The organism is Vibrio sp. M260121, from assembly GCF_036533715.1.
GTDB lineage: Bacteria > Pseudomonadota > Gammaproteobacteria > Enterobacterales > Vibrionaceae > Vibrio.
This window is the reverse complement of the sequence record NZ_JATABF010000035.1, coordinates 1-57,671: the sequence shown is the minus strand read 5'-3', so window position 1 is coordinate 57,671 and position 57,671 is coordinate 1. Positions and strand designations below refer to the sequence as shown.

The 57,671-nt window shown below is 45.9% G+C and carries 49 protein-coding genes and 1 pseudogene (1 of these 50 running past the window's edge); 19 read left to right on the top strand and 31 right to left on the bottom strand.

Annotated elements, in window-relative coordinates; genetic code table 11:
- The 3 genes from pilW to QTO06_RS17860 all read left to right on the top strand — a co-directional run.
- Positions 1-178: the end of a type IV pilus biogenesis/stability protein PilW gene (pilW, locus tag QTO06_RS17870; protein WP_331409198.1), read on the top strand. 551 nt of this gene lie to the left of the window's left edge; the window shows 178 of its 729 coding nt (coding positions 552-729); the start codon falls outside the window, past its left edge; its stop codon occupies positions 176-178.
- A 289-nt stretch (positions 179-467) separates the two neighbouring features.
- Positions 468-2,045, top strand: coding sequence for a S41 family peptidase (locus tag QTO06_RS17865; protein WP_331409189.1), 1,578 nt, complete (start codon positions 468-470; stop codon positions 2,043-2,045).
- Positions 2,029-2,436, top strand: a complete 408-nt coding sequence (locus QTO06_RS17860; RefSeq protein WP_331409188.1) for a hypothetical protein — start codon at positions 2,029-2,031, stop codon at positions 2,434-2,436. The genes QTO06_RS17865 and QTO06_RS17860 overlap by 17 nt, the downstream gene beginning before the upstream one ends.
- Positions 2,437-2,544: 108 nt before the next feature.
- Here QTO06_RS17860 and QTO06_RS17855 read toward each other — a convergent pair whose 3' ends face one another.
- The 3 genes from QTO06_RS17855 to hrpA all read right to left on the bottom strand — a co-directional run bounded on the left by QTO06_RS17855 (position 2,545) and on the right by hrpA (position 8,007).
- Positions 2,545-3,060, bottom strand: coding sequence for an outer membrane beta-barrel protein (locus QTO06_RS17855; RefSeq protein WP_331409187.1), 516 nt, complete (start codon positions 3,058-3,060; stop codon positions 2,545-2,547).
- A 215-nt stretch (positions 3,061-3,275) separates the two neighbouring features.
- A complete protein-coding gene (locus QTO06_RS17850; protein WP_010648533.1) occupies positions 3,276-3,755 on the bottom strand; it encodes an outer membrane beta-barrel protein in 480 nt (159 codons plus the stop codon).
- A 214-nt stretch (positions 3,756-3,969) separates the two neighbouring features.
- Positions 3,970-8,007: an ATP-dependent RNA helicase HrpA gene (gene hrpA / locus QTO06_RS17845; RefSeq protein ID WP_443088837.1), complete on the bottom strand. Its 4,038-nt coding sequence runs from the start codon at positions 8,005-8,007 to the stop codon at positions 3,970-3,972.
- A gap of 175 nt (positions 8,008-8,182) precedes the next feature.
- Between hrpA and QTO06_RS17840 the strand changes: the two genes are divergently transcribed.
- On the top strand, positions 8,183-8,767 hold the full coding sequence (locus QTO06_RS17840; protein WP_331409185.1) for an FMN-dependent NADH-azoreductase: 585 nt from the start codon (positions 8,183-8,185) through the stop codon (positions 8,765-8,767).
- A 55-nt stretch (positions 8,768-8,822) separates the two neighbouring features.
- On the opposite strand, the gene QTO06_RS17835 is transcribed toward QTO06_RS17840, so the two are convergent.
- The 6 genes from QTO06_RS17835 to QTO06_RS17810 form a co-directional block, all read right to left on the bottom strand.
- The gene (locus QTO06_RS17835; RefSeq protein WP_331409184.1) at positions 8,823-9,320 is read right to left on the bottom strand and encodes a 4Fe-4S binding protein; all 498 of its coding nucleotides are present in this window, start codon (positions 9,318-9,320) and stop codon (positions 8,823-8,825) included.
- A complete protein-coding gene (locus tag QTO06_RS17830) occupies positions 9,307-9,918 on the bottom strand; it encodes a TorD/DmsD family molecular chaperone (RefSeq protein WP_331409183.1) in 612 nt (203 codons plus the stop codon). Before QTO06_RS17830 ends, QTO06_RS17835 begins: the two co-directional genes overlap by 14 nt.
- Positions 9,919-10,048: 130 nt before the next feature.
- Positions 10,049-10,900 (bottom strand): dimethyl sulfoxide reductase anchor subunit family protein, encoded by an 852-nt coding sequence (locus QTO06_RS17825; protein WP_005451844.1) that lies wholly within the window; start codon positions 10,898-10,900, stop codon positions 10,049-10,051.
- Complete coding sequence (locus QTO06_RS17820) at positions 10,900-11,529, bottom strand: DMSO/selenate family reductase complex B subunit (RefSeq protein WP_005433785.1); 630 nt, start codon at positions 11,527-11,529, stop codon at positions 10,900-10,902. Before QTO06_RS17820 ends, QTO06_RS17825 begins: the two co-directional genes overlap by 1 nt.
- Complete coding sequence (locus tag QTO06_RS17815; RefSeq protein ID WP_331409182.1) at positions 11,529-13,976, bottom strand: DmsA/YnfE/YnfF family dimethyl sulfoxide reductase; 2,448 nt, start codon at positions 13,974-13,976, stop codon at positions 11,529-11,531. The genes QTO06_RS17820 and QTO06_RS17815 overlap by 1 nt, the downstream gene beginning before the upstream one ends.
- Before the next feature lie 524 nt (positions 13,977-14,500).
- Positions 14,501-15,814 carry a MipA/OmpV family protein gene (locus QTO06_RS17810; protein WP_331409180.1) on the bottom strand — a complete coding sequence of 438 codons (1,314 nt, stop codon included), beginning with the start codon at positions 15,812-15,814 and terminating at the stop codon, positions 14,501-14,503.
- Positions 15,815-16,104: 290 nt separating this feature from the next.
- Between QTO06_RS17810 and QTO06_RS17805 the strand changes: the two genes are divergently transcribed.
- The 3 genes from QTO06_RS17805 (at position 16,105) to QTO06_RS17795 (ending at position 19,002) form a co-directional block, all read left to right on the top strand.
- Complete coding sequence (locus QTO06_RS17805; protein ID WP_331409179.1) at positions 16,105-16,455, top strand: hypothetical protein; 351 nt, start codon at positions 16,105-16,107, stop codon at positions 16,453-16,455.
- 22 nt (positions 16,456-16,477) lie between these two features.
- Positions 16,478-18,418: an alkaline phosphatase D family protein gene (locus tag QTO06_RS17800; RefSeq protein WP_331409178.1), complete on the top strand. Its 1,941-nt coding sequence runs from the start codon at positions 16,478-16,480 to the stop codon at positions 18,416-18,418.
- A gap of 143 nt (positions 18,419-18,561) precedes the next feature.
- Complete coding sequence (locus QTO06_RS17795) at positions 18,562-19,002, top strand: tellurite resistance TerB family protein (RefSeq protein ID WP_005433825.1); 441 nt, start codon at positions 18,562-18,564, stop codon at positions 19,000-19,002.
- Between the two features lie 201 nt (positions 19,003-19,203).
- On the opposite strand, the gene QTO06_RS17790 is transcribed toward QTO06_RS17795, so the two are convergent.
- Positions 19,204-19,734: a 3'-5' exonuclease gene (locus QTO06_RS17790; protein ID WP_331409177.1), complete on the bottom strand. Its 531-nt coding sequence runs from the start codon at positions 19,732-19,734 to the stop codon at positions 19,204-19,206.
- Between the two features lie 82 nt (positions 19,735-19,816).
- Entirely contained in the window at positions 19,817-21,358 is a 1,542-nt protein-coding gene (locus tag QTO06_RS17785) for a sensor domain-containing diguanylate cyclase (RefSeq protein WP_331409176.1), read from the bottom strand.
- 286 nt (positions 21,359-21,644) lie between these two features.
- Here QTO06_RS17785 and QTO06_RS17780 point away from each other — a divergent pair, with 286 nt between their 5' ends.
- The 3 genes from QTO06_RS17780 to QTO06_RS17770 are packed head-to-tail and all read left to right on the top strand — an operon-like array spanning position 21,645 to position 27,107.
- Positions 21,645-22,277, top strand: a complete 633-nt coding sequence (locus tag QTO06_RS17780) for a DUF2760 domain-containing protein (RefSeq protein WP_005442696.1) — start codon at positions 21,645-21,647, stop codon at positions 22,275-22,277.
- Complete coding sequence (locus QTO06_RS17775) at positions 22,277-24,241, top strand: Hsp70 family protein (protein ID WP_331409175.1); 1,965 nt, start codon at positions 22,277-22,279, stop codon at positions 24,239-24,241. Before QTO06_RS17780 ends, QTO06_RS17775 begins: the two co-directional genes overlap by 1 nt.
- Before the next feature lie 55 nt (positions 24,242-24,296).
- A complete protein-coding gene (locus QTO06_RS17770; RefSeq protein WP_331409174.1) occupies positions 24,297-27,107 on the top strand; it encodes an Hsp70 family protein in 2,811 nt (936 codons plus the stop codon).
- A gap of 85 nt (positions 27,108-27,192) precedes the next feature.
- On the opposite strand, the gene QTO06_RS17765 is transcribed toward QTO06_RS17770, so the two are convergent.
- Positions 27,193-27,387: a hypothetical protein gene (locus QTO06_RS17765; RefSeq protein ID WP_005433953.1), complete on the bottom strand. Its 195-nt coding sequence runs from the start codon at positions 27,385-27,387 to the stop codon at positions 27,193-27,195.
- Between the two features lie 86 nt (positions 27,388-27,473).
- Here QTO06_RS17765 and QTO06_RS17760 point away from each other — a divergent pair, with 86 nt between their 5' ends.
- Positions 27,474-28,160 carry a DNA-3-methyladenine glycosylase I gene (locus QTO06_RS17760; RefSeq protein ID WP_331409172.1) on the top strand — a complete coding sequence of 229 codons (687 nt, stop codon included), beginning with the start codon at positions 27,474-27,476 and terminating at the stop codon, positions 28,158-28,160.
- Positions 28,161-28,250: 90 nt separating this feature from the next.
- On the opposite strand, the gene QTO06_RS17755 is transcribed toward QTO06_RS17760, so the two are convergent.
- On the bottom strand, positions 28,251-29,228 hold the full coding sequence (locus tag QTO06_RS17755) for a Gfo/Idh/MocA family protein (protein WP_331409171.1): 978 nt from the start codon (positions 29,226-29,228) through the stop codon (positions 28,251-28,253).
- 11 nt (positions 29,229-29,239) lie between these two features.
- The gene (locus QTO06_RS17750; RefSeq protein WP_045451982.1) at positions 29,240-29,527 is read right to left on the bottom strand and encodes a putative quinol monooxygenase; all 288 of its coding nucleotides are present in this window, start codon (positions 29,525-29,527) and stop codon (positions 29,240-29,242) included.
- A gap of 103 nt (positions 29,528-29,630) precedes the next feature.
- On the opposite strand from QTO06_RS17750, the gene QTO06_RS17745 reads away from it, so the two are divergent.
- The 5 genes from QTO06_RS17745 to QTO06_RS17725 all read left to right on the top strand — a co-directional run bounded on the left by QTO06_RS17745 (position 29,631) and on the right by QTO06_RS17725 (position 35,935).
- Positions 29,631-30,506 carry a LysR family transcriptional regulator gene (locus tag QTO06_RS17745; protein WP_331409170.1) on the top strand — a complete coding sequence of 292 codons (876 nt, stop codon included), beginning with the start codon at positions 29,631-29,633 and terminating at the stop codon, positions 30,504-30,506.
- Positions 30,507-30,839: 333 nt separating this feature from the next.
- Entirely contained in the window at positions 30,840-31,331 is a 492-nt protein-coding gene (locus tag QTO06_RS17740) for a type II secretion system protein (protein WP_331409169.1), read from the top strand.
- A 271-nt stretch (positions 31,332-31,602) separates the two neighbouring features.
- A complete protein-coding gene (locus QTO06_RS17735; RefSeq protein WP_331409168.1) occupies positions 31,603-33,342 on the top strand; it encodes an ABC transporter transmembrane domain-containing protein in 1,740 nt (579 codons plus the stop codon).
- A gap of 2 nt (positions 33,343-33,344) precedes the next feature.
- Positions 33,345-35,123 carry an ABC transporter transmembrane domain-containing protein gene (locus tag QTO06_RS17730; protein ID WP_331409166.1) on the top strand — a complete coding sequence of 593 codons (1,779 nt, stop codon included), beginning with the start codon at positions 33,345-33,347 and terminating at the stop codon, positions 35,121-35,123.
- 263 nt (positions 35,124-35,386) lie between these two features.
- Entirely contained in the window at positions 35,387-35,935 is a 549-nt protein-coding gene (locus QTO06_RS17725; protein ID WP_264403164.1) for an MSHA operon transcriptional regulator, read from the top strand.
- 184 nt (positions 35,936-36,119) lie between these two features.
- Here the strand turns inward: QTO06_RS17725 and QTO06_RS17720 are convergent, their stop codons facing one another.
- The 5 genes from QTO06_RS17720 to QTO06_RS17700 form a co-directional block, all read right to left on the bottom strand.
- Complete coding sequence (locus QTO06_RS17720) at positions 36,120-36,335, bottom strand: hypothetical protein (protein ID WP_005442113.1); 216 nt, start codon at positions 36,333-36,335, stop codon at positions 36,120-36,122.
- 99 nt (positions 36,336-36,434) lie between these two features.
- On the bottom strand, positions 36,435-37,559 hold the full coding sequence (locus tag QTO06_RS17715) for an HD-GYP domain-containing protein (RefSeq protein WP_331409164.1): 1,125 nt from the start codon (positions 37,557-37,559) through the stop codon (positions 36,435-36,437).
- Positions 37,560-37,817: 258 nt separating this feature from the next.
- Entirely contained in the window at positions 37,818-39,023 is a 1,206-nt protein-coding gene (locus QTO06_RS17710) for an aromatic amino acid transport family protein (protein ID WP_045481733.1), read from the bottom strand.
- Positions 39,024-39,196: 173 nt separating this feature from the next.
- The gene (locus QTO06_RS17705; protein WP_331409163.1) at positions 39,197-40,390 is read right to left on the bottom strand and encodes an iron-containing alcohol dehydrogenase; all 1,194 of its coding nucleotides are present in this window, start codon (positions 40,388-40,390) and stop codon (positions 39,197-39,199) included.
- 181 nt (positions 40,391-40,571) lie between these two features.
- A complete protein-coding gene (locus tag QTO06_RS17700) occupies positions 40,572-41,204 on the bottom strand; it encodes an SDR family NAD(P)-dependent oxidoreductase (protein WP_331409162.1) in 633 nt (210 codons plus the stop codon).
- 293 nt (positions 41,205-41,497) lie between these two features.
- On the opposite strand from QTO06_RS17700, the gene QTO06_RS17695 reads away from it, so the two are divergent.
- On the top strand, positions 41,498-42,769 hold the full coding sequence (locus tag QTO06_RS17695) for an HD-GYP domain-containing protein (RefSeq protein ID WP_331409161.1): 1,272 nt from the start codon (positions 41,498-41,500) through the stop codon (positions 42,767-42,769).
- Between the two features lie 80 nt (positions 42,770-42,849).
- On the opposite strand, the gene QTO06_RS17690 is transcribed toward QTO06_RS17695, so the two are convergent.
- Both QTO06_RS17690 and QTO06_RS17685 read right to left on the bottom strand, forming a co-directional pair.
- Positions 42,850-43,452 carry a 2OG-Fe(II) oxygenase gene (locus QTO06_RS17690; RefSeq protein ID WP_005433965.1) on the bottom strand — a complete coding sequence of 201 codons (603 nt, stop codon included), beginning with the start codon at positions 43,450-43,452 and terminating at the stop codon, positions 42,850-42,852.
- 168 nt (positions 43,453-43,620) lie between these two features.
- Positions 43,621-44,388: a TerC family protein gene (locus tag QTO06_RS17685; RefSeq protein WP_012128162.1), complete on the bottom strand. Its 768-nt coding sequence runs from the start codon at positions 44,386-44,388 to the stop codon at positions 43,621-43,623.
- A 330-nt stretch (positions 44,389-44,718) separates the two neighbouring features.
- Between QTO06_RS17685 and QTO06_RS17680 the strand changes: the two genes are divergently transcribed.
- The gene (locus QTO06_RS17680; protein ID WP_331409160.1) at positions 44,719-45,675 is read left to right on the top strand and encodes a LysR family transcriptional regulator; all 957 of its coding nucleotides are present in this window, start codon (positions 44,719-44,721) and stop codon (positions 45,673-45,675) included.
- Positions 45,676-45,691: 16 nt separating this feature from the next.
- Here QTO06_RS17680 and QTO06_RS17675 read toward each other — a convergent pair whose 3' ends face one another.
- From QTO06_RS17675 to QTO06_RS17660, 4 genes are all read right to left on the bottom strand, one after another.
- On the bottom strand, positions 45,692-46,573 hold the full coding sequence (locus QTO06_RS17675; protein WP_331409159.1) for a YjjW family glycine radical enzyme activase: 882 nt from the start codon (positions 46,571-46,573) through the stop codon (positions 45,692-45,694).
- Positions 46,574-46,594: 21 nt separating this feature from the next.
- Complete coding sequence (locus QTO06_RS17670) at positions 46,595-48,139, bottom strand: YjjI family glycine radical enzyme (RefSeq protein WP_331409158.1); 1,545 nt, start codon at positions 48,137-48,139, stop codon at positions 46,595-46,597.
- A gap of 188 nt (positions 48,140-48,327) precedes the next feature.
- Entirely contained in the window at positions 48,328-48,954 is a 627-nt protein-coding gene (locus tag QTO06_RS17665; RefSeq protein WP_045451948.1) for a LysE family translocator, read from the bottom strand.
- A gap of 339 nt (positions 48,955-49,293) precedes the next feature.
- Positions 49,294-50,505, bottom strand: coding sequence for an HD-GYP domain-containing protein (locus tag QTO06_RS17660; RefSeq protein ID WP_331409157.1), 1,212 nt, complete (start codon positions 50,503-50,505; stop codon positions 49,294-49,296).
- A 460-nt stretch (positions 50,506-50,965) separates the two neighbouring features.
- Between QTO06_RS17660 and QTO06_RS17655 the strand changes: the two genes are divergently transcribed.
- Entirely contained in the window at positions 50,966-52,672 is a 1,707-nt protein-coding gene (locus QTO06_RS17655; protein WP_331409156.1) for a putative bifunctional diguanylate cyclase/phosphodiesterase, read from the top strand.
- Between the two features lie 89 nt (positions 52,673-52,761).
- Here QTO06_RS17655 and QTO06_RS17650 read toward each other — a convergent pair whose 3' ends face one another.
- From QTO06_RS17650 to QTO06_RS17625, 6 genes and pseudogenes are all read right to left on the bottom strand, one after another.
- Positions 52,762-53,235, bottom strand: a complete 474-nt coding sequence (locus tag QTO06_RS17650) for a response regulator (protein ID WP_005442071.1) — start codon at positions 53,233-53,235, stop codon at positions 52,762-52,764.
- Entirely contained in the window at positions 53,222-54,559 is a 1,338-nt protein-coding gene (locus tag QTO06_RS17645; RefSeq protein WP_038896477.1) for an ATP-binding protein, read from the bottom strand. Before QTO06_RS17645 ends, QTO06_RS17650 begins: the two co-directional genes overlap by 14 nt.
- Before the next feature lie 3 nt (positions 54,560-54,562).
- Positions 54,563-55,981: an SLC13 family permease gene (locus QTO06_RS17640; protein ID WP_005433728.1), complete on the bottom strand. Its 1,419-nt coding sequence runs from the start codon at positions 55,979-55,981 to the stop codon at positions 54,563-54,565.
- 209 nt (positions 55,982-56,190) lie between these two features.
- The gene (locus QTO06_RS17635; RefSeq protein WP_331409155.1) at positions 56,191-56,670 is read right to left on the bottom strand and encodes a GNAT family N-acetyltransferase; all 480 of its coding nucleotides are present in this window, start codon (positions 56,668-56,670) and stop codon (positions 56,191-56,193) included.
- Positions 56,667-57,143 carry a GNAT family N-acetyltransferase gene (locus tag QTO06_RS17630; RefSeq protein ID WP_331409154.1) on the bottom strand — a complete coding sequence of 159 codons (477 nt, stop codon included), beginning with the start codon at positions 57,141-57,143 and terminating at the stop codon, positions 56,667-56,669. The genes QTO06_RS17635 and QTO06_RS17630 overlap by 4 nt, the downstream gene beginning before the upstream one ends.
- A gap of 79 nt (positions 57,144-57,222) precedes the next feature.
- A pseudogene (locus QTO06_RS17625) lies at positions 57,223-57,671 on the bottom strand (transposase); the annotation flags it as partial.

Genomic DNA, 57,671 nt, shown 5'->3' with positions numbered 1-57,671 from the left:
AGCTAAGCTAGAGATCGACAGCGGAAACTACACCGATGCTCGTATTCGCTTAATGCGCTTTAACCAAATGTATGGGGTCAAAAAACCTTCGCTTCGTTTAATGGTTGAACTTGAAGGCGCAGCAGGTAATGAAGCACTTAAAAAGAAATACCAAACACAGCTCAATCGAATGTCTTAACTGTTGAACTTCAGCACGCCACTTGGTATTCAGAGGCCAAGAATACCAAGTGTATTAGCTTTCGTTTATTCAACTCTTATAACTCCAACACTATCAATATAAGCCATTATTTTATCGATGCTTTTAAATTTAAGACGTAGCTATAGTTTACACTTTAATGTGACGATCGTTCACACTCTAAACGCCCACATCTTGCACAATTAGGTTGGAAGTTTATACATTCAAGTTGCTTATACAGCTCAATCAAAACCAACTAAGGTTATAGACATCATAGATGTAAGGACACATTATGTTGAAGTATAAACAAGCAGCGTTATTAACCGCCCTCCCTATTGCATTGCTAGGTTGCGGTGGAGACAGCACTAGCTCTGCAACAAGTAATAACGTGAGTTGGACTTCAGGAGACTTCTCCTCGCCAGCAAGCAGTTATGCAAACCAATGTAGCATCGCTAGAACAGGTATTGACCCATACACCGGGAAAGATTACCCAGACAAGGCAGGCTCAACGCTTCACGAGAAAATGTTCTTACGTGCCTTCAGTAATGAAACCTATCTTTGGTATAACGAAATCCCTGATATCAATCCAAACTACTTCCCTACCGTTGCGGCTTATTTTGATTCGCTGGTGACCACAGAAAGAACGGCTTCTGGCCAATATAAAGACCGATTCCACTTCACTCGCTCTTACGACGATTACATGAAATCACAACAAGCGGGTCTTGTTGCTGGTTTCGGCTTCAACTGGAAATTCGTTCAAAGCTATGAGCCACGAGAAATCATCATTTCTTACACAGAAGATAACTCTCCAGCATCTTCAAATGGCGTTGCTCGTGGCGACAAGCTACTGAAAATCAATGATGTTGATGTTGTGAACACATCTTCAAGCTCTGAGATTGATTTCATCAATAATACGCTTTTCTCCCCTACATTAGGTCAAAACTACACCTTCACGTTCGAAACCGTTGATGGTGCTCCGAAGGTGGTGACTCTGACATCGGCAGATGTCGCAACAAGCCCAGTACGCAATGTAAAAGTCATCGACAACAACGGAACAAAAGTCGGCTACATGCAATACAACGCTTTTGAAGTGACTGCGCAACAGCCACTTATTGATGCGTTTAATCAGCTGTCGGCAGCAAACGTTGAAGAGATCGTGATGGATTTACGCTACAACGGTGGTGGTTTAGTTTGGCAGTCTGCGCAGGTCGGCTACATGTTGGCAGGCACACACCCTAATGCCACCTTCGCTGAGTTGATTTACAACGACAAGATCATGAACTCTGGCAAGGTAGAAAATAACGTTTATAACTTTGTCGATACTGAAATTGATTGGGGTAAAGGTATCTTGACTGACATTGCCCTACCAACATTAAGTGCGAAACGCGTTTACGTTCTGACTACTGACAATACGGCGTCTTCAAGTGAACTTCTCATCAACGGTCTTCGTGGTATTGATGTTGAAGTGGTTCAAATTGGTACCACGACAACAGGTAAGCCATACGGCTTCTCGCCAGAGCAAAACTGCGGCAACATGTACTACACCATTCAGTTCAAGTCTTCTAACGCAAAAGGCTTTGGTGATTTCGCTGATGGCTTTACACCGACAGCAAAAAGTCTAGTATCGTCTAATATTGGTATAGATGACAAAGTGGAAGGCTGTGTTGTAGCAGATGACTTGACCAAGCCATTGGGTAACAGCTCTGAAGGCATGCTGTCTGCAGCGCTAAACTACATGAACACAGGAACTTGTCCTCCTGCGCCTGCTGTGGCGGCAGCTCCAAGAGCGATGCCTATGCTAGGTGGCACTCCACTTGATAAAGGGATTGATCCACTTCGACAAGAGGCTATTCATGTCAAAATTAACTAAAACAAAAGCAATAATTACCGGAGCGGGTATCAGCGTGATGCTAATGGGTTGCTCTTCTTCAGGTCACAGCGATGATGCAGTCAATGCACTAAGCATTAAAACGTCTGCAGACACAGTGACTGAGATCCAACAAGCAATCACGACAATTCAAGGCAACCAAGTGCCGCCAAAAATTGCGTCCAATACCTTCGAAACAAACTCACATTTGTTGATTGTTTCTGGGCAATTGATGGAGAGTTACAACATGCCATTGAACGGCGCAGAAACCGAATTGCCCGATCAATACACATTGCAACTTCGTGAAGAGGAATGCGGCGTTTATTACGAGAAAGACGACAAGTTTGTCCCTCTCACCAACATACAGTGCCGACCTAATCCGATTCAGGACTAAACAAAAAGCCCGCCGTTACTTTATTCAAAATAACGGCGGGCTTTTCTCATTGTTCATATTCAAATCAAACGAAATCTTACGATTCCAACGACTCTGTCTGAAGCCATATTATAAGAAGTGGAACGTCACGTTACCTGTGATGCTACTTACTGTATCGCTGTCCCCATCGATATCAACACCAAACGCTTGATAACTTGCACCGACAGAAATGTTGTCTAACAAGAAGTATTCCGCGCCAACACCGTACATGTAGGACACGCCATCGTCTTTGTCCAAGCTACTCAGGTTTCCATTGTATTCGACGTTAAACGCGTTAATACCACCCTTCGCGTAAACGTGCAGTGGACCAAAATCGATACTTGGCTTTGCGGCTAAGTAGAAGGAAGAGAAATCCACCTCACCTCGGTTGCCAGCAAGATTTAAATCCACTTGGCCATGGTTGAAATAGCCCACTTCAATACCAATCAGCGGCAAGATCCCCGTACCAACATGAATGCCATAAGTGGTGTCGTTTTCGCTATCGATGTCTGATTGACCAATTTGACCACCAGCATAAAGCCAAGAGTCAGCAAGTGCAGATGTTGAGCATAGCGCCAAAGCCAATAACGAGAGTTTTGTTTTCATAGTTATACCTTTCCTGTTCGATTCCTGAACGGAACATCACGCGAACTGCATCGCGTTCCTTATGTATCTAGGTAAATACTATATTCAAAAAGTGGCAGGTTTTAAGAACAAGAAATGAATAATTTCTGTTCAATGTCTATTTGTGTGATTTACAGACAAAAAAACACCGGCGCGTTGCCGGTGTTTATCAAATAAATCTTCGAGAGGCTCGATGATTATAGGAAGTGCAGCGTCGCGTTTACAGAGAACGTACCGATGTCGTCTTTACCCGCTGTGTAGTTCATGTAGCTTGCGCCAACAGACATAGGGCCAAAAATGAAGTATTCCGCACCTACACCGTACATTAGATCCACATCATCGTCGTCTTTGCCGCCAGAAACTTTCTTATCCCACTGGTGGATACCGCCTTTCGCGTAAACATGCAGAGGACCGAAGTCGATGCTTGGTTTAAGCGCAGCGTAGTAAGAAGTCAGTTTAGTTTCTTGACCAGCGATCTTGAATTCACCGTGTTGAGTAACACCCGCTTCGATACCGATAATTGGCAGAATACCTGTACCTACGTGTACAGAGTAAGACGTGTCAGTCTCACCTTTGTAGTCAGACTGACCTACAGAAGCACCACCATAAATCCATGAATCTGCCATTGCTGCAGAAGAAGCACTTAGAAGTGCCACTGCCAATAGAGTTTTCTTCATCATCAACCTTTACTCTTTTATTATTACCCACTTCTGCACCCGCAGAGGTCGGTACTGCAAACACAAGGGAGGCGAACCATTGCCTCCCTTGTGACTAAAAATCACTTGTGGGTGAATAACTGCAATTACTGTACCAATCGAGCCTATCACTGGACAAACCATTGATTACTCAGCAATCCCCACAAGAAAAAACTGCCGCTATTTTACTGAACGATTAGCAAGCATCAATCGCATTTTTGACACGTTTATCAGAAACTGGGTACGGAGTGCCCAATTGTTGAGCAAAAAAGCTCACGCGAAGCTCTTCGATCATCCAACGAATCTCTTTCACGTTCTCTGGAATCACCATACCTTTCGGAATTTTGTTGAGCAGCTCTTTGTAGTCGCTCATCACTGATTCCACTTTCAGCATGTGTAAACGGTCTTTGTTTGGATCGATCGGCAGCTTCTCCATACGACGCTCAATGGCACGCATGTAACGCAGAATATCTGGCAGGCGTTTCCAGCCACATTCTGTCGCGAAGCCCTTGAAGATCAATCCTTCGACTTGTGCTTTGATGTCCGATAACGCAAACGCCATGGTGAAATCGATCTTGCCTTTCAACTTCTTATTGATGTTGAACGCGGTCGTCAGAATGGTTTCCACTTGCTGTGCAATGTCCACCACCGTGTCACCAAGCTCAGCACGAACGTGTTCTTTCAGTGCATCAAACTTCTCTGGCTCCCAAACCAAACCGCCCTGCTCTTCAATAAGCTTATCGACACCACACGCGATACAGTCATCGATCAGATCCAGCACCTTACCGTAAGGGTTAAAGTACAGACCCAACTTCGACTTGTTCGGCAAGTTAGAGTGCAGGTATTTGATTGGCGACGGCACGTTCAGCAAGATCAGACGACGCTGACCCGCTTGCATTGCCGTGACCTGCTCGTATTCGGTCTCGTACAGTTTGATTTCAACACTGTCTTTAGAATCAACAATCGCTGGGTACGCTTTAACGTCGTAACCGCCACGTTTTTGTTGGTATACCTTCGGCAGCTCACCAAAGCTCCACGTGTGCAGACCTTGTTGCTCAATGTCGTCATCCGCTACTTTTGAAAGGGTTTCTTGAACTTTATCTTTCAAGCTCTCTTTCAATTCATGAAGGTCTTTATTTTCCTTCAACTTGCGATTTCTATGGTCAACCGCGCGGAAAGTCACCTTTAAGTGCTCTGGAATTTGATCCATATTCCAATCTTCGCGCAGAACTTCCACACCCGTCATTCGACGCAACTCTTTCTCTAATGAGTCCAGTAGTGGCGCTTCCATCGGCGTTGCACGAGCTAAGAAAGCATCGGCGTAGTTTGGTGCAGGAACAAAGTTCTTACGCACTGTCTTCGGCAGCGATTTAATCAAACTCACCACAAGCTCATGGCGTAAACCTGGGATCTGCCAGTCAAAACCCGCAGGCTCAACTTGGTTCAAGATCGGCAACGGCAAATGCACCGTTACGCCGTCACTATCATCGCCCGGTTCAAACTGGTAGCTCAACTTGAGTTTCAGGTTGTTTTGGTACCAGAAGTTCGGGTAATCCAAATCAGTAACGTGGCTTGCATCACCTTTGAACAGCATCTCTTTCTCGAAGTTCAGCAGCTCTTTGTTGTCTTTCGACGCTTTCTTCCACCATGTATCGAAGTGTTTACCAGAAACCACTTCAGTGCCAACACGTTGGTCGTAGAAATCGAACAGCTCATCGTCATCCACCAAGATGTCACGGCGACGAGATTTGTGTTCAAGCTCTTCCACTTCTTGAAGAAGCTTACGGTTTTGCTTGAAGAACGCGTGCTTGGTTTCCCACTCACCTTCCACCAACGCACTACGAATGAATAGCTCACGACTGACGGTTGGATCGATACTGCCGTAGTTCACCAAACGCTTCGGTACAATTGGCACGCCGTAAAGCATCACTTTCTCGTGTGCCATGACTGCTGCACGTTTCTTCGACCAATGCGGTTCACTGTAACTGCGCTTAATCAGGTGCTTCGCTAGTGGTTCAATCCACTCTGGTTGAATCTTAGCGATGATGCGACCCCAAAGTTTTGAGGTTTCCACCAGCTCAGCAGACATGATCCACTTAGGCTGTTTCTTGAATAGGCCCGATGCAGGGAAGATATGGAAACGAGCGTTACGCGCACCTTGGTATTCATTCTTCTCTTGGTCTTTCATACCGATGTGCGACAACAAACCGACAAGGATTGAGCTATGTACGCCATGGTAAGACGCAGGTTCATCGTTAAGTTTGAATTCCATTTCACGCATCGACTGGTGAATTTGGAAGTACACATCTTGCCACTCACGCACGCGCAAGTAGTTCAAGTAATCTTGTTTACATTGCTTACGAAACTGGTTGCCCGTCAGCGCTTTTTGCTGCTTCTGGATGTAGTTCCATAGGTTCACAAACGTCAGAAAATCTGAGTCTTCATGGAAGAAACGTTTGTGTTTGTCATCTGATGATTGCTGCTTGTCACTTGGACGCTCGCGCGGGTCTTGAATCGACAATGCAGCCGCGATGATCATCACTTCTTTCAATGCGCCTTGCTTTGGTGATTCCAATACCATACGCGCTAAACGTGGGTCGATTGGAAGACGTGCAAGTTGACGACCAACGCTGGTTAGGCGTTTTTTCGGGTCCTTCGCTTCTGCGTTAATTGCACCCAGCTCTTCCAACAAGCGAACACCGTCTTGAATGTTACGTTTGTCAGGTGCTTCCACAAACGGGAAGGCTTGAATATCGCCCAAACCAAGTGCCGTCATCTGCAAGATAACCGACGCTAGGTTGGTACGCAGGATCTCAGGATCGGTAAACTCCGGACGTGACTCAAAATCTTCCTCTGAGTACAGACGGATACAGATACCCTCTTCCACACGACCACAACGACCTTTACGCTGGTTCGCACTCGCCTGAGAAACTGGCTCGATTGGAAGACGCTGAACCTTAGTACGGTAACTGTATCGGCTGATACGCGCCGTACCTGGATCGATAACGTATTTGATGCCCGGAACCGTCAACGAGGTTTCTGCTACGTTGGTTGCCAGTACAATGCGGCGACCAGCATGAGGTTGGAAAATCTTGTTCTGCTCACCCGCCGACAAACGCGCGTAAAGCGGCACAATTTCCGTGCTCTTCAGATTACGTTTAGACAGTGCATCAGCGGTATCACGGATTTCACGCTCACCGTTCATGAAGATCAGGATGTCACCTAAACCTTCATCGCACAGTTCGTCTACCGCTTCGAAGATACCTTCAAGTTGGTCACGATCATTATCGTCATCACCAGTTAGTGGGCGGTAACGCGTTTCTACTGGGTAAGTACGACCTGACACCTCAATGATTGGTGCGTTGTTGAAGTGTTTTGAAAAACGCTCAGGGTCGATGGTTGCCGACGTGATGATCACTTTCAGATCAGGACGACGTGGCAGCAACTCTTTCAAGTAACCCAAGATGAAATCGATGTTAAGGCTGCGCTCGTGCGCTTCATCGATAATGATGGTGTCGTATTGATTCAAGAAACGGTCATGCTGTATTTCAGCCAGCAAGATACCGTCCGTCATCAATTTGATTTGGGTGTTTTCAGAGATCTGATCGTTGAATCGAACCTTGTAGCCAACAAACTCACCAAGCTTGGTTTCCATCTCTTCAGCAATACGGTTTGCAACCGAACGCGCCGCAAGACGACGAGGCTGAGTATGACCAATCAGACCGAATTTACCACGACCAAGCTCAGCACAGATTTTTGGTAGCTGAGTGGTTTTACCTGAACCGGTCTCACCCGCAACGATAACCACTTGGTTTTCTTCGATCGCTTTCGCAATGTCGTCGCGTTTTTGGCTGACAGGCAGGATTTCAGGGTATTCAATCGTTGGTTTGTAGCTACTACGTTGCTCCACAACCATCATGGATTTGGCGATGTCTAATGCGATTTCATCAAACACAGCGTTACGTGCTGCGTCTTTTTTGATTTTGTTTGCACCAGAGATTCGTTTACTCAAGCGGAAACGGTCACGCATCATGCACTGGTTAAGTGCCTTGCGTAGTGACGCCGCGTTATTTACTTGAGCCTGAGGCGCAGCATTCTGAGAAGCTTGTGCTTGAGATGCATTAGCCTGCTTCGCTTTGGCAGTTTGCGCACCATTTGACGGTGTCGCTTGCTCTTCAGCGGGATTCTTTTTTGGGGGCTGTGACGAAGTCAAAGCGTTTCCTATTCTTTTCATTACATAAAACTGCGCGGATTGTAGCACATAAGGGCTAGAACAAGATAACGGAAAGCAGCTTCAAACAATCATTCAATTTTTTCGAACAACTTAAGCAAATCCATCGGGTTTTGAGTCGCGGGGCATTGCCTATAATGCATCACATAGCCGAAAGCACTTATTAAAGGAAATCCATATGTCTCGTGTACTAGCTCTTAAATCAAGCATCCTTGGCGATTACTCTCAATCAAATAAACTGGTTGAAGACTTCATCAAAAATGTAGACCAAGATAAGCTAACGGTTCGTGACTTAGCTGCAAATCCACTGCCAGTTTTAGACTTTTCCGTTGCGACAGCACTACGTGCAACAGAAGATCTTTCGCAAGAGCAACAAGCGGTGGTTGACCTATCTGATACCCTAATTGAAGAAATCAAAGCAGCAGATACTTTGGTTATCGCAGCACCAATGTACAACTTTACGATTCCAACTCAGCTTAAAAACTGGATTGATTTGATTGCTCGTGCAGGCGTGACATTCAAATACACAGAAAACGGCGTTCAAGGTCTGATTGAAGGTAAGAAAGCAATCGTAGTCACCACTCGTGGTGGTCTTCATAAAGACTCACCAACCGACAGCATGACACCATACCTACGCACAGTATTGGGCTTTGTTGGTATCACGGATGTGGAGTTTGTTTACGCAGAAGCGCTTAACATGGGCGAAGACGCAGCAGCGAAAGGCATTTCAGGCGCGCAAAGCCAATTGGCAACCTTGGCGTAAGATTGAATAGAATTGAATACAAACAAAAAGGGATTGGTTCGCGCCAATCCCTTTTTTATCGTTTTAAGTCAAAGCTGATCATGCTGTTGTAGCAGCTTTGCGCGCATTGTCCGCAACCTTTGCATTTGGCGGCGTCAATTTTAGGTTTTACATCGTCCTGCCATTGCAAAGCATCATATGGGCAACTGTTCTCGCAACTGCCGCAATAACCGTATAAGTTTTCGCAGCTGTTCGAGATAGTTGCTACCAAACCTGTAGACTCTGTTTGGTTAGAAAGCGCCAATGTAGGACACGCAGACTTACACGCACCGCATAAATCACATGCCGAGTAGCTGATGTCTAACGCGGCAACGCCATCGACCATTTCTATGATTTGGCTCGGACATGCAGAAGCGCACTTTCCGCACCCATCACACAGCCGAGTGAACATCGACTCTTCCACCGCATAAGGCGGTCTCGCTTTTACACGAGGCTCTTGAGTTTGCTCTACTGGCGCACGACGGAACGAAAACAGACGTCGCTTACTTAGATCAACCGATTCAGACTGGCGCATCCGAGTAATCTCTCTTTGCTGGCACAACGACTTGGTATTGCTCACTCAAGGACTGAAGTAATTCTTCAGTGAGGTTAGACAGTTTTGAGTAAGGCGTGAGAGTCACCGCTTTTTTGAAGCGCTTGTTGAAAAAGCCAAACCATGTCATCAAGTGCTCGCGCAACATTTCAGTCGCCAGTTTTTGTTGATCAGTTTCAATCAACATGCCTAACACCATCAGCATCAAGCCGATCTGGTCTTCTGGCTCACGTTGGTCAGATTCCAAAGCAAAACCACAACGCTGCAAGAAGTAACGATATTCAATGGTTGATTCACCAAACAACACCGCTTCTTTATCCAGATAAGCCGAGCCCCAAGGTGGTGCTGGCATCTCGCCAATACCAGCAAACATGCGATCGTGCTCCATTTGCAGTGCCTCTTCGCTCTCGTTTTGAAAGCTGCGCAGCATGTCATTAAGCGCTTCAATTGGCGTATCAGTATTACTCAGCAACGTATCGAGATTTGCCGCTGGATAATCTTTAGGCTGGTAGTAAAACAGCGCACCAAACAGCTTAAGAACGATGCTGGTATCTTGTGGTTCAAGTTGAGAAATTTGCATGAAGTACCTTTGATGACTGGTGTTTTTATTCTTCAATTAAGTAAAACGGAAAAGAAGTGGGACGAACACTCGCCCCACTCTGCTAATTGTTATCAGTACAAATAATGGTTATCAGCACAAATAACGGCTATCAGTACAAACCAGATGTAAAGTGCATGCCGTAGAACACGTTACGACCCAGAATCTCTGCGACGAACAAGGCAACGAATGCCACGATAACCAGCAAGTTCTTCTGACGACCTTCTGCGGTAAACAACTCAGCGAATACCCAAAGAGCAGCAGCAACCACAAGCAACAACACATGACCAGCAACATAGCCAGATAGCATGGTGATTTGATCCAAGCCACTGTGAATCGCCGTTGAGATACCTGCGAAGTAAATCGTCTGCATTACTGAGAACGCTAGGTTCAGCGCAATCAGGCTTACACCAGCCCACATTAGGCGACGATTGGTTTTCTCAGCCGTCACGTCCAATACGTTGATTAGCGTGTAACCGAACATCAGACCCGAAGTCACGACCGTGAACCAAAACGCTACCGTGGTCATTGGTGAGTACCATGCTGGTACCGTTTCGATTTGGTAAACATTCGCCATCGCGAACATGAAAATCACGCCAACTGCGATAGACAACCAGTTCACAATTTTGCGAACGCCTTCGCTGCCGATTTTTAGAATCGTCAGCAACCAGTACAAACCCGCTAGAGACAGAAAGCTTGCACCCGTTAAGATCTCGTTAGACAGCGCCGCACTACCAATACGGTTTAATGCGTTAAAGGCACGAAGTGGACTACCTAAGTGAGTGGTTGAGAACAAGAAACCCAATCCCATTACAACCAAGATAGCGAAACGTGCGATGTTCATACGAGGTTCTGTCACGCGTGGTGGCTTGCCGAATTTCTCGAACGCATTAACCGTTAGGTGCGCGCCAACTGCTGTTTGAGCAAGAACCGTAAAGGCAACTAATGGTGCTTCGTATAACATTATTTCACCTCTCTTGGATTCTGTAGGAAACCAGTGCGGTCATTGGTTGGACGACCATTTGGATTTAGCTTCACGATCAAGTTCGGGCTCGTAATGCGAGAATCTGGCAGTGGTGCCACATCCGCGTTTGAACCGTATTTCGCGCGTAGCTCATCAATTGGACCAAACTCAATCGCACGCAATGGACAGCTATCAACACACACTGGCATTAAGCCTTCAGCGACACGTTCGTAACAGCCATCACACTTAGTCATGTGACCTTTTTCTTCGCTGTATTGAGGCGCGCCGTAAGGACATGCCATGTGACAAGATTTACAGCCAATACACACGCTTTCATCGACAACGACAAAGCCGTCTTCTTCACGCTTGTGCATTGCACCTGATGGACAAACCTTGGTACACGCTGGGTTAGTACAATGGTTACAAGAGATCGATAGGTAGTACGCGAACACGTTTTGACGGAACGCGCCGTTTTCTTCCGTCCAGTTGCCGCCTACGTATTCGTAAACACGACGGAAGTTGCGGTCGATACCCAGATCTTTGTTGTCTTTACAAGAGAGCTGACATGTTTTGCAGCCAGTACATTTGCTTGAATCAATGTAAAAGCCATACTGCTTCGCTGTGCTCATTATTTAGCCCCCATTTTCTTAATTAGCGTCACTTCAACGAGGTTGGTATGGCTCGGGTTCGATTTTGCCAACGGGCTTGGACGTTGTGTTGTCAGCACGTTGATTGAACCTGCTTGGTCAACACCTTTTGCGTTTGGTGCGTACCATGCGCCCTCACCTAAGCCAACCACATGCGGCATGATGCGTGGGGTCACTTTTACACGAACGTTCATTTCACCGAACTTGCTGCGCACGCTGACCAAATCGCCGTTATCAATGTTGCGAGAAGCCGCATCGACTGGGTTGATCCAAAGCTCTTGTGGTGCCGCTGCTTTTAGGATGTCGACGTTGCCGTACGTAGAGTGCGCACGAGCTTTGTAGTGGAAACCCGTTAACTGAAGCGGGTACTCTTTACGATCAGGAGAATCCCAGCCATTAAACGTCGAAACGTACTCTGGTAATGGCTTGATAGATTCGTCTTCGTCCAATTCCCATTCTTCGTTGATCTTCGCTAACGTCTCTGAGTAGATTTCAATCTTACCTGACGGTGAAGGCAACGGATTCGCTTCTGGGTCACGACGGAAGTCTTCGTATGCCACATGTGGACGGTCGAATTGCTTCTTGTAGATACCCTGTTTTCTCATCTCATCGTAAGACGGCAAGTTTGGATCGTTGTTTTGTTTAACGGTCTGAGCGTACATCCATTGCAGCCACTCTTCTTGAGTGCGACCTTCAGTAAACTCATCAAACACGCCCATGCGTTTCGCCACACCAGACATAATGTCGTAGATAGGTTTGCATTCGAAACGAGGTTTAATCGCTTGGCTTGCAAAGATGAAGTAAGGCATTGATGCAGCCGCACCATCCATACAGAAATCCGATTGCTCTGACGTTGTACAGTCTGGCAGTACGATATCGGCATACTTCGCAGAAGAGGTCATGTGGTTGTCGATCACCACAATCATTTCACACGCTTTTTCATCTTGAAGAATGTCGTGTGTGCGGTTGATGTCTGAGTGTTGGTTAATTAGACAGTTACCTGCATAGTTCCAGATGAACTTGATGTTGTTTTGCAGCTTCTTAACGCCTTTAATGCCATCAGTAAGATCGGTCATCTCAGTGCCACGGAAAATCGCGTCTGTCCAAAGGAACATTGGGATAGAAGCGCTGATCGGGTTTGGCACTTTCGGGAAGCGTTGGAATGGGTAAGAATGGTTACCCTCACGAGCACCAGTACCACCACCTTGTAGACCAACCTGACCACGAAGCAGAGACAGCATCATGATCGCTTTACACGCTTGCTCACCATTTGCTGAGCGTTGTAGACCCCAACCTTGGGTGATGTAAATGCGTTTTGCATCACCGATTTCACGCGCAAGTTTCAAAATCACATCCGCTGGAATACCTGTGATTGGCTGCGCCCACTCTGGTGTTTTCTCGATACCATCTGGACCTGTGCCCATGATGTAATCTTTGTAGCTGCCGTTTTCTGGCGCTGACGCTGGCAGTGTTTTGCGGTCGTAACCCACACAGTAACGGTCAAGGAAGTCTTGGTCGACTTTATCTTCGCTAATCAATACATGTGCGATAGCCGCGATCAGTGCAGCGTCAGTACCATGCTTGATTGGTACCCATTGGTCTTCACGACCCGCGGCAGTATCGGTGTAACGAGGGTCGATACAGATCGTACGTGTGTGACTGATGTTTTTTGCGTCCACGTAGTTATGAACCTGACCACCGCCCGACATACGAGTTTCTGCAGGGTTGTTACCAAACATCAGACAAAGATCTGCGTTTTGTACGTCGTCAATCGAGTTGTTGTCTACCCAAGTGCCATAGAAATACTCAGACATACATTCAATGTTCGCTGCTGAGTAGTCACCATAGTGGTTCAGGTAGCCACCGCACAGGTTCATCATACGTGCAACCAATGTCGCGCTTGGATCCCAACTCTTAGTTACCGTACCACCCAAGGTACCCGTACCGTAGTTTAGGTAAACCGCGTCATTACCGTAGTCTTTAATGATGCGTTTTAGGTTGTCACCAATGAGGTCAAAGGCTTCGTCCCAAGTGATGCGTTTAAACTTACCTTCACCACGTTTACCAACGCGAAGAAGTGGGTATTTCAAACGGTCTGGCGAGTAAACACGGCGACGCATAGAGCGACCACGCAAACAAGCACGAACTTGATGGTTGTGGTTATACACATCATCACCCGTGTTATCGGTTTCTACCCATTTGATTTCACCGTCGACCACGTGCATACGAAGTGGACAACGAGAACCACAGTTTACGGTACATGCCGACCAGACAATTTTTTCGTTTGGTTTTGCTGGTGTTTCTTTGGCAACCGCTTTAGTTGCAAACGGGAGAGAAAGTGCGTTTCCTGCTAGCGCTAGAGCGCCAAGCGCAGAACCACCCTTTAAAGCATCACGCCGAGTAATATTAAACTTACCATTTTGACTCATGGTTTTTTCCTAAATTACGTTTTTGAATTTGGTCGTGGCGCTTAATTAATGGCTTTAAGTGGGGAAAGAACACTCGTTAGAAACAAAAGACATAGAGATTGTATTTTCAAAATAGGCATTCATTGAAAATATCTAATTTCGCTTTAATTAATACACAAGGCAAATCAAAACAACATTTCTACAAAACCATCAATTAAGCTAGACAGCACAAGCCTTGAGCAACTAAGGCATGGCCACCCGCCACTATTAATATCCTTGTAGATTTAAGGGGTGATAATCTTGACCACAGTCAATTATTAAAAAATACAAAATGCAATCTTATATTTCATTTCAACGTTTTATATGAATGAAATATTAATAGGTCAGAGAGGTGTCAATTCAATTAAATATTAGAATGGCTTATAAGTTGAATGGATAATAAATACGAATACAGAAGAATAGAAATAAGAATAATTACCAATTAACAGAAAGTAAATAAGCCTCATGTCAAGATGAGGCTTATTCGTATTTGTTTTCAGCTGAGCTTAAAAATCGTACTGGAAGTAGATCGTATTGTAGTTACTGCCGCCTTTGATACGGCCAAACTGAGAAGCACTCTCGAAAATCGCACTACGGTGATGCAGCGAGTAACCGACCCACATGTTTTCCCAATCTTTCTGATTAAACAGATCGCCTACATTCACATCAAATGAGAAGTCGAGATAGTTCAGCAAATTACTTGCGGTGTAGCCCTTCTCTTCCATCTCAGTGCCTTCGATGTATGTGATGTTATCAATGTAAGACATACCCTCTGCAACACCAAAACGCCATTTGGTCGGCCAATTAAAGGTGTAGTAAGCCTTAATCGCCATCACATATTCAGTACTAGACGATTGAACCTCCGATGACCAATGGTGGACCAGACCTGGCGTCAGATAAATGTCGATCGGTAAACCGAAGATTTCATCCGTCAAAGGGTGCCCATAGAAGAGCGACGTCAGTTGGTTGTTGTACTCGTCCTTCTCGGCATTAAACTTGAAAATATCGCCGATATTGGAAGGCGTTGCCCAACCGTGAGCTACACGCAGATACGGACGATTACGCAAATCTGACTTACTCTCTTTGCCTTTATCATTGAAGAAACCAAAGCCAACGAATACTTCACCTTGGTAACGATCTTCCACGATTTGGCTATTGTACGCTTCACTATCCAGACGAGTGATACTGGTTTCACCCAATAGATACAGGTTAGAAATTACGTGGTAACGTGCTTTGATACCCAAATTCGCATCAATACCCGCACCAATTTTCTCGCCCGTTACTTCATCAAACGAGTAGTAAGTACTGTTGAAGTCGGCGTCTTTATAACGAATTGTAAAAGAGGGCTCTAATTCCCAATCGCCAAACTCATAGTTAGCAGCGATTCGGTAGTTAGAATGAAACTGGAATTCGTCATCCGCCATCACTTCAAATTCAGCACGCCAGTTTTCGTCAAAGTTGTAACGAATCTGACCACCAAAATCGACGCGATCCCCTTCGAAGGCATTTTGAATGGACTTCGGGATATCTACAAAGCGCAGGCGCATAATCGCACTTGCACGCCAATCGGAGTCACTCTCATCATACAAGAACACCCCACCTTCAATACCGTCAATGTAGAGATGCTCGTTTTCAAAGAACATCATTGGCACAAACGTGCTCACTGTTGAGTCGTCATTGGCAGTATAAAATGGAATTGAAGCAGTACGGTACATCGCTGCAATCCCCCACTCTTGCTCTGCGTTTTTTGACTCCGCTAAAGCAGCACCACTAAGCAATAAACCAGAACATGCCAGCGATACTGTTAATACGTGTTTCATAGTTCCTCTATGTCACTGTTATTTGAGAAGGTCTCGAATGAGAAAGAGTATATCTGACTTTACCCGCCTATCTGTGAAATTTTTGCTTTATACACCAAAGAGCAAGCCCTACCAGTTAACACTGGCAATAAGTTAACCTCCTACACACTGCACTTTTGGCTAAGTTGATTACTCTGCACACAATCAAACGGGAAACGGTCAAATTTCTCTCTTCTCTCGTCAATGAGATTTAGATTTTTGCCAGATTCACCGATACAATAAAAAACCAATGACCAAAGCCGCAGTTTATCGTGAAAGCATCCGAACTCATCTCCATAATCAACAACTTGCCGGAAGGTAGCGACCCCAATATCGTGATGGGTGAAGAATGGCTACCCGAACGCTTGGAAAGCACCACTCTTGATGGTGACATGCTGTTTATGCATTTCGATAACGCACCAGAAGATGGCCAAGGCGAAGAAGAAGGCCGTGGTTTTGTTGACCATGAAATTGACTTGATTCGTACTCGCCTAAAACAAATCCTTGATGAAGATAGCGATAGTGCGTCAAAAGCCGATGCCATGTTAGGTTTGTTTCTGATGGGACATGAACTTAGTAGCTCGCAAGTTATCGAAATACTCGAAGAAGATTCAGAACACTGATTCAAAATATTAAGGAACCGCTTTGCCAACATCGCTCAACACCAACGAACTTTCCTCTCTTCCTCTGATTGTTGCCGGTCCGATTTTAAGAAAAGTCACCGCAACGGAAGTGAACATTTGGTTGGTGACCACGCAACCTCTCGAAGGCTTGGTTGAAATCAGCGATGCAACCACTGGGGCGCAATATTACTCTCAACCAGTATCGCCAGAGCATCGATTACAAGTCGGTAAACGTGCTTGGGTTTGCATGCTGACGCTGCAAGGCGAATTTCCTACCCACCGTGCACTGCGTTATCAGCTCCATACTCAATCCGGTTTGTTAACCGAGTTGACGCCCCATCTTACCTATGGCGAAGATAAGCAATCAGCACAAGGTGTAGAATTCTTGATCAGCGAGAAAGCTGATTATGTATTGCACGGTTCTTGTCGTAACCCACATCATTTCAGTAAGGACACACTCGTCCAAGCAGACTCAAAAGTTGCTAGCCAGCAGATAGAAGACCGCCCAGATATGCTGATCATGAGCGGCGATCAAATCTATGCCGATCATGTGGCGGGGCCAATGCTGGACGCCATCGAACAGTTGGTTGAGTTATTGGGCTTACCCGATGAAGAGTTCGAACAAGCGCCGATTAAAAACACGCAAGAGCTGTATCAAAGGCCAGATTGCTTTTATGGCCGAGATAACATTCTGCCCCACTACGTCGACGATGGAAGCTTACTGAGCAAGTTCTTACCTCATCGTGGCACACCCATCTTCAGCTCGCGCGAATGTGAAAACCATCTCATTAGTTTTGCCGAACTGTTTGCGATGTACCTACTCGTTTGGTCTCCAGTGCCTTGGACGTTAGTCAATCGCGAGCGTTTGTTGGATAGAAAATTCACTACGGGCGGAAAAGCTCTAGAGCCCAAATGGCAGCAGCATTGGCGTGACGAGAAAGTTCACATCGATGCTTTTGTTGAAGGTTTGGATAAAGTCCAACGTTTGCTCGCTCACGTTCCTACTTACATGATCTTTGATGATCATGACGTGACCGACGATTGGAATCTCACAGTTGGCTGGGAAAAAGCAGCCAATGAGAACCTCTTCTCGCATCGCATCATCGGTAATAGCCTGATCGCTTACTGGCTGTGCCAAGGTTGGGGAAACGCGCCAGAAAAATTCAACGCCCCATTTATGGGGCATGCGCGCCGCTACTTTGAAGAACTCACTTCAGAATCCCAAGACGAGTTCATTAAGTACCTCTATCGCTTTGAAGATTGGCACTACACGATTCACACCTCACCAAAAGTGGTAGTGCTGGATACGCGTAATCGTCGCTGGCGTTCAGAATCTCGTATGAACAAACCGTCAGGCTTAATGGATTGGGAAGCCTTGATTGAATTCCAACAAGAGTTGATGCATCAAGACAAAGTGATCATTGTCTCTGCCGCGCCCATGTTTGGTGTGAAGTTTATTGAAACGCTGCAACGCATCATGACGGGCTTTGGTCAGCCATTACTGATTGACGCAGAAAACTGGATGGCGCACCCCGGCAGTGCGAATACCTTAATCAGTATTTTCACTCACACCAAGACACCAACTAACTTCGTGATTCTCTCTGGTGACGTGCACTACTCTTTCGCTTATGACATCAAGTTGCGCTTTCGCCGCAATAGTCCAAACATCTATCAGATCACTTGCAGTGGGATTAAGAACCAATTTCCTGCACAACTGCTGAGCGCATGTGATGCTATGGATCGCATGTTGTATAGCCCTCGCTCACCATTGAACTTGTTCACAAAGCGCAAGCGTTTGAAGATTTTTAAACGCGCCCCAAGCAATTACAATTTCTACCGATTAGTGAACCAAAGTGCGATTGGCGAGCTGAGACTAGATGAAGATGGAAAGCCAAGTAATATCAGTATTTTAACAGGTGAAGGTGACTCAATATATTTCCCTCCAACACAAGTTGAGGAATAAATCAGCGCTTTTGCGGTCAAACAGAGTATTGAGCAAAATCACCTTCTCAATCGTATGAGTTCTTGATCAAATTGCTTCAAGACCTTGAGATTTTCTCGAACCATTACCATCTTAAATAAATAGATAACAGCTTGGTGTTTAACATGTTTAATTCGCTTACTTCATTATTTAAACAACTTATTGAAGGCTCAGACCTTAGCCAATCCAACACACTGTCACCCAATATGGCGATAGCATGCTTGCTTTGTGAAGTGGCGGGTGCAGACCATCAAATCGATGAAAGAGAGCAAGCAACTAAACGTTCTCTGATCATGAAATTACTCTCATTGACGGAAGAAGAGACCAACACCCTCCTCGCTCAAGCTCAAAGCAAATCGAGTGAGTCGACTTCCCTTTATGACTTTACATCTCAGCTGCGTGAGCTTTCTCAAGAAACCCGCTATGAGCTCATCAAGAGTATGTGGGAAGTAGCGTACGCTGATGGAGAAGTTGATCCACTGGAAGATGCCGTAATTCGCAAAACAGCGGAGCTACTCTACGTCGACCACAGTGACTTTATTCGAGCGAAGCTGCAATCTCAGTAAAGCAGCCTCAGGATAAGTAACAACCAATAAAAAACGCGCTACATGAGCGCGTTTTTTGTGTCTCTATCTTGGATTCAGCCTAAACAAATCGCCTTCCTTCCAGAGCCAAGCCAACATTGTTGTTATCTATTAATAACTAATTTAGTACTGGCTTATGACGAGAAGACTGAATTCCAATGAAAGATTGATGAAAGCCTAGGTTTACAGCATGGTCAGTGCAAGTTTCGCTAAGTTGTACGCATCCACGTAACCCGAATGCTGGCGGCCTTCCCACTCAATACCTTTCGCTTCTTGCGCCGCTTTATGGCCAATACGTTTGTCTTTAAGACGGTTTTGAATGCGGTACAACGTCGCTAGGTTAATGAACTCGGTAAATGGCGCATCAAGGCCTTTTTGTTGGCACTCTTCAAGCAAGATAAGGTCATCACGTCCCCATGATGCGTAAATCTTATTGCGGCCGCCGAAGTTCTTCAGCATCGATTTAAGTACTTCTTCTAGTGGTCGGCCTTGCTTTTCAATCTTACGCGGTGTGATGCCCGTTAACTCGGCGCAGAACAAAGACACTTCATCGTGTTCTGGTTTCACGTAGTATTGCGCTCGCTTTACGATTTCACCTTTCGACAAATCTATTTCAGCCAAACCAACTTCAATGATTTCGCCCGTGCGACCCACGCCGTTTTCATTCCAGCAGCACATTTCTAAATCGAAGCAGACGATACGGTTATGGTTCATAGTTTGTCTTGATTCCTAACGCAAATTTGAAAGCGTGAGATTCTACCGTAACCAATCTCAAAACTCGAATTTGCTCGCTGAATTAATCGCCGATCGATACAGAGTTTCGACCATTTTCCTTACTTTGGTAGAGCTGCACGTCCATTTTGTGGAATAAACTCTCAGGATCTTCATCTTTGTGCACCGCAGCACCGATGCTTAGCGAACAAATGATTGGCGTACTTTCGTAGTCAAACGGAGAGCTCGCCACTATCCCACGTAGCTTATCCAAGTAGACGGCCAACTCTTCTTTATCCGTCACTCGCGATAAAATGCAGAACTCATCACCACCGGCGCGGTAAAAGCGGTCACCATCAAGCAGATTTGCGTTCACCAACTTGGTTACGTGCAATAACGCTTCATCCCCGGCCAAATGCCCATATTTGTCGTTAATAAGCTTAAAACGGTCAATATCGAAGCCCACTAGAGAGAACTTAATGCCACTATTAATGTAGTGCAGTAAGTTATCGTTAAATACGCGTCGGTTCAGTAATTGGGTCAACGGATCCAACTCTGCCATGCGTTTTAGCTCCACCGTTTTATTGTCAAGCATCACCGCAAGGCGTTCCTTCTCCCGCGACTGTAGATTAACGATATAGCTAATCAAGAAGGCGATAACCAAACCCGCGATGCCTGTACCATACAGTACTGAACGCTCCCACGCAGATACGGATTCAGAAAGTTTAAACTCGATGACCCAATCTCGGTTTGGCAAATGAATAGTACGGCTGATGATCTTACCGTTTAAAGCGTCCCAGTTTTCACTCTTAAACAACAGAGGATCGTCGTAAGCATCAAACCCCTTATCTTCAACCTTGACGGACATATCCAGTTCCGTTGCCGTCTTTGTGATCAGTTGATCGAAGTAAGCCGTGCTGCGCACTACCCCAACAACGACACCAAGCAATTCTTGTTTGTCGAAGCTGAATACTGGGTGATAAACCAATAAACCGGTTTTCTCTAATGACTGGTCGTAGCCATCTTGCAATAGACGAACTTTGTCTGAAATGTTGGCTCTGTCATGAGTGATGATGTCATCTAAGATCAACTCAAAACGCAGACGTGAGGAATAAAAGCCAAGCAAAGACAGGTTGGTTGCGGTTCTTGGATAGATATCGGTCGCCACGTAAGCAGGCGCATCGTCTTTAAGGATGTATCCGAATGTCTTCTCGCCATCCTTGGGTACAGTAAAAATCTGAAAGTCTGGGAAAGTTTGACGTGTTTTGGCGAGGTAACTTTCTAACTCACTCGGCTCAACACGTTGCATCCATTGTAAAGCAATCAAACTCTCTGAGCTGCCCACTACTTGCTTCGCATAGTAAGGAAATTGCGTCCAGTAAGACTTATCAACGGAGTGAAAAAAGTTCGCACCCGCACCGATGAACTCAAGATCGTTTTCTACGGCAAGTTTTAGAGATTCCGCTTGGCGGTCAGCCAAGGTATCAAAGATGGTCATGGTGTAACGCTGTTGAATTTTGTAAGCAACACCAACCATGCCAGCGGTAACGATAATGACCGTAATAAAGGCTACAATAGAAGCAGAATATCGTTTGAAAATGCTCTGTTGAGCCGTGCTATATGTCATTTCGTGTTCCACGTTTTTTGCGTGCAATGCTTCGATAATGATGGAAATACTGCGCCACATGTGGGTAAACATCAAGCAACAACGTTTGCCGCTCCGTCTAATCGTTGATTTTTCATGCTAATCATGCGGTATATTCACGAATTATTACAGTCTTAAGCCTTGAATATGCTACCATCCACCATCATTTTAATGTCTAAACTTGGTGCAGGTCGCAAAGACGATCCTTTTAGTAAACACATGAGCCAATACTGAGCACCAATAAATCAATAGAAAGAGAAAAAACGTCATGAACATTGATTTGAACCTAATTCCTCAAACGTTCGATATGCTGCATGCTGGTTTGGCAGCTTCGAGTGTTTTGCTTCTTCTGATCGCGGTATCGCGCAAATCAAAAGTGGTCGAGAAAGTGGTAGAAAAACCGGTCGAGAAAATCGTCGAGGTTGAGAAACCAGTTGAGAAGATCGTTGAAGTAGAAAAAGTAGTGGAAGTAGAGAAAGTCGTAGAGCGTGTTGTAGAAGTTGAATCAAAACTTGCAACAGCATCAACGGACTCTGCAATGCAGCTGCTTTCTATCATGCAACAAGAAGCTCGCCTGATTGACTTCCTAAAAGAAGACCTAACGTCATTCTCTGATGAAGAAGTAGGCGCAGCTGCTCGCGTAATCCACACTGGCGGTCAGAAAGTACTGAACGACTACGTGACGCTAGCGCACGTTCGTAACGAAGACGAAGAAACTCGTATTACGGTTGAAGAAGGCTTCAACCCACAAGAAATCCGCCTAACTGGCAACGTAACAGGCAGCGCGCCATTCAACGGCACGCTAGTTCACAAAGGTTGGAAAGCAACATCAATGACGTTGCCTAAACTGGCTGAGAACTACGATGCATCTGTGATCGCTCCAGCTGAGGTTGAGCTGTAATGGAACACATGAACCAAGAAAACCATTCTCAAGAAGCGTCTGTTGAAACTCAACAGACGCCTAAATTCAGTGTTGGTATCGACTTAGGTACAACACACTGTGTCATGTCTTTTGTTGATACTCACGACGAAGATGCTCGCGTTGAAGTGATGCCTATCCCGCAACTTACTGCGCCGGGCACGGTAGAGACTCGCAGCCAATTAGGCTCTTTCCTTTACCAGCCGCACGAGCACGAAATGAACCCGCAATCACGCGTTCTTCCGTGGTCGAGCGAGCCAAAAGCTCTGGTTGGTGCAATTGCACGTAACCTAGGTTCAAAAACACCGATTCGTCTTGTTGCAAGTGCGAAATCTTGGCTTTGCCACGCAGGTGTGAACCGTCGTGATGCTTTCCTGCCAGCAGGTAGCCCAGAAGAAGTGGAAAAAGTATCCCCTCTTCGCGCGACAGAGCTTTACCTAGAGCACCTAAAAGATGCTTGGAATCACACGAATCCAAATCACAACCTTGCCGATCAAGACGTGACTATTACGGTCCCTGCTTCTTTTGATCCTGCTGCTCGCGATCTAACTGCAGAAGCAGCACGCAATGTTGGTTTTGTGCACCTAACGCTTCTAGAAGAGCCACAAGCTGCACTTTACAACTGGATCGATAACAGCAACGACAAATGGCGCGACGAAGTTGAAGTTGGCGACATCGTACTTGTGGTCGATATCGGTGGTGGTACAACCGACCTTTCTTTGGTTGAAGTAACTGAAGACGACGGCAACCTAACTCTGAACCGCATCGCGGTAGGTGAACACATCCTACTTGGCGGTGACAACATGGACCTTGCACTTGCGTACCGCTTGAAGATGAAGCTAGCGCAAGAAGGCAAAGAGCTACAGCCATGGCAAGTTCAGGCAATGACACACGCATGTCGCGACGCAAAAGAAGCGCTATTGAACGACAGCGAACTTCTGTCAGTGCCAATCGTAGTACCAAGCCGTGGCTCTAAACTGCTTGGCGCAACGCTGAAAACAGAACTGACTCAAGAAGAAGTACAACAAACACTGGTTGACGGCTTCTTCCCTCAAGTTGCGATTACTGACCACCCTGTTCAACGTAACCGTGGTGCACTAACGCAAATGGGTCTGCCTTACGCACAAGATGCAGGCATTACTCGTCACATTGCTGCGTTCTTGTCTAAACAAGCCAATGCTCTTTCTACTTCAGGAAATGGCGCAGAAGCAGCAGCTCAAGATTTCAACCCATTCGCTAACATGCCTGGTATGCCAGGTGCGGATGCAGCGCAATCAGCTGACTTCATCAAGCCAACCGCAATCCTATTCAACGGTGGTGTTCTGAAATCGAAACTTCTAGCAACTCGTCTAGAAGACACGATCAACGAATGGCTAATTGAAGCAGATGCTGAAATGGCAAAACGCCTAACAGGTGTGGATCTAGACCTTGCAGTTGCTAGCGGTGCGGCTTACTACGGCTCTGTACGTCGTGGTCAAGGCGTTCGCATCCGTGGTGGTATTGCTTCGGCGTACTACGTGGGTATCGAAAGTGCAATGCCAGCGATTCCGGGTATGGCGCCTCCAATGGAAGCACTTTGTGTTGCGCCATTTGGTATGGAAGAAGGTTCAAGCGTTGACGTACCAAGCCAAGAGTTTGGTTTGATCATCGGTCAGCCAGTTAACTTCCAATTCTTCGGCTCAACGGTTCGTCGTGATGACCTAGCAGGTACTCACCTAGACTACTGGGCACCAGAAGAGCTTGAAGAGCTTCCAGAAATCCAAGTAACGCTGCCAGTATCTGAAGGTCGCCGTGAAGGTGAAGTGGTTCCGGTAACCCTAGCCTCTCGCGTGACAGAGCTTGGTACGCTTTACTTAGAAGCCATTGCCGCTGATAACGGTCAAAAATGGCATGTTGAGTTCGATGTGCGCGAAGACGCGAAAAGCAACTCAAACGAAGAAGAATAAATAGAAATCAAACGGCATCCAATCGGGTGCCGTTTTTAAATACACGAAGGTTTGTATGGCATCTCCTCGTTTTCTTGTTGGTATTGACCTTGGCACCACAAACACTGTGGTGGCGTACTGTGAAATCACCGACAACCTTGAACAATCCGAAGTATCCCTATTCGACATCGACCAATTGATTGGTCCGGGTGAAGTGGTTCGTAAGCCACTGCTGCCCTCTTTCCGCTACCACCCTGCGATTGGTCAAATATCCCCTTCTGACCTGACACTTCCTTGGGAAAACGAACCTGTATCTGGCGACATTAGTAATGTGATCGTGGGTGAATGGGCTCGTGAATTAGGCGCTAAGGTGGAAGGACGTCAGGTATCCAGTGCTAAAAGCTGGCTATCACACCAAGCGGTGGATCGTAGTTCTGATATTCTTCCTTGGGCTGGCGCGCAAGACGTGGACAAAGTCTCTCCCGTCATTGCCAGCGCAAGCTACCTCAACCACATTCGTCAAGCATGGAACTACCGTCACCCTAGCAATAAGCTAGAAGACCAAGATGTGGTTGTGACCGTTCCAGCATCGTTCGATGAAACCGCTCGTAAGCTTACGCTTGAAGCCGCTGAGTTGGCAGGTTTGAAAAAAATCGTCCTGCTCGAAGAACCACAAGCCGTATGTTACGACTGGTACGCACGCCACCAGCAAACCGCAGCTGATGAGCTCAAAGAGTTGCCACTGATCCTAGTGTGCGATGTGGGTGGTGGTACCACCGACTTGAGCTTGATTGAAGCAAGTTTCTCTTCTCAAGATGAGTTAGCCCTTGATCGTATTGGCGTTGGCGAACACTTGATGCTTGGTGGTGACAACCTCGACTTAGCACTCGCGCACCTTGCGGAAAGCCGCTTCAATCAGAGTAAGAAGCTCACTGCAGCAAGCCTGACTAAGCTGATTCAACAAACGCGTAAAGCGAAAGAGAACCTGCTTTCAGCGAATGCACCTGAAGAAGTGAAAATCACTATGCTGGGCAGCGGCTCAAAACTTCTTGGCGGAACAAAAAGTATTGGGCTGAGCAAACAAGAAGTGCACCAAATCGCTTTAGATGGCTTCTTCCCACTTTCTGATTTCAGTGAAGTACCAGACAAACGCCGCAGCGCCGTTGTTGAGTTTGGTCTTCCATACGTCGCTGACCCTGCAGTGAGCAAACACGTTGCCGAGTTCTTAACGACGCATCAGCAAGTGTCTCGTGCCGCTCTTGGCATTGAAGACGACAAACAAAATGCCATTCCAGTCGGTTTGCTACTCAATGGTGGTGTATTCAACAGTGAACTTGTGACTGAGCGTGTCACTACCCTACTTTCCGATTGGCGTGGTGCTCCGGTTACGGTATTAGATAACCCGCATCCAGATTGGTCTGTTGCACTGGGTGCCGTTGCGTTTGGTAAAGCGCGTCGTGGTGCACAGCTAAAAATTGGTGGTGGTGCAGCCCGTTCTTACTTCTTGCATCTTCAAGAAAAGAACAAGATGGGCAAAGCGCTCTGTTTGCTTGCAAAAGGTACAGAAGAAGGTCACGAGATCCGCTTAAGTGGTCGTCGCTTCTCGCTTACCCTAGGTGAACCCGTTCGCTTTAACCTGCTGACTTCTACCCACGACACCTTAACCAATAACATCACTATTCAAAACGGTGTGATGGTTGACGTTGATCCGGACTTGTTTGCGCCTCTGCCGCCTTATATCACCACCCTTGAAGGTGAAGGTGCCGAACTGCAAGCCAACCAGAAAGAGCGCGTAGAAGTGCAACTGGCGTGTCAGTTGACTGAAGTCGGCACGCTTAAGATGGAATGTGTCAGCGCAGAAGACGACAACAAACGTTGGGAGCTGGAATTCGAAGTTCGTAACAAGCAAACCGACGACAGTGAACAAGTTAAACTTCACCCTAAGTTGAACGAATGTAAGGAGCTGATCGCTCGCCTTTACAGCGGTAATAAAAAAAGCGCGGAAAGCAAAGAGATCAAAACCTTAGCCAAAGATCTTGAGAAGAAACTTGGCAAGCGCGACGAGTGGGATTTCACGACCCTACGTCAACTGTTCGATACCTTTGCACAAGGTCGTAAACGTCGTCGCCGTTCTGAACAACACGAGAAAAACTGGCTTCGTTTGGCAGGTTTTGCACTGCGTCCGGGCTTTGGCGATCCAACCGACTCATGGCGCATTGAACAAGTTTGGGGTCTCTACCAACAAAACATTCAGTTCAAGAACCATCAAGGTTGGACTGACTGGTGGGTGTTCTGGCGTCGCATCGCAGGTGGCTTGAGCCAAGAGCAGCAAGAGACCATCTTGGCGGACATCGCGAAATACCTACACCCTGGCGCGATGAAAAACCCACAATCCGCCAAAGCGGCACAAGACATGGGTTATGAATCCATGGTTCGATTAGCGGCATCGCTTGAACACCTAGAAGTCGAAGACAAAGTTCTATTGGCAACGTGGTTCTTGAGCAAAGCCATCAACCACAATCAGTTCGAACAAGCGCACTGGTGGGCAATGGGTCGCTTGGCATCACGTACGCCTTTATATGGCAGCCAGCACAATGTCATTCCTCGTGAACAAGCGGAACAATGGTTACCTAAGCTGTTGGAACAGAACTGGCAGAAAGAGCCAATGATCGCTTTCGCAGCCGTAATGATTTGTCGTAAGACGGGCGACCGCCTATTCGATATCTCAGACGACTACCGTGAACAGGTACTGGCTAAGTTGAAGCAAAGCAAGGTGCCTGAATCTTGGGTATCGCTGGTTGAAGAAGTCAAAGAGCTTTCTGAGAGCGAATCGAAGCGTATCTTTGGTGATGCACTACCAAGTGGTTTAACGCTGGTACACAACTAGGTGCCCATACTTATAAACGCAACAAAGCCCTTCTCGTGAAGGGCTTTGTTTTATCTGATTCTACTTGCAGACCAAAGACAACTCGTTAGTTCATTTCCGTATTGATTACCACATCACGCGTTTCATTATCCATATCAGTGATGCCGACAACTGAGAATTCACGGTCAGATAAATTCTCAATCATGCTGTCTTCTAACCCACCGTCCGTCATCCACGCATAGAATTTTTCTGCAATACGATCCGAACCTTCCCCGACAAACGTTAATGTGACCTTCTTCATTTGTGACACTCCATCAATTTACGATTCAGCCACTTAAGCGTAGTATGTTTCGCAAATATCGACATAAACTAGGACTAACTTCCTTTATGAGTATCGAGAAATTTGATGCGATTTATCAGCGTGCAGCCGAGCGCAAAGGCGGCGAAGATCAACTTGAAGCACTTTTGTCTCACCCACTAAGCAAAGAAGAACTGGCAACGATTCCCGATGACCGTTGGCTAGCGGCATTTTCGATGAAGGTGTTCCAATGTGGGATTTCGTGGAGCGTGGTTCGCAACAAATGGCCGAACTTCGAAGAAGTATTCTTCGGATTTAAGATTGAGCCGTTGTTGATGCTGTCAGACGAGCAATGGGAAACCAAAGCAACCGACAAACGCATTATTCGCCACCTCACCAAAGTCATGTCGATTCCTGCCAACGCTCGTATGATCCACGAAGCAAAAATCGAATACGGATCTTTTGGCCAAATGGTCGCAGATTGGCCACAAGGAAAAGTCACCGACTTGTGGGCATATTTAAAGAAAAAAGGGAATCGCTTAGGCGGAAATACTGGCCCTTACACACTGCGTCAAATGGGCGTTGACACTTTTATCCTGTCTAGCGACGTTGAAGCTTATCTGCGTAATTGCAAGATCATTGAAGGTGGCAAAGATACTAAGAAATCGCTCGACGCAACTAACAAAGCCTTTGTTCAATGGCAGCAAGAAAGCGGTAGAAGTTTGACTGAAATCAGTCAAGTCATTGCATTCAGCACTGGCGATAACCGCATTTAATCCAGACTGAACACAAAGTAAAAACGGCGCACTGATCATTGTTAGTACGCCGTTTTTATTTTCATTGGTCTATTTCACCTAAACACAGGCTTACTTTGAAGCCAGTGATTCCCACTCCGTCAGTAGCTGAATGATACGGTGAGAATCGTCCCATGTTGCACAAGGGTTCTCTAACGAGGTACACCCTGCTTCAACCGCTTGGCGAATATTGCGCACTTGATAGTAAAAAGCATCCCCTGCCGCCGGAACAGACACTTCACGCTTCGACGTCTCGTAAATTTCCACACTAAACTGGTTATCTTGCGTTGGTAGCCATGGATTCGAGTCTAACGTAATACAGCCTTTGCTACCCAGGATGGTGAATTGGTGTTTCAATCCGTGATCTTCGGCGGTATGCACGCTCGCCGTTTGTTGCTCACCGAATTGCATCATCAAGCTCGATTCACAGATATTCCCATCGTTACCTCGTCGACCAATCGCCGTCATAGAGCGGTTTCCAAAGGCTTGTTCACCCAACATGGTTTTCACCACCAAGTGCACCAATGATATTGGGTAGCAACCTAAATTATACAAAGCACCTTTGCTGTCTGGATTAACAAACTGCGCAATCGACGCAATATAAGAAGTATGGATGGAGCGAAGTTCACCGATCTCTCCCGATTTAAGCACCGAAAGTAACTCGCTGATCAACGGGTGATGCAAGTACATCAAGCCTTCAGCAAAGAACACCTTGTGCGCTTCTACTGCTTGAAGTGCCAGCTCGGTTTTTTCCATATCTACCGACAGTGACTTTTCACACAGGATCGCTTTCCCCAGCTCCGCCGCTTTGACAATAAAGTCATGATGAAGGTGATTTGGCAATGCGATATAAATAATGTCGACTTGCTCATCGGCAATCAACGCATCGTAATCGTTGAACGTGTTTTCGATGCCATATTGCTCAGCAAATACCTTTAAGTTTTGTTTCGAACGCCCAGCAACCGCGTACAGTTCACTCTTGTCATCGCCTTGGATTGCCTCAGCCATGACACCTGAGATAAAGCTTGTGCCTAAAATGCTCCATTTCATGTTCACTTCTCCTATTGAGCTTGGGTTTCGAATGCTTGAACTAACTCCGCCATTTCAGCCGCAATAAACGCTTGTGTATGCGGCATAGCAAAATGCGCTTCAATCGCGGCGCGGCTTTCATATCGCTCCCAAAGAATCACACGTTGTGGTTCTTTCGAATCGTAGGTCGCATTCGCTTGCAAACATCCCGCTTCACTTTGCATATCAAGGCAAAATTGTTCAATGGCTTCAATCACTTGTTGTCTTGGTTTATCAGCATTCATTTTCAGTTCGGCGGTAACAAAAATCGTCTCACTCATGATGGCTCTCTTTCTCCATTCTTAATCATTTCGCCACTGTAATTAACCTCATATGATTGATAAACTCTGCTTTAGTTATTTCTTTATCAACTCTGGGTGTGCAATGGACAAATTAACAAGCATGAAAGTTTTTGCTTACGTGGTCGAACACGGCAGCTTTCGTAATGCCGCACACCACTTTGATATTTCACCGACCATGGTTGGCAAGCACATGAGCTTTCTTGAGCAAAGCTTAGGTACACAGCTGATTCATCGCACCACGCGCAAACAGTCCCTGACCGAAGCCGGTAGACTCTACTACCAAGAGTGCCACCGCATTATTGAAGACATCACCAACGCAGAGAACCTGATCCAGACGCTGATCAACCGTCCAACCGGAACAGTAAAAGTTAACTGCCCTGTCACGTATGGCAAAAAGGTCATTGCTCCTATCGTGGCTGACTTCTTAGCAGAATTTCCCGATTTGAACGTCGAGCTGATGTTGGACAACAATTTGATTGACCCATATCGAAGTGAAGCTGATGTGATTATTCGAATCGGTGAGTTGGTCGATTCGTCGTTAGTCGCGAGAAAATTGGGTGAATACCACATGACTTACTGCGCCTCACCCTCTTACCTTGATCAACATGCCCCTATCCAATCGCTTGATGACCTTGGACATCGTCATTGTTTGGGGTTTCAGTATCACCAAGGAGAAAGCCAACAAGTGGTGAACATGCCATCTAATACCTTTGGAAACAGCAACACCCGATTAACGTCTAATAATGGCGATGTACTTAAGTTTGCCGCGTTAAAAGGCTCTGGTGTTCTTCTGCAACCAAAGATCTTAGTTGAACAAGACATCCAATCTGGCACATTGGTGGAAATTCTCCATCAACATACTCCCAAGCCAAAGCCGATCCACCTGCTTTACCGTTCAAAACAGCTTTCCCTTAAAAATCGTACCTTCGTCGAATTTGTTCTTTCTGAGATGAACTAACCCACCTCTCGTCGCCAAAAAGCCGATTTCATTTACCATGACAAACTTCTCCAGTGCGTTAGTGATACAAATGCCACATTCATCAAAGGGAATTCTCGATTGAGGGCATCATGTTCCACGCCTTATTCCAACACGTATTTCATCTCTTCTTATTGAGAAAAAGCTTACTTTTTGTGTGAGAATGAATGAGTTTCTCCTGCAATTTTAAGCAACTTGTTTTATATATTAGAACCGAACCATTCATCGCATAACTTCATTCTTTTTCAATACCTTTACAACCATAATTTTGTTCCAGAATAGCAGACTATAAAAACACATATTCGGAGGTTGGTTGTGCGTAATACCAAAGGTTTTACACTGATAGAATTGGTGGTTTATATCGTCATTCTTGGCGTGGTAAGTGTCGTTGCGCTCCCAAAATTTCTTGGTATCCAGAAGGATGCTCGCATCGCTGTCTTGTATGGTGCCCGTGAGGCGCTGATGACCGCCAACAATCAGGTCTACGCAAAAGCCGTGATCCAGTCGCAAGAAAACGTCGATTCTGGAGAGCTGATGAACATTGACTTGGACAACGACGGCGTTAACGATTTGATTGGCTATTACGGCTATATTAAGAATGTGATTCCGGCTCACGATTTGGCGGGATTTGATCCTCAGTTAACCATCAATCGATGGTATGGCGTCGAAGACGAAGAAGAGCCCTACTTTCTTATCGGCTTCGCAAACAAGCCTGTCGATATTTTCCATCTCTGCTACGTAGAGGTGTATTATCCGAAAACCGCAGGTGGTCAAATAAAATACGGAATTCAAACCAGAGACTGCTAAAACCGATAAAAATAAGCTTCAAGAGTGATACTTTTGGAGCTTTTACCCGCCTTAGAGACAGAACTTCGCAAAAATAGCATTTAACAATAATTTCACAATATCTTGTTACATCCTCGCCTTTCAGCAATACATAAGGTTGCGATTCATAGAGCCTCTATAAAATCGATACATTGTGTTGTTTTTCATTTCGCTCAAAAATTATGCTTGTAAACTCATCCATTCGCTCAATAATGGTTCCATAATAAATTCAATAATTTAAGCAGGAGGCGAAATGAGAATATTCTGGCAGCTACGTTGGTATTTCCAACTAAAGTGGAAGCAGTATGTGGGGTCCATCCTGCTATTTGCCGTCATTTCAGCCCTTCAGCTTGTTCCTCCCAAAGCGGTCGGCATTATTGTCGATGGCGTGGTAGATAATACCCTCGAAACCAGCACCTTAGTGATGTGGTTATTAGGCCTTATCGTGCTGTTTTTTGCGATATATGGCTGTCGAATACTGTGGCGGATCTGGTTATTTGGCGCGAGTTGGGAACTAGGCACCATTTTGCGTAATCGCCTTTATCGTCATGTCTCTACTCAGCCCCCTCGATTCTTTGAGCGCTACAAAACTGGCGACCTGATGGCTCGTGGTACGAACGATGTTCGCAACATTGTTATGACCGCAGGTGAAGGCGTGTTAACTGCGGCCGATTCTCTGATCACTGGTATCGCGGTACTGATCATCATGGTGACGCAAATCAGTTGGAAGCTGACTGCAATGGCATTATTGCCGATGCCGTTTCTTGCCATCATCATCTTCTTCATCGTTCGTATTCTGCATAAACGATTCAAAATCGCACAAGAAGCCTTCTCTACGATGTCAGACATGACTCAAGAGTCATTAAACGGCGTGCGCATGCTGCGTGCTTTCGGATTAGAAAACCAAGAGCAGCAACGTTTTGAAGAGGTTGTGGATGATACGGGCGAGAAGAACATCGCCGTTGCCCGTGTCGATGCGCGCTTTGATCCAGCCATTCAGCTGACTATTGGTATGTCTTTCTTTTTGAGCGTGGCGTCTGGTGCCTACTTAGTTGAACAAGGTGATATCACACTCGGGGATTTGACCGCATTTACTATGTATTTGGGTCTTATGATCTGGCCTATGCTGGCATTCGCGTTCCTATTTAACATCTTGGAAAGAGGCTCTGCCGCGTGGAACCGTCTGCAAGAAATCTTCGATGAAAAGCCAGAGATCGTCAGTGGTGAAACGTCATTGGGCACTCAACCTTTACCCTTGCAGATCAAGATTGACGAATTCCACTGGTCTAACGATCTGCCACCAGCACTAACTGATGTTCACATCACCCTTGAGCCAGGAAAAATGCTCGGCATTGCAGGCCCAGTTGGCAGTGGTAAATCAACCTTACTAACCTTGTTGCTTCGTCAACATGACATGGATAACGGTACGATTCAGTTTGGTGATGTCAAAATTAAGGACGCAGTCCTGCCAGAGTGGCGAGACCGTTTTGCTGTTGTTAACCAAAGCCCGTTTTTGTTCTCTAAATCTATCTTCGACAATATCGCTCTGGGCAACCCTAACGCATCAAAAGAAGACGTTTATCGAGCGGCGAAACTGGCTTGTATCCACGACGATATTGAGAAGTTTCCTGAAGGCTACCAAACAGAAGTGGGCGAAAAAGGCATTACCCTCTCTGGAGGTCAGAAACAACGTATCGCCATTGCACGCGCCATGCTGCTCAATGCCCAAGTATTGGTATTGGACGATGCCCTATCCGCTGTTGATGGACGTACCGAGCACCAGATTCTAAAGAACTTAGAGACTTACTATCGAGAGCAATCATTGATTGTCATTGCCCACCGTCTCACTGCTCTAGAAGCGGCAGAAGAGATTGTGGTGTTGAATCACGGACACATAGCAGAACGTGGCCAGCATGGAGCACTTCTGGAACGTCAGGGTTGGTATGCGGAGATGTACCAGTACCAGAAACTAGAACAGGCAATGGAGGACTAATCATGAAGCAATCGACAACGTTTAAACGGTTAATGTCTTACCCATTGTCACAGCCAAAGCCGATGCTAAAAGGCTTGGCGCTACTGTTTATCGCGGCGTTAGCCAGTGCTGGCGGACCTTGGCTGATTCAATATTTTATTGATGAACACATCGCGAAAGGTGATTACTCGCGTGACATATTGATCTCACTTGCCGCAGGTTACATTGCCTTGCAGCTTATCTCAGCGGTGTTTCAATACTTCCAATCATTGCAATTTAGTATTGTGGCAACCAACACGATCAAAACGATTCGTAAACAGGTTTTCTCTGGCGTGATCAAGCAGCCTTTATCGGCATTTGATTACACTCCTGCGGGTAAGTTGGTTTCTCGTATCACCAACGATACGGAATCGCTGCAACAGTTTTATGAGTTATTGATCGCCACTGTGGTGAAAAACGCAGTAATGATCTTGGTAATGTTGGGCGTCATGTTTTACATGAGTTGGAAGCTAACCATCGTCGTGTTGGTGCTGCTGCCAATCGTAATCGGCTTTATGTACTTGTTCAAAAAGCTCAGTACAGAAAGCTATCGAAACATGCGTGACCTACTGACAGACATTAACGCCAATTTAAGCGAATCCATTCAAGGTATGAGTGTGGTGCAGTTAATGCTGCAAGAAGAGCGCTTCAACAAACAGTTTAACGGCCTCACTGACGACCATCTGGTTGCCTCGAAGAAAGTGATTCGCTTGAATGGCTACCTATTGCGCCCTCTGATGGATTTGCTCGCAGGCCTTGCCCTACTCTCTCTTGTAGCTATCTTTGGCTTCAATGGTGTCGAGCTGATTGGCGTGGGTGTTCTGTACGCTTTCATCAGTTACCTAGCGCGCGTGACCGAGCCTTTGATTGAGATGACACAGCAGTTGGCATTGCTTCAGCAAGCATTGGTATCGAGTGAGCGTGTATTCGAGTTGATCGATGCGCAAGAGCAAACTTATGGGGATGACCATAAGCCACTGCAAACTGGTGCGATTGAGCTTAGCAACCTGACCTTCAGCTACGATGGCAAACAAGACGTCTTGAAAGACATTTCACTGAAAGCGTCGCATCAAGATTTTATTGCGCTTGTTGGCCACACCGGTAGCGGTAAAAGCACACTCGCTTCTTTGCTCATGGGGTTCTACCCAACCGAAATCGGCGAACTGCGGATTGACGGGCGTCCATTAAAATCTTTAGGCAAAGACGTGCTGCGTAAAGACGTTGCGATGGTACAGCAAGACCCACATATTCTTCCTGCCAGCGTCCGTGAGAACATCTCTTTGGGCAGAAAGGTAGAAGATGAGCAGATTTGGGATGCGCTGGAAAAAGTCGGCCTTGTTGAACAGATTCGTCGTTACCCGAATGGGTTAGATACGCAACTTGGTCAAGGTGAAACGAGCCTTTCGGCAGGCCAAAAACAATTGCTTGCGCTCGCACGTGTACTTGTCGCTAAGCCTAAGATTCTGATTTTGGATGAGGCAACGGCAAACATCGACTCGGGTACAGAAGCGTTAATTCAAAAAAGCCTTGAAGTGCTTCGTCAAGACATGACGCTTGTTGTAATAGCTCACCGCCTATCGACGATTTTGGATGCCGACCAAATCATCGTTCTTCATCACGGAGATTTAGTTGAAAGTGGTACACACAGGGCGCTGTTAAAACAAAATGGTCGATATGCACAGATGTATCAACTTCAACAAGCCAATCGCCATATTCAGCAAATCGAAGAGGAAGACGACAAGCAATTCGAGGAAGCTGTTTAAACAGTCTGCATAATGCGCTACCACTGACTTGAAGCCCGTTAGCTATGCTGCGGGCTTTTCTTATACGAAAGTTCCATTCATAATCTAAACAATTTCTTTATTTCTTACCTATTATTGACATAACCCCTCGCTATTATCCGCGAGGTCGTTGTAAAATCGCGTTAATTATCGACACGAGCTATCCCCGCAAAAGTGTTTTTCGTTTCGCTCACAGCTCATGTCGAACTGTTTTCTATTGCATATTAATTTCATGACTGAAGTCCATGGACCAAGATAAGTTTACTAACATCTATCGCTTGCCAGGTTCGTTACAAATTCGAATCGCTAAGTGGCAAAAGACTTTCCGCGGCACATCTGATTTAGTTCTTCATCAGGTGCTGATGGAACGTAATAAGCAATTTAAGAAACCAAGCTTTTTGCCAAAGAGCTGGTGCATCACGCCTATCGATGAGAATGACATCACCATTACTCATCACGGTAAGTACATTCAAACCGTCATGCGTACCATGCTGGATAGAAAAGTGTCGTACAAGCGTCTTTTCTTGTCTCGTATGGATGCAGAGAAAGGTGAAAAAGCCCTGCGTGAGTACAAACTTGAATGGGTAAGAAAGCACAATCAAATTGCTAAGAAGTACAACCAAATCAAGAAAAAGCAGTACATGAACTTTGCAAGAGAAGAGGAAGAAACCCTCTACCCTTCGATTCCTAAAGGCGAGTTTGATAAAGCGTTATGGAATAAATTGGTGGTGTCTACTTTTGGTCCCGAGAAAAAGTACAAAAACCCCCATTATGTACGCAAAGCAGATTTCTAAAAAATCCCCCGACTGTTCGGGGGATTTTTTTATGCTTTCGATACGTTAATAGTGACATTGTCACGAAGAGATTAAATCAGGATTGTTATTAACGCAGCGAGCGTTGCAATTGTACAGCGCTCGCTGACGGACGAGCTGCGACGGTGAGAAAAGTAGGATGAGAGTCGCAGCATTGTTGAACCAGTTAATGACGAGCGTCAGCGCCAAACTCTACTTCTTTATAGATATCGGCCAGTGACTTCTTACCTTGTTTGTCCTTGGCTGAACGCTTTCTTGGTTGGTAATGATACTCTTGGTCTTGCAAAGCTTCTTCATGTTCCTTTGCAGACTCTACGAATTCAGCATTCGCAAGTGCTTGTTGGCGTAAGCGGTTTACTCTTTCTAGGGTTTCCCACAACATACTTCACCTCCAAACGAGTTGCTGTATACATATACAGTATTATTTATTCTGACCTCCTAGTCAATATTTTGATTCCCTTCACGGTTTGCTCCTCCACTCTCACATTAAACCCATACCAGCGTAGTGCTCTGGGTACTTATGAATGATCTGTTTTAGATAGCCTTGATGTTCGCGCAAGGCATTCACGCACTCTCGGGATAACAAGCCTTGGTAAACGCGTTTCTCTAGTTCTAACAAGGCATACGGAATTGACCACGCTTGACGATATGGATGATGGGTGGTCATGACATCAAACACATTGGCGACGGCTGCTATTTGCGCAGCGATTGGAATACCTGAATGCTCAAGACCATACGGATAACCAGAGCCATCTAGGTTTTCATGTTGGTAAGAAATGATTTGTTGGAACAAAGTGACGCTCGGATGAACCGGATTGCCGATTCTTGCCACAATGTTATCTGCTGATTCCACACATTGTTCAATGTGCTCCGTTAACAGCGCTTCTTGTTCTGCATTCACACAGCGACGATTGCACACGATATCTGCCGGAAGCTTAATGTCGCTTAGAGCATGATAACGAGTGAACATGCCGATTTGCTCCACAACCTCATCACTGAATTGGTATGTATCAGCAAGTTGGGTGGCAATCAATTGAGCGTACATGCCCATTCGTTTACTGTGCGAGTAAACCTCTGGTGAATAACCTGGCATTAAGCACTGCATTCTTTCCGCTAACAGCTCGATAGCGTTAACAACATGGTCTTCCGACTCCACCGCGAACTGCACCATTTCAAAGTAAGGCTTTAACCCATTCAAAGCTTCTGCACTAAACGCATTAGGCTGAATCGAATTGAGAAAGACAAAACCAGTAAAGGTTTGGCGATCGTAACAAGGGATCGCAACAGATGAGTGATAACCTTCTTTCAATAAGGTTTGAATGCGTGGACAGTGGTTAATGTCGTAGAGATCGTTAACAAGACGAGGAATGGCATTGTCAGCAGCAATGCTTAAGTTATGAAGTTTACGAAGTGGCGCTTCATGATGAGCCAAACACCAAGTGTCGAACTCACTCTCAGCAAAGGATTTTAGCATGCCTTGTTTTGGGTGGTATTTTGCAAAAGACACCCTATCGACACACGGTAAATGTGCCTGCATCCTATTCTTCAGTGTTTGCATTTGCTCATTGAGCGGTTTTGCAAACGGGTAAAAGCTCCGGTGCGCCATACTTCACCTCCACACCAAGTAGAGAAACCAGAAGAAAAGGCTCATGAAAGTCAGCGTATTTGATGTGATTAGAGCGGCTTTTCTCCACCTAAATTATCGACATACCACAACTTAAGTGTACGAAATAAAAACAGATTTTCGCCAATCTTTTCACCGAAAATTATACGGTAATTTAATCCAGATCAAAAAAACCAGCGCACTTTCGCACACTGGCTTTTCAATACATGATGAGTTGTTCGTTATCTATCAGCTTGGTGATTAACCCAGCGCAGGAAGCACGCCCAGAGTAATGAGTAACTGCGCCATCACAATTCCCGTACCTGCAATGCCCGTTACTAATAGTGCTCCCTGGCCACCTGCCACGCGGTATTCTCCTGTAAACTCATCAGAGCGGCGCACTTTCAACACCATCACCAATGGTAAGAAGATAGCAAGAATAGCCAAAGCAATCGCTGCGTAGCCCAGAGCCATGATGAAACCTTGTGGGTAGAACAATGCAAAACCTAATGGCGGTGTGAAAGTAATTACAGCAGCAACCAGACGGTTTGGTTTTTCACTGTCGCCTTTAATGGTATCACCCAAGAATTCAAACAGACCCAAGCTCACACCAAGGAAAGACGTCAAAAGAGCAAGGTCAGCAAATACACCCACTACGCTACCAAGGTTTGATTGGTGAACCGTTTGAGATAATTGACCGATAAGCGCACTTAAGCCACCGTTTTCAATCAGTGTATCTTGGCTCACAACACCAAGCGTCACGATTTGCCAGAAGATGTAAATAACCAAAGGAATCGTAGAACCAACGATGATGGCTTTACGTAGAGACGAGGTGTCGCCATCTAGGTAGTTCACAATCGCAGGAATACTGCCGTGAAAACCAAAAGAGGTGAAGATGACTGGAATTGCTGCAACGATAAGGCCTTGTTCAATTGGCATGCTCAGCAAGTAAGATTCGGTCACGTTTGGCGCAAGAAATGACAGCACAGCGATCATCGTCACCATCTTAAGGCCAAACAGCACTCGGTTAACCTTGTCTACTGTTCCTGTACCAACTGTCACAACCATAGTGACGATAAGAGTAAAGATGATGGTAGAAGTCGAACCTGAAATATCCAGCCCAAACCACTCTGTTAGACGGTCACCAAACTGAGCACCGCCACCAGCAATGTAAGCGGCACACAATGAGTAGAACAAGAACAGCATCGCAAAACTCGCCACCCACTTGCCCTTCTGACCAAGGATTTGCTTCGCCAAAGTATGAAGGGTTGCACTGCTGTCCGCATATTGGTGAAGCTCAAGCATCAATAGCGCCGTAAACGCCATTAATGCCCACAATCCCAACATGATAATAAGAGAGGTTGAGAAACCAATACCTGCAGACGCAAGAGGAAGCGCCAGCATACCAGCACCAATCGTAGTCCCTGCAATAATCAGGGTGCTACCAAACACTTTAGATCGACTCATTGTATATTTATCTTTACAGCTTAATAAGATTTATCAGCATCAGATCGGGCTACAGCACACCAGACCTAACACCATATTTGGAATGATGACGATTCTGTAGGATCTTTCTAATAAGATCAAGCAAAGTGTAAGGATAAAAATCCATATGTGTAAATTATTTTATACAGCGATAGTTAAACTCTGATTTCCGCGAGCAATTGGGCGCACTCTTCCTCATTCATGAACTTAGGCACAGGATAGTTCCAATGCGCTTCTTTAAGTATCAAAGTCACCAACTCGTCAGTGTCGGAGGTTTTCAACAATGACGACGTTTGTTCGATGCCAATCTCGTTGTACAGCCCTTCCAACCTGTCGAGGAACGCTTGTGCATTTGGCATAGCTTCACGTTGAGCATCCATTAACGCTTCGCTTAGCGCGGTAAGTTGTGGCTCAATCTCAGAGAAAGAGAACCGAAGCACAGGCAGCAAAGCAAGACCATTTGCCATTCCGTGAGGCAAACCATACTTAGCACCTAGGTTATGCGCGAACGCATGTACATAGCCAAGACTCGCTTTGGTAAAGGCAAGGCCTGCATAGTAAGACGCCATCGCCATTTTTTGCCTAGCTCGAATATCGCTGCCCTCTTCTACTGCAAGAGGGAGATATTGGAATATGAGTTTAACAGCGGCAACGGAATACGCTTTGGTTTCCGTCGTCGCGTTACGAGAAATGTAAGCTTCTACAGCGTGTGTTAACGCATCAATACCTGTATCAGCCGTTATCTTCGCAGGCAAACCAACCAGCAAATTCGAATCTAATGCAGCCATCAAAGGTACTAACTTCGGATCCATTAATGGGGTTTTGTGGTGGGTATCTGGTTCAGAGACGACCGCAGCAATCGTCACTTCCGACCCAGTACCCGATGTCGTCGGAATCACGAATAAAGGTGCAGGCGTCCTCCACACGCGAAACAGACCAGCGAGTTTCTTAATGGATTTCTTGTTGGTGACTCTGGCTGCGATGACTTTGGCACAATCCATTGCAGAACCCCCGCCGAGCGCCAAAATCGCATCGCAACCGGATTCTAGGTAGACATTTAATCCACGTTCAACTTGATCATAAGTGGGGTCCGGTTTTACCTCTGCATAAAGTGCGACGTCTAAACCTCTCGTTCTGGCACTTTCTGCTACTTGCTCTGCCATTCCCATTTTTACTAGCCCTTCGTCGGTAACGAGGAGCAGCTTTTTGAATCCAAGATCGGCGATAGCTTCTGTGAGTTTATGAATGCTACCGGGGCCGGAAAATAACGTTGGTTTCGGCAGAGGAAGAACGTAAGCGGCCACCTTCAGTCCATTGGTGTAACCGCGATAAAGCAGATGTTTCAACATACAAAGTCCTTTTTCTTTTGAGTATTCATTCTAGATGCTTTTTTCTTCAGCTCGAACTGGTAAGGTCACAGATTCATCTCTCCGTTAGCATTCTTGACAATGAAAATATCGAGACTCTATACGAAAGCAGGGACAGCGCCTAAGCCCTGCCCCTGCGGATTATTCCGTTTATCGTGTGAGCTTAGTACGTCAATTCAGGGTCGACACAATGGAAGATCTCCCCACTTCCCTCGCCTTTTTCAAACATCTCAAAAATCAACCGAGCCACTTCTTGACGGTATACCAAACCATGCACTTCTTTAGGTTCAATCAACGCACCATTGCCTGTTACTTCACCATCTTTCAAGCCACCGGGACGAATGATGGTGTAATCCAAGTCGCTGGTTTGTAGCCATGCTTCCGCCAAGGATTTCTCTCGCACTACACCGCCAAACCCCGCTTTAGAACGGTCAGAAAGGTATTTCCAGCTATCACCGCAACCAAGTGACGTCACTAGTACAAAACGCTTGATCGATGCTTTACAGGCAGCATCAATAAGGTGACGATGGCCAAGGTAATCTACCGGAATGTCTGCACGGTAGCTGCCCATCGTGCTAATGATGATGTCTTCTTGATCGAGCTGCTCAACAACGCGATCAACCTCTTCAGCAACCGTGGCATCACATGCAAACGTTGACTGACAAATCACCTTCAGTTCTGGGCTTTTGTCTGGATTTCTCGCCACACCGACAACTTCTGCGCCTTTTTCTGCAAAATACTTAGCAACTGCCAAACCAAGGCCGCTACTTGCACCCCACACTACGACTCTTTTCATAACTTACCTTTACGACACAATATGATAATGAGAATACTTTACATCACTATTTATGTGGTTTTCAAAGGAAGTCAATCAAACCAAAAGAAATCTTTCGAAATCAATAAGTAGTTCAAAGAAATGACTAAGAATGGCGAGCTTGAGATGAATTTTACGTGCGACAAGCGGTATTATTCCCGATATAACTATAACGAAGTCATGTGCACCCCTTTTAGGTATTAATTCGCTGTCGCATTCCCCTAAAAACATCAAAATAAAATCAGCACAGGCGAGTAAAAACGTCGGTAATTACAATGAAGCAACCTTCCTACTCCGATTCTTCTTCGGGATTTGAAGTCGACCTAAAACAAGCCCTTATCTGGGTGGCGCGTGCGTTAGATTACGTAGGCGTTGACGATACACACCATAGCCATCGCGTCGCTTATATTGCCTACCAATGTGCGCTGGAGCTTGGTTGGGCCGAGAATAAAGCAGAGTTCTGTTACTTTGCCGGTATGGTTCACGACTGCGGAGTTTCCGAAACACGTGAACATACCATGCTACTTGAACAGCTCGTCCCCCAAGATGCAAAAGCCCACTGCATTCGCGGCTACCATACCCTCAAGCAATGTCGACTACTCTCTCAATTCGCCACCCCAATTCTTTATCATCATACTCACTGGAAAGAGCTCGAACACATCGATATTCCGGCATTTGAAAAAGACGTCGCGGCTCTGCTTTATCTCTCTGATCGTCTCGATTTTATGCGCGCTCGCTACGTTTCCAACTGCCACAGTGATCTTGTCACTTTGCATGAAGAATTGATTGCCGAGTGCGTCATGGCTAACGCAGGCACGTTGTTTAACCCGCATATGTGCGACGCCATGGTTAAACTGGTCATGACCGATGCGTTTTGGTTTGCAATGGAGTCTGAGCACATCGAAACGATAGGGCTTCAATTTGAGAACATCGACTGGTTACAGAAACAGTTAACCATTGAGGACATGAACAGCTTGGGCTTGTTCTTAGCACGCATTGTGGATGCCAAAAGCCCATTCACTTACCAACATTCACAGAAAGTGGCGGAGCTATCGCGTTACTTAGCAAAGAAAGTGGGATTGGATGAGCACGAACAGGAGATGATCTTTATTGCAGGGCTCGTTCACGATATTGGCAAACTCAAAACGCCTGATGAGATCCTTCACAAAGAAGGTCCATTAAACGAGCGAGAGTACACACGCATCAAACGTCATACGATTGATACTGAACTTGCCCTACACAAAGTCTTTCCTAACGCCAAAATTGCCGAGTGGGCTTCCAATCATCATGAGCGCTTAGACGGTACAGGTTACCCTTATCATAAAACCGGAGAAGACTTGGACGTCCCTTCACGTATCATTGCCGTTGTCGATGTCTTTCAAGCACTTTCTCAAGATCGCCCCTACCGTGGGCGCATGACGCAACAAGAAATTGCCATCATCATGGATGAACAAGTCGAATCAGGAAAGCTGTGCTCAGCTGTCTATCAAGTGTTATGTTCAGACATGCAAGCGTGCTATGAGCTTTCGACTGGACTTTACGGCTAAGATTGCGAGTCAGAAGATAAACGAAGGGACACCGCTTTGGTGTCCCCTTGTTGTTAAAACTGTCCTGATAAACGCTCGGGTTAGTGTGCAATATCAAGTTGGTTGTCTTTTACACCGTTAATACGGAACCAGCCCGCGATACTGAATCGCTCAGCGTTTGTCGGCAATACTTCGTGCGGGAATTGCTCTGACAAGAACACGAACAGACGACCTGAGCGCGGTGGAATCTTCGCGATCTCATTGTCATTCAAATCGTATACCACCAACTCACCAGCGTCTTCTTCGCTCCACGATTCGTTCATGTAAAACACCGTTGTTAGACGACGGTTTTCATTGCCTTTGAAGCAATCGAGGTGTTTTTGGTAGAAATCACCTTTCTCGTATTTCGCGAAGTGCGCTTCGTACTCAAACAAACCAAGGAAGAAATGGCGGTTTGCTTCCAAACGGATCTCTTCCATCTTGTCTAAGAAAGACGCAACTGGCGCGCCCATATCGCGCTTCAACCATTGGATCTTGTCACTACGAATGGTTTCAATACGAGTCACGTCGTCGTTACGACCAATACGTGCCTTCTTCCAATCATCAGGAATACAGTCACGCAGCTCAGCCACTTCCTCTTGAGAAATAAAATCATCCCAGATGTAGTATCCGTGCGTCGATAACGCGTCGATCAGTTTGTTCATTCTATTTTGTTCACTCGAATAAGTTTGGGCGGTCTATATAAGAAATTCGTGCTACAACAACAAATTCCATTTTCTATTGACACGACAAATCCACATAAATCGCGGAATGCAGGCGTAAAAAAGCCGCTCTCGTGAGCGGCTCTAATAGGTTCAATTGCTGCGTTTCAATTATCGAGTTTGAAGCGCAATAGAACGAGGTCGAATAGGACGAATTCGTTGAATCACTGGGCGTTGTTTTTTCTTAAGCTGGATATGACACATTTCCAACACTAGACCAAACGCCATCGCGAAGTACACGTAACCTTTGTTGATGTGAATTGCAAAACCTTCTGCCATCAACAGACCACCTAGCAATACAAGGAACAGCAGTGCAAGTGTCTTAAAGCCCGGGTAACGCGTCACTAGGTTGTTGATTTTCTCCGCCGTCAACACCATCACAATCGCTGACGAAATGATCGCCGCCACCATGATTGGCACTTCGCTCGTTAGACCAACCGCAGTAATCACCGAGTCCATCGAGAACACAGCATCAACCGCAACGATCTGAAGCAGAACCACAGCCAAACCAGTACGAACATGAGTCGAGTGACCGTGTTCAGTGTGCGTTAACCAACTCCACAACTCTTTCAAGCTTTTAGCTAGTAGGAATGCACCACCCGCAATCATAATCAAATCACGACCAGTAAACGCGTAGTCGCTAAAGCTGATTAATGGCTGGGTAAGCTGCATGATCCAAGAGATCGAGAACACCAAAACAATACGCGCCATCACCGCTAGGCCAATACCTAGATTTCGGGCAAGTTTACGCTGGTGTTGCGGTAATCGTTCACACAGAACGGAGATGAATACGACGTTATCAACGCCTAAGACAACTTCAAGAGCAAACAAGGTAGCGAAGATAGCCCACGCTTCTGGTTGCATGAAAAGTTCTAACATGAGTACGCCTCCGGTGATTGGAAGCCATACGATGAATTGTTCAGTCGACTAAAGGGGTCGTCCATTAAGTTTATTTAAACCTCTGTTACTTAGGAAAGCTGAGTAAATCACCTCTCCTATTTGTACGCAATCCCTTATTTTGTCAGGCTTATGTCAGCCACCTTTCGTACTCTAAAGGTTATTACCTTCGTTCAACCCATCAGGTGCCGAGTTGAGCCAAATGTTTATATAGAACACGAAAAGAAACGCCTGATTTTCCGTGTTTCTACAATAGTAAAAAATTGTTTCATACTGATATACTGGACAAAATCACACGAGTTAGTCTTACGAATGGATTACATAACACTCTCACGCATTAGCCTTAAACACCTTACTGTATTGCACATGCTGCTCACGACACACAGCGTTACTCAGGCAGCGGAACAACTTTGCGTGACCCCTTCCAGCGTGAGTAAAACGCTCAGCCAATTGCGTGACATTCTGAAAGATGACCTTTTTTACCGTGATGGCACTCGTTTAGTCCCAACTCCGTTTGCATTGAACATCGGTCCTTCAGTGCACGGCATTCTTTCCAGCATGAATGGTTTGCTTTACCAAGGCTCATTTAATCCCGCGTATTACGAAGGCCGGTTCTCATTAGCAATGCGTGAAAGCACCTTTGAGATCTTCGCCCCTATGCTGCAAAACCTGTCTCAACAGATGGGCAGTAGAGCGCAATTGAACGTCTATGCGAAAGAACAAATGAGCTTCGACTCTCTGATCCGCGGGCAAGTCGACTTTTTGATTCTGCCGCACGACATCAGCCAGCCACCAACCCACAACAAAGACTTGGTATGGCAGACGATTCTAGAGGATGAAATGATCTGCCTGATGGGCGGTAACAACCCATTGGCAAAAGAAGAACTCTCGGTAGAAAACTATTTGTGCGCAAGACACATCGGCATTCACGATAAAGACTTATCTCAACCCTACTTTGAACAGAACTTAACTCAGCGCTACGCCAAGCGCAGTGTCGCGATGCACGTGGCGGACTTTGGTTCAGCCGCAGTAATGTGTCACCACTCCGATTATCTGTTCACTTGCTCAAAACTTTGGGCACGAATGGCATTGCAAGCCAAGGGGTTGGTAGAGAGACCTTTGCCGTTTGAGTACGGGCAAGTGGCGTACAGTTTGGTGTGGAATAAAGCGAGCCTGAACGATCCCGCTTTAAGATGGCTACAACAACAGGTGCTTAAGGCGTGTGAGACCTTGGGAGGATGCAGCAAACCAAGAGCAAACAAACTCTAAAGTTATCTCTTCGGCGCTACACGTAGACCGATGGCATGGTCATTGGTCTACTAACAAACTGACTTAATCGAGCGTGAAAGCGTTCCATTTCATCCCTAGAGCATTTCTCCCATTCTTGCGCCTCACCAACCACTCCGTGATGTTGAAACGCGTTCAGGCGAATGTTGACTGATTCTGGCAACGCTTGCAGATAATGCCCTACCGTTGCAACTTCCGTATCTAAATCGCTTTTACCCGGAATATGAAGCAAACGCACTTCGTACAACTTGCCTGCTTGCGCTAAATACTGAATGGTTAGGAATACACGGTGGTTATCTCGCCCGACTAACCAATGGTGCGTTTCGCTTTGCCACGATTTAAGGTCAATCATCGCGCCATCCATGTAAGGCAACACTCTTTCCCAACCTGCGATAGATAAAGAACCATTGCTATCGATGAAGCAAGTGAGATGCTGTAATTCAGGATCGTGTTTGATCCCTTTAAATAGCGCTGTAATGAAAGGAAGCTGTAAGGTAGATTCCCCACCGGATACAGTAACACCGCTAATAAAAAAGCGCTGTTTGCGTATCAAATCGAGCATTGCCTCCACAGAGTAGTCAGTAATTTTTGGATTAGATTGGTGCTGACATATCTCTGTACAACGATCGCAGTGGGTGCACTCCTCTTTAAGCCAAACAACGTTGTTGCTTTCGTCGAACTTCAGCGCGCCAACCGGACACTCGCTCACACAATCACCACAATGGTTACAGTGATTGATGGTGTGCGGATTGTGACAGTTGATGCACTGATAGTTACAACCCTGTAGAAAGATGACTAGACGGCTTCCCGGTCCATCAACACAAGAGAACGGAAGGATTCGAGTGACCTTAGCCAAGAGGTTTACCGATCGTCTAGTCATCTTATTCTTATCCGTCGCCAATTACTTAGCGTAAATCGGTGACATTTCGTGACTCACCACACGTGGTGAACGCTCTAAAATACCGGTGTTCTTCGCCGCTTCTGCACCTAGGAATGTGGTATTGGTACGTGAACCTTCTGCATCGTATTTCGCAATATCAGACAGTTTCACCATGTAACCCGTTACGCGAACCAAGTCGTTTGACGCAACGTTTGCTGTGAACTCACGGTAGCCAGCGTTAAGCGCACCTTTACACAGGTTGAACATCGCTTCTGAGTTTGATTTCACGGTTTCGTCGATGGTCAGAATATCGCTGATGCCAGAACGGTAGTATTGGTGGTGGCCTGCTGTTGCTTGCACGTAAGACACGGGATCTGGCTCGTTGCCGTAAGGAATACGAACGCCCGGCGTTACATCCAAATCTAGGCTGATACCGCCTTGTGCGTGCAGTAGCGCTTTGCCTTCTAGACCAAACTTCACTGGTGTGCTTTCTACCAATTCAGACAGTTTTGCAGAGATCGCATGACCTAGCTCGTTTGCCGTTGCATCTCGGCCGTAACGGCTGGAATTGCCCTCTTTCTCTAGCAATACGTTTACCGCTTCTGCCATGCCGTAGATGCCATACATTGGCGCAAAGCGAGTTTCTTCGATTAGGCCTTCTTGTGTTAGGAAACCTTTGAAGAACTCGGACTTTTCATGCAAGTGTGAAGCGCGTGCGTCTATCAGCTCAACCATCAAGCCGTGATATTCTGGCAGCACGTTTTTGAAGAAGTCTTCACGATTATCTGCACGGTTTGCTGCTTCTTTTAGGTTCATACGCACTAACGTATTTGAACCACCAGCCAATGGCAGAGAGTTGTAGCAGCTCACGATACCAAAACGACCACCTTCGTAAGCATTCGCGTGCATTGGGTAATTCGCGATATGTGGCTTGCTGCACTCACAAATGTTTTGTGTTGCTTGCTTTAGCAAATCGTCTGGTGTGACAGCTTCGTCGTACATGAACGTCAAGTTTGGCGCGATCTGTTTTAGCTCGGCGTCTACTTTCAAAATCGTACGACAGATGATGTTGTCCGTCGGGCCAATGTTCACATGCATGAACGCATCTGGCAACGTGCGATCAAGCATGATCCAGAAGTGCTTTAACTTTTTGTAGATTTGCTCGTCAGTGAGGTCACCAACGTAAGGCATTAGCACATCATCAAGTTGACCAAGGTAAACCGGAATGTTGGTTACCGAAGGCACATGATGGTAAATGATGGTCAACATGTTGATCGCATCATCGAAATCTTCTGCTGGAGCTAACTCCAAGTATTCAGAACCTTGAGAAAGAAATTTTGCGTAATCTGGCAAAACATAGCGCGGCTTAAACGGCGCGTGACCTTCAAACATGTCACATATGACGCCTTGCTGCATTGCTTGGCTTACCTCATCAGAGATAGTCATATATGGAATAGTGGCTTCCGCCTCCAAAGCAAGAAAGTTCGATTTCTGTTTTGGAGACAAGTTGCTATCTATCGCGATAGCAAGGAAGCGCTGCTGAAGATCAGAAAGGCTTTGAGTCATCTAAGATGTTCCTGAAGAAAATACAACGGGTACACCCTTTCGAGCTTATACCTCTAAAGGGTAGGTTGAATTCTACGCCTCAGGACTCTTTGCCACTAATGAAAAAAACAAAAACGTCAATTTCCATTTTGGAAATAAGGTTTTTCTAATTTAGCTTACTATTTAATAGTTTAGGTTGATCCACGTTTTTAGCTTCTGTGCGCAGTCGATAAAGCTAAACCCGCACTGATGAATACGCCGCCAGTCAGACGGTTAAACAACTTGGCTCTTCCCTTGGCAAATAGCCAATTCGATGTCTTCACTCCCAGTAAGCCGTAAAAAGTTAACCAACTCAGTTCAAACACAACAAAGGTACTAGCAAAAATCATGTATTGAGTGAATAGCGATGCAGAAGGGTCAATAAACTGAGGAAACAACGCGGTGAAGAACACAATCGCTTTAGGGTTACTTGCTCCAACTATAAACCCACTGCTAAACGCACTAAAATAATCAGAAGACGCTTGTTCCGGTTTGGCTTGCGAAAAGTCGGTTTGTTTTGAGCGTAACGCCTGAATACCAAGCCAAATAAGATACGCCGCACCACACCATTTGATGATGTTAAATACGAACTCTGAAGAAGCAATCACAACACCAAGGCCGGTGAAAGACAGAGTAAGAATGATGGTAATAGCGGTTAAACTGCCAAGCGCAGTCACAAACGCTTGGCGAAAGCCGCTGCTGACGCCTTTGCTCAAGCAAAGTAACGAGCTAGGGCCTGGAGAGGCGGTCAGAACAAGTATCGCGAGGGTATAGTAGATCCAAGTATCGAGTTGCATTGGCGCTCCTTTCCAATGTACGGATGAATGGGTGAATTACGTGGAATAACGACTTCAATCTGCGTTTCAATCCATGAAACGTTTTATAGAAAAGTACCACATCATTCGGTTCATAACTGAACAGATTAACAGCCAAACAAGCCCTTCAACAAAGCGATCAGAGTAAAGAGTCTCGGCAACAAGCCAAAGCAGAAAACACGCCTTCGTTTATCTCTCAACTAGGTCACTTTGAACTGTCTAGTTATGCAATCAACATACTGGGAATATGCAATCGTGTAAAGTGATTACTTATTCGACAAAGTTGCTCACAAACACCATTAAGTGTGAGGTTATCCTGTGTTAGTCGTAGAAAGGTTTTGGATCCACTTCTAACGATGACGGCGCTATCGCCTTCTCAACCGAATACGAACTGCTTTTTAAATCCACCATCGCGACATCGATGTAACGCTTGTATTTACGTGAGTAGAAACACTTTACGATTGGCTTCAGCGGCTGAGAATCGTTGGATGTCCACACAATGCCGACTCGTCCATCGCTCAATTGGACAATCGAACCGACAGGGTATACGCCAATGCAGTTTATGAACTTGTACACCAAATCAGGATCAAGGTGGAACGGGGTCAAACTCAATAGGATTTTAAACGCTTCCGCTGAACTCATGCCCTTTTTGTAAACACGATCTGCGGTCAATGCATCGTAAATATCGACAATACAGCTCATGCGACCGTGCATGGGGATTTGTTCACCAGATAAGCCACGTGGATAACCCGTACCATCCAGTTTTTCGTGATGCATCAAACATACGTCTCGACTGACATCACTTAAGCCCTTTACACCCAAGATGATTTCACCAGCAAATACTTGGTGAAGTTTCATGTGTTCAAACTCTTCAGGCGTTAAACGCGCAGGCTTATGTAAGATCTCGTCATCGACTTTGATTTTACCTACATCATGAATGATGCCGCCGATAGCCAACTGCTTGAGCGTGTCTTTATCTAAGCCTAAATGCTTACCGAAAGAAACCAACAAGCATGCCACGTTTACCGAATGCTCAAGCAAGTAGCTGTCTTTTTGGCGTAATGCAGAGACACATTGAAGCGCATCAGAGTCGATGAAAACGCTCTCGATCATGTCATCGGCCCACGATTCAATCTCGTTGACCTCGATGAGTTTACCTTCAAACGTTTGGTTCAGGAGCTTCTGAGCTAACCCTTTTGCTTCTGCGATCAACTTTTTCGCACGCTTATGCTGTGCTTCACGAGAACGAAAAGCGCGTTGGACTTTGGGTGAAGTCGTGATTTCAGAGGCAGACAAGGTAACATCGTGTTCTTCTTCGACAGGTTTGAACACACACTCTTGAGCAGAAAGTTTCTGGTCGACCCAAACGAACTTCACCCCACTTGCTCGCAGTTTTTGAATGCCCTGCGCAGTGGAAACACGTCCCGCATTGGCGAGGTTAACGCGCTTATTTTGTTCGATTGCAGTCACGAACATACCTATACTTACATCTGCAATGGCTATCTTTATTGAGTCTTCTGGTTTGTACTGCATATCGCGAAACTTTTAACACCTGTTATTTAGCAGACGCATTATAAGAGATATGACCATTCACTGTTATAAGAATTCGCTATCATTTAAAATTAATGAGCATTCAGTCAATATATGAGACATTAACCGTTCAATAAACCACTTTTAATTTATGGACTTAGCTCAAATAATCATCACAAGTGGTAGGAATTTCGATAATTTGGGTGTTGAATCAATAACTACTTAATACAAACAGTATTTACTGTTGACCAAAGTTTTATAAATGCCGATTATTAGTCGCATTATTCTAATAATTACTCTATTACACAGAAACTTTTTAAGCTCATTAACACAACAGACTGCCAATCTGATTCGACTAGCTTCGTTTGCAGTGTAAAAGGACAAACTTCAAAAATATGTCATTTGCGTGTAGCCCGACTTATATACTTATCTCCACAGCAATTTGGATTGCGGGAGCAGTATCTTGACCAACAAGGTTGATCAAACCATTTCTGAGCACGATCGCGAGTTTTTGCAGATCGTTGAACAACGCTTCATCCATATCTTCGATGTGTTCAGTGAAGGACTCTTCTACATGGATGAGTTTGGCACCATGGTTTTCTACAACCAGCGCTTCTATGAGCAGTTTGGCATCAATGCGGGCCGTATTAACCTCGATAGATGGCTTGATTTGGTTCACCCGTTAGACAGAGAACGCCTGTCTAAACGCGTTGACGCCCACATCAATACCGGCAATACACGCGTAACGACAACCTACCGCCTGCGCAAACCAAATGGCCAATACGTTTGGATTGAAGGCGTCGCAATGACCAAAGAAACAGAACATGGTCATTACATGGTTGGCAGCCACAGAGACATTTCTGAGCGAAAGCTGATGGAAAGCTACATCCATCAGGTGGCCTTCCATGACAACGCGTCTGGTATGGCAAACCGTGCGCATCTGCTACTGAATATTAATGAGTTAGTGAAATCTCAAAGCACTCACGCATCGATTTTTTACATTCAGATTGAAGAGATCAAATCCTACCTCAACCAATACGGCAGTGAGCTTGTCGACGGCTTGGTTGAGAAATTGCTGCAAACCTTAAGCCATCTCCCTTCTCCTAATTGCACCGTTTATCGGGTTCACGACGATGACTTTGCCATCCTCGTGCTTGATGATGTGCCGTTGGAAGCGCTTCAAGCCTACGCTCAGACCATTAAGCAAAAATATCATGAAGCAGTCGTGGAAGAAGGCCAGTACCTCGGCAGCAACATAAGCATCGGCTTATACCCTTGTGTTGACCCAGAACATTCAGCCGAAGAGATCGTGCGTAAAGCAGCCCGCACATGCCAATACGCGAACGAGAAGAACAAAGATCGTATCGCGGTTTACAGCCAGAAAACGCAGTATGCCGTGGATCGTTATTTCTTTATTGAGCAAGGTTTGAAAAACGCACTGGAAGAAAGAACGCTGAGCGTAAAATTTCAGCCAATCGTCAGTGCATCCGATTTGCAAGTGGTGAGTTTTGAATCTCTGGTACGGTGGCGCAGCAAAGAATTTGGCGAAATCTACCCGGATGAGTTTATCCCTGTGGCAGAAAACAAAGGCTTGATTGTCGAGCTTGGCTACCAGGTGTTTGAGAAGGCATGTCAGTTCATTAAGAGCTATCGCGAACGCTATCAAAATCAAGTTCGTGTGAATGTGAACGTGTCTGTTTTACAGCTTCTTAATAGCGAGTTCCCGAGCAAAATCAAAGCAATGACAGATGCAGTCGGCATAGAGCCGCAAGCCATTGTGCTTGAGCTGACCGAGACCTTTATTCTGGACAATAACCAAGCCGCCATTGCGCCATTAAATACGTTACGAGAGCTTGGTTTCGCCCTCTCCTTAGATGATTTTGGTGCGGGTTACAGCTCGTTGAACTGCTTCTTTGATTTGCCAATGACGCAAATTAAGATCGATAAATCGATGGCGTGGAAAACCCTGACCAACCGTTCTTCTCGTGAGTATTTGAAGTTCTTGATCACCATGTGTCGTGAACAGAATATCGAAGTGGTGATTGAGGGCATTGAAGACGCGAAGATGTGTGATTTCTTTGCGGAAATGGGCGTGGATTACCTGCAAGGTTATTGGTTCTCGAAACCCCTATCGGTGGCCAGTGCTAGCCGATACACGTTAAGCCAGTAGTTTCTTTTTAAACCAATAGCTTCTCAAACAACGACAAAATCTAACTGAGCTAGTGAGTTTTCTAGCTCAGTTTGTATTGTATTCAGCGGTTATCTCAGACGGTCAAACACAACATTCTGATCTAAGTGCTCGTGGTATTCGGTGTAGTCCAAGCCCATATCGAAGATGTACTTCGTCACCAAGTTTCTCACACACTCCACCAATTGCTCTGCCTGCCACGGCTTTTCGAAGTAACGGTCGATACCCGCAGAGTTAATCGCATTGATTGTGTCCGTGTGCGTCGCCTGTCCAGTAAGCAGCACTTTGCGCGTACGAATGAATCGACTGTCTTTGGAAATCTCCGTTAGCAGCTCAACACCGGTTTTACCCGGCATCACGTGGTCAGAAATGATCAACGCAATCATCTCGCCTTCCGCGTCTAACTCATCCATTAATTCGAGTACTTCATCGGCAGACTCGCAATCTTCAATGTTGAGCCACTGGCTTAACGACTGTAAGTCTTGCAGAACCGCGCTTAACACCTCTCGCTGGTCATCAACGCAAATTAAATTAAGCTTGTCCATGTTCGTCCTCTACCGGTAGTTTAATTCTAAATATGGTTTTTTCGCTGTCGCTTTTCACTGCAATCGAACCGTTATAGCCCGCTACAATTCGCTTCACGATCGACAGCCCTAGCCCTAAGCCAAACGACAAGCCACCTTTCTTGGTCGTGAAGTTTGGCCGGAAAATCTTTCTGCGTGTCGCTTCATTAATCTCAGGACCGTTGTTTGCAATGGTTACTAAGATCTTATTTTTGCTCACGCGCGTTTGTATCTCTATCGCTGGCGAGTCCGTTTCTCTCATGGCATCGCAAGCGTTCTTTAAAATGTTGACCCAAATTTGCACCAGCTCGGTTTGCGAGCCTACAAACAGAGGTAAATCAGCCGGACTAAAGCGCACACTGACGCGTCTTAAATCGCTTTGTAGCAACGCAAGCGCTTGGTTTATCGAGTCGTTGACTCTGAGCCCTTCTTCTTTGTCTATGTCTGTACGACCTAGCTGTTTCACTGATTTCACGATGCCAACGGTGTGTTTTGAGGCAATGCGCAAATCGTGCAAATCACGCCCCATCTGCCAGTAACGAATCGCTTCTTCTGGGCGCTTTAACCAATGCTCGTTAAGGTAATCGGTCGGGACAGCGCGAGCTAACTCACGGGCTAAATCTTTAGGCAAACCGTAATATTTCTCGAAATGTCGCCCTCGTGTTCTTGCTTCGCTTGAAGAGATTTTTTGACCTTGCATCAATCCGAAATCAAAAAACTGGCTCGCTTCAGGATGCACCTCTTCAAGCAATCCCATGATCACCGATTCCAAGCGCTCTGACTTACTGCTCACCACGCCAATGGCATTGTTAAGCTCATGCGCAATGCCTGCAGCCAGTTGGCCAAGAGTCGTCATTTGCTCTGCGGTGTGCAGTTTTTGCAATGCCTTCTCTTTGCCCAACGCTTCTTGCATCGCTCGACGTTGACGACGAGAAAGCTCGTTAACCATTACCGGCATAAACTGTGCGGTTAAAGGGCCGTACTTACCTGCTTCTACCGCTGGCGTATTGCGCTCAATCCACGCTAACTCAACGTCCGTTTGGGCAATCACCGTTGAAGAGGCGGTCCACGTTCCAGAGAAGAAACTGTGCACACCAATAAACGCGCCCTTAGATGCTGCAAACACCTGAGTCTGCTTTTTGCCATCCTCAGAGAAGTAACCAGCAAGCTCGCCAGACAATACGTAATAGAGCCGCTCGTTGTAGCCGTCTTGCTCAATCAATACCGAGCCTGCCGACACCGTAATGCGACGCTCGATATGATTGAAGTAACGCTCTACCAGCGTATCTAATTTACTCTCGTACATGGCTTAACCAATGTGTCCTACGGTGTGAAGGATCCACACCATCAAGAAACTCAACAACACACCAACCACACCCAGTACAACACCAACACGCGCCATTTGATTGCTTTGCACATGGCCTGTAGCGTGAGCCAACGCGTTTGGTGGCGTACTGATTGGCAGAGACATACCAAGCGATGCCGCAAAGGTCACCACAAGAATCAACGTCACTTCACCGCCGAGTGGTGTTAACGATGCCATTGAAGTGCCGAGCGCCGCCATAATTGGCATCAGCAAGTTCGCTGTCGCGGTATGAGACATAAAGTTCGCCATCAGCAAACATAAGAACGCCGCACCGAACAGCACCACATAAGGCGAGAATTCATCGAATGGAATACTGTGAACCACCAGCCTTGCCAAACCTGTCTTGTCTAGTGCAAGACCCAACGCAATACCGCCAGATACCAACCAAAGCACATCCCAAGAAATCTTCTTCAGATCTTCTTTGTTGATGATGCCCGTCAGTGAAAATACCGCGACCGGAATCAACGCTACCGTGTATGAGTTCATACCGTGCGCCGAGCCCATCAACCAAAGCAGAATCGTGCCCGCAAACGTGATGTACACAATGATGGCTTTCGGTGTTTTCAAGAATTTACTCTTGATGTTGAGGTCAATTTTGGTCGTCTCAGCTTTGTAGAGAAAATCGATCAAGAACCATGCTAGCGCCATCATCACAATGACAAACGGCACGCCAAACACCATCCATTCACCGAAAGTAATAAGGTTGTCGCCTACTAGGTATTTAAGCGCAATCGCGTTTGGTGGCGTACCAATTGGAGTACCAATACCGCCGATGTTAGCCGCGACAGGGATACACAACGCAAACGCAATGCGTCCTGGATCTTTCGGGCCAAACACCGCGATAACCGGCGTCAAGATGGACAACATCATCGCCGTCGTTGCCGTGTTCGACATGAACATCGAGAAAATTGCGGTAATCAGCATTAAGCCCAGCATGACGTATTTCGGGTTTTGTCCGAACGGCTTAAGCAGCACACGCGCTAAGTTCACATCCAATCGATACTTGGTTGCCGCCATCGCGAGGAAGAATCCGCCTAAGAACAGCATGATGATTGGGCTGGCGAACGTGGCCATGATGTCACTGTATTGCAGCAACTCACCAAAATGAGGTTCTCCCTCATCAAGCCGAAAGAAAATGATGCCCTTATTGGAAACGAGCAACAACTCAAGCACGATGATCACCACAGAGGTGGCGTAAATTGGGATCGGTTCAAATACCCAACAGAGTGCAGCGAGCAAAAATATCGCGATAACGCGCTGCTGAATGATGGTCATACCTTCGAATGGAAACGCTGACAGTGGCATCAGCAAAATGAGCAAAGGGATCACCGTTGGGATGATGTATTTGAGATAAGGGCGCATAGTTCTACTTCTCTTCCTGAGATGGTTTGCCGTGAGATAACTGACGTAAGGAGCTGTTTTAACTGGCTTCCTTTCGCCACTCCGAAGAGAAATTATGCGCGCGCTTTTGAGGAGGAATTCTGGTGTTAGATCAATGAACTCTTATTCACCGCAGAAAACATGCGGTATCTGTGTTCAAGCTCACTAATTGAGCGAGGATTATTTATTGATCACACATCCTTTTCGTCTAGATGCCTTTCCATTACATAGTTGGTTAACGTTGCACCACGGACTTCGATTTGCTGCTCGTTCACAACAGTAAAACCCATGTGCTCATAGAAAGGTCGAGCGGTAATACTCACTTCTGAATAGATCCTATCCAGCCCTTTTGCTTCTGCTTGCTTGATTACATGAGTCATCAATGCACGTCCTACACCTTGCCCTTGGTATTCATGATGGCAGAAAAAGTGATCGACTAACCCACTTGGCTGCACATCGCTGTAGCCAACGATGACGCAATCTAACTCAGCAACAAAAGGCTGGATAGCGGTCATTTTCTTTAGCCACAGTTGTGAATCAAACTCGTCCGGCGCCCAAGCTTTCACTTGTTGCTCGGTATAATCTCTAAGATTAATGTTGCGGATAGTGTTGTAGAAAAGTGCCCACAGTATCGGGGCATCTTGCTCACGAAATTCACGGATCATCATCAAACGCCCCTCAATAAATCAATCTGCATGAGTTGCCCTCGCACACTCGGCTCTCCCACTGGATACCAGCCATGTTTTCGATAAAAACGTTCACCGGCATCATTGCCCGGAATGTAGCGTAATCTGGCGTAGGCACAGCCATCATCGACAAAACGCTTCAATAAGAAGTCTTGTAACTGCTTCCCTAGCCCTTGGTTGCGGAATTCTGGCTTCAAGTAAAACAGGTTAATGTAACCAAATCGCAGCCCTTCATCGTCCAAAACCGGATGTCGGCACTCCAGTTGCCCGATGATTTGACCATCTTTAATGACATGGAAGAATCCCGCTTCGTTGTCATTGACGATCAATTGAAACCAAGAAGTGATTTCTTGAATATCAAACCCATCCTGATGGCCAAAACTGACCTCATAAGCGTCTTTTCGAAACGCGATACACAAATCCAAATGACGTGATAAATCTACAGGAATAAATTCCATCTAGGCCAATCCTTTTTATTCTTCGTCTTTTTTCTATATAGACATTAGGGCGTGTTGAACTTTGCTGTACATTTCGTGTTCAACAATACATCGGTAGCCACATTAACATAAATGCCAGCGATAACATGCTGGCATAATTCCTTTCTAGCTTGTCATATCTACTTGAATTAGCTCGATAATGCTTAATTCTCGCGAAGGCATTTTCGACCAATCTAGCTTGTCATACCTACTTGAAATAGCTCGATAATGCTTAATTCTCGCAAAAGCATTTTCGACCAAGTGACGATACTTGTATAGACGCCAATCCATACTGTCTTTGTCTATATCTTGTCCGTAATTACGTTTAGCTATTACCGTTTCTCCGCCACGTTCCTTAACAAAAGTACGGAAAGGTTCGCTATCATATCCTTTATCACAAACGATGGTATTAACTTCATCTAGTTGTTCAACTAAGCTTTCGGCATGCACTATATCGTGGCGTTGGCCTTCCGATAAATCAAAGCAAATCGGCAGGCCACCACTATCCAC

What these genes read in the sequence shown, in the direction of transcription:
- QTO06_RS17865 (WP_331409189.1), top strand. Translation starts at nt 468, where the DNA reads ATGTTGAAGTATAAACAAGCAGCGTTATTAACCGCCCTCCCTATTGCA.
- QTO06_RS17860 (WP_331409188.1), top strand. Translation starts at nt 2,029, where the DNA reads ATGTCAAAATTAACTAAAACAAAAGCAATAATTACCGGAGCGGGTATC.
- QTO06_RS17855 (WP_331409187.1), bottom strand. Translation starts at nt 3,060, where the DNA reads ATGAAAACAAAACTCTCGTTATTGGCTTTGGCGCTATGCTCAACATCT.
- QTO06_RS17850 (WP_010648533.1), bottom strand. Translation starts at nt 3,755, where the DNA reads ATGAAGAAAACTCTATTGGCAGTGGCACTTCTAAGTGCTTCTTCTGCA.
- hrpA (WP_443088837.1), bottom strand. Translation starts at nt 8,007, where the DNA reads ATGAAAAGAATAGGAAACGCTTTGACTTCGTCACAGCCCCCAAAAAAG.
- QTO06_RS17840 (WP_331409185.1), top strand. Translation starts at nt 8,183, where the DNA reads ATGTCTCGTGTACTAGCTCTTAAATCAAGCATCCTTGGCGATTACTCT.
- QTO06_RS17835 (WP_331409184.1), bottom strand. Translation starts at nt 9,320, where the DNA reads ATGCGCCAGTCTGAATCGGTTGATCTAAGTAAGCGACGTCTGTTTTCG.
- QTO06_RS17830 (WP_331409183.1), bottom strand. Translation starts at nt 9,918, where the DNA reads ATGCAAATTTCTCAACTTGAACCACAAGATACCAGCATCGTTCTTAAG.
- QTO06_RS17825 (WP_005451844.1), bottom strand. Translation starts at nt 10,900, where the DNA reads ATGTTATACGAAGCACCATTAGTTGCCTTTACGGTTCTTGCTCAAACA.
- QTO06_RS17820 (WP_005433785.1), bottom strand. Translation starts at nt 11,529, where the DNA reads ATGAGCACAGCGAAGCAGTATGGCTTTTACATTGATTCAAGCAAATGT.
- QTO06_RS17815 (WP_331409182.1), bottom strand. Translation starts at nt 13,976, where the DNA reads ATGAGTCAAAATGGTAAGTTTAATATTACTCGGCGTGATGCTTTAAAG.
- QTO06_RS17810 (WP_331409180.1), bottom strand. Translation starts at nt 15,814, where the DNA reads ATGAAACACGTATTAACAGTATCGCTGGCATGTTCTGGTTTATTGCTT.
- QTO06_RS17795 (WP_005433825.1), top strand. Translation starts at nt 18,562, where the DNA reads ATGTTTAATTCGCTTACTTCATTATTTAAACAACTTATTGAAGGCTCA.
- QTO06_RS17790 (WP_331409177.1), bottom strand. Translation starts at nt 19,734, where the DNA reads ATGAACCATAACCGTATCGTCTGCTTCGATTTAGAAATGTGCTGCTGG.
- QTO06_RS17785 (WP_331409176.1), bottom strand. Translation starts at nt 21,358, where the DNA reads ATGACATATAGCACGGCTCAACAGAGCATTTTCAAACGATATTCTGCT.
- QTO06_RS17780 (WP_005442696.1), top strand. Translation starts at nt 21,645, where the DNA reads ATGAACATTGATTTGAACCTAATTCCTCAAACGTTCGATATGCTGCAT.
- QTO06_RS17775 (WP_331409175.1), top strand. Translation starts at nt 22,277, where the DNA reads ATGGAACACATGAACCAAGAAAACCATTCTCAAGAAGCGTCTGTTGAA.
- QTO06_RS17770 (WP_331409174.1), top strand. Translation starts at nt 24,297, where the DNA reads ATGGCATCTCCTCGTTTTCTTGTTGGTATTGACCTTGGCACCACAAAC.
- QTO06_RS17765 (WP_005433953.1), bottom strand. Translation starts at nt 27,387, where the DNA reads ATGAAGAAGGTCACATTAACGTTTGTCGGGGAAGGTTCGGATCGTATT.
- QTO06_RS17760 (WP_331409172.1), top strand. Translation starts at nt 27,474, where the DNA reads ATGAGTATCGAGAAATTTGATGCGATTTATCAGCGTGCAGCCGAGCGC.
- QTO06_RS17755 (WP_331409171.1), bottom strand. Translation starts at nt 29,228, where the DNA reads ATGAAATGGAGCATTTTAGGCACAAGCTTTATCTCAGGTGTCATGGCT.
- QTO06_RS17750 (WP_045451982.1), bottom strand. Translation starts at nt 29,527, where the DNA reads ATGAGTGAGACGATTTTTGTTACCGCCGAACTGAAAATGAATGCTGAT.
- QTO06_RS17745 (WP_331409170.1), top strand. Translation starts at nt 29,631, where the DNA reads ATGGACAAATTAACAAGCATGAAAGTTTTTGCTTACGTGGTCGAACAC.
- QTO06_RS17735 (WP_331409168.1), top strand. Translation starts at nt 31,603, where the DNA reads ATGAGAATATTCTGGCAGCTACGTTGGTATTTCCAACTAAAGTGGAAG.
- QTO06_RS17730 (WP_331409166.1), top strand. Translation starts at nt 33,345, where the DNA reads ATGAAGCAATCGACAACGTTTAAACGGTTAATGTCTTACCCATTGTCA.
- QTO06_RS17725 (WP_264403164.1), top strand. Translation starts at nt 35,387, where the DNA reads ATGGACCAAGATAAGTTTACTAACATCTATCGCTTGCCAGGTTCGTTA.
- QTO06_RS17720 (WP_005442113.1), bottom strand. Translation starts at nt 36,335, where the DNA reads ATGTTGTGGGAAACCCTAGAAAGAGTAAACCGCTTACGCCAACAAGCA.
- QTO06_RS17715 (WP_331409164.1), bottom strand. Translation starts at nt 37,559, where the DNA reads ATGGCGCACCGGAGCTTTTACCCGTTTGCAAAACCGCTCAATGAGCAA.
- QTO06_RS17710 (WP_045481733.1), bottom strand. Translation starts at nt 39,023, where the DNA reads ATGAGTCGATCTAAAGTGTTTGGTAGCACCCTGATTATTGCAGGGACT.
- QTO06_RS17705 (WP_331409163.1), bottom strand. Translation starts at nt 40,390, where the DNA reads ATGTTGAAACATCTGCTTTATCGCGGTTACACCAATGGACTGAAGGTG.
- QTO06_RS17700 (WP_331409162.1), bottom strand. Translation starts at nt 41,204, where the DNA reads ATGAAAAGAGTCGTAGTGTGGGGTGCAAGTAGCGGCCTTGGTTTGGCA.
- QTO06_RS17695 (WP_331409161.1), top strand. Translation starts at nt 41,498, where the DNA reads ATGAAGCAACCTTCCTACTCCGATTCTTCTTCGGGATTTGAAGTCGAC.
- QTO06_RS17690 (WP_005433965.1), bottom strand. Translation starts at nt 43,452, where the DNA reads ATGAACAAACTGATCGACGCGTTATCGACGCACGGATACTACATCTGG.
- QTO06_RS17685 (WP_012128162.1), bottom strand. Translation starts at nt 44,388, where the DNA reads ATGTTAGAACTTTTCATGCAACCAGAAGCGTGGGCTATCTTCGCTACC.
- QTO06_RS17680 (WP_331409160.1), top strand. Translation starts at nt 44,719, where the DNA reads ATGGATTACATAACACTCTCACGCATTAGCCTTAAACACCTTACTGTA.
- QTO06_RS17675 (WP_331409159.1), bottom strand. Translation starts at nt 46,573, where the DNA reads ATGACTAGACGATCGGTAAACCTCTTGGCTAAGGTCACTCGAATCCTT.
- QTO06_RS17670 (WP_331409158.1), bottom strand. Translation starts at nt 48,139, where the DNA reads ATGACTCAAAGCCTTTCTGATCTTCAGCAGCGCTTCCTTGCTATCGCG.
- QTO06_RS17665 (WP_045451948.1), bottom strand. Translation starts at nt 48,954, where the DNA reads ATGCAACTCGATACTTGGATCTACTATACCCTCGCGATACTTGTTCTG.
- QTO06_RS17660 (WP_331409157.1), bottom strand. Translation starts at nt 50,505, where the DNA reads ATGCAGTACAAACCAGAAGACTCAATAAAGATAGCCATTGCAGATGTA.
- QTO06_RS17650 (WP_005442071.1), bottom strand. Translation starts at nt 53,235, where the DNA reads ATGGACAAGCTTAATTTAATTTGCGTTGATGACCAGCGAGAGGTGTTA.
- QTO06_RS17645 (WP_038896477.1), bottom strand. Translation starts at nt 54,559, where the DNA reads ATGTACGAGAGTAAATTAGATACGCTGGTAGAGCGTTACTTCAATCAT.
- QTO06_RS17640 (WP_005433728.1), bottom strand. Translation starts at nt 55,981, where the DNA reads ATGCGCCCTTATCTCAAATACATCATCCCAACGGTGATCCCTTTGCTC.
- QTO06_RS17630 (WP_331409154.1), bottom strand. Translation starts at nt 57,143, where the DNA reads ATGGAATTTATTCCTGTAGATTTATCACGTCATTTGGATTTGTGTATC.